Raw genomic sequence first — 43488 nt, 5'->3', positions numbered from 1 at the left:
CTTTTAAAAGAGCGGTGGAATTTACTTTTGCACTGGAATTTACTTTTTCAAGTCAGCACTTCTATTCCTTGCCCAGCTGCTTCTTCAGATACCGCAGCTGTCCACCGCAGGAAATCACCTCCAGCTCACTATCAGAAAGTTCCAGACGCGCCTTAAAGGTAATCCCCTTAGTATTATCTCGCACTTCCACTTTTTTCGTCTGCATCTGCTCTAACAGTCCGTTGATTTCCAGTTCGTCTCCCTGCTCGATCTTGTCGTAATCTGCCGGATCCTCAAAGATCATCGGGATAATGCCATGATTGATCAAGTTGCCCTTGTGGATACGCGCAATGCTCTTTGCGATCACGGCACGTACGCCTAAGTACATCGGGTTGATGGCTGCGTGTTCGCGGGAAGATCCCTGACCATAGTTCTCGCCGCCGATGATGATGCTCTGTCCCATCTCTTTTGCCCTTGCCGCAAACTCCGGATCGTAGCGGTGATAACAGTACTGGCTCATAAGCGGAATATTAGAGCGCATGCTGGAGAATTCTGCGCTGGCCGGAGTAATATCGTCGGTCGTGATGTTGTCCACCGTCTTTAAGCTGACCGGAACGCACAGATGCTCGGCCGGCTGCTCCGGAACCGGAAGGAATTTGATGTTCGGTCCTTTTACCACTTCAACTTTCTTTGCCTCTTCCTCCGGAAGCGGTTTGATGATCATGGAATCATCGACCGGATAGACTTCCGGCTCATGAATCTCTGCCAGTTTTGCGACATCTTCGCCCAGAATATCTTCTGCGGTTGCAAAGGTTCCAAGAATGGCAGTTGCTGCCGCACTCTCCGGACTTACCAGATAAATCTCCGCAGTCGGGTTACCGGCGCGTCCCTTGAAGTTCCGGTTGGAGGTTCGCACAGCCACGCCCTTGGTAGCCGGTGACTGGCCGATTGCACAGCACGGGCCGCAGGCGGTCTCCAGGATCCGCACACCTGCATCGATCAGCATCTCCAGATATCCGTCACGCAGCAGCTGCTTATATACCTGTTTGGAAGAAACCGCGCAGGTGCAGCTCACATCCTCATTGACATGTCTGCCCCGTAATACCAGCGCAACTTTCGCGATATCGGAATAACTTGCATTCGTACAGCTTCCGATGAATACCTGCTGTACTTTTTTCTTCTCCGCATCCTTTAACGGCATCACATTATCTGGCTGATGCGGGCAAGCGATCAGCGGTTCCAGCTCATCCAGGTTGAGCTCCATCTCGCCATCGTATTCGGCATCTGCATCCGGAATCATCTCCACATACTGATCTTCCCGGCCCTGTGCCCTCATAAATTTGCGCACCTGCTCATCTGCTGGGAAAATGGAAGTGGTCGCACCCATCTCTGCGCCCATGTTCGTGATAGTCGCACGCTCTGCAACCTCCAAACCTGCAGCACCCTCTCCTACATACTCAAATACTTTTCCAAGGCCGCCCTTGATGCCAACCCGGCGAAGCATCTCCAGGATGATTTCCTTGGCATTGCAGCCCGGTTTTAGATGACCTTTCAAGTTTACTTTGATGATCTGCGGCATTTTCAGACGCATCGGAACACCGGTCATTGCCGTTGCCACGTCCATACCACCCACGCCGATGCACAGCATACCGATGGAACCGCCGTGCGGTGTGTGGCTGTCACCACCCATGCTCAGCTTGCCCGGAACACCAAATCTCGCTACATGTACCGCATGGCAGATTCCGTTGCCCGGTCTGGAAACATGCACACCATAACGCTTTGCCACAGACTGCAGATAAATGTGGTCATCCGGCGTCTTGTTATCCAGATATAACAGGTTGTGGTCCAGATAGCTCACGCTGGTCTCCACCTGCGTCCGGTCCAGACCAATGGCCTCAAACGCCAGATACGTCATCACCGCATTGATGTCGTGTGTCAAAGTCTGATCCACCTTTACATAGATCTCATCGCCCGGATTCATGGCAGACGGCTTTGCCAGATGACTCTCCAGGATTTTTCTTGTCAGATTCTTTCCCATGAAAAAAGTACCCTCCTTAAATGACTCTGGTTACTGTTCATACAACCGCAAACAGTAACTGATTCTCAACTTCTGAGTTCATTATAAGTGGGTACTGATTATAAGTAAAATTTCATTTTGCAAATGAAGCCCATAGCTTTTTCTTATGAGCCTGCATGGTCTCCCGTGCGATGTCCAGAAGTGCCTGTTCCACTTCCCCGATATAGCATCCTTCCCGGTACAATACCATGACCGGCCAGTGAACCGGTGTAACGGAAAGATGATAAACCTCCGCCTCCATGCCACCTTCCATCAGTTCCAGCGTAATCTCCGGAATGATTGCCACGCCAAGCCCCTGGGCTGCCAGGCGGTAGGACAACATATTGCTGTGCGATTCAAAGAAAATGTTTGGCTTCACTTCCGCATTGGCATACAAAACATCTACGCTCGAACGCAGTGCATGTCCTTTTTTCAAGGTAATAAGCGGCAGTTTTGCTGCTTCTTTCCAGTTAATGATCTTTTTTCCCCGGTCCAGAAAACAGGATTCGTTCATATATTCTTTTGCGGCAACCAGCACCAGCTCTTCCTGCGAAACTTCTACCTGAACGATATCTTTTAACGGGGTCCAATACGGCAAAAACACAAAATCCACATTGCCCGCTTTCAAGTCCGCGATCAGCTGGTTTCCAGGACCCGTAGAAACTTCTACATCAATGCCTGGATAGCGGTCCTTTAACGGTTTTAAAAGAAGCGGCAGCATGTACACGATCCGCTCACTCGGAAACCCGATCCGCAGACGCCCTGTCATATGATGGGTGATGTCCCTAAGTTCCCGGTTCATCTCTTCCATCTGCCCCAGGATTGCTTTGGCACGTTTTACATACTGTTCTCCCGCGTAAGTCAGTTTCAGCGGATTTGCAGACCGGTCAAACAGCTTCACGCCAAGGTCTTCCTCTACTTTACTGACATAATTGCTGAGCGCCGGCTGACTGATGAAAAGCTTCGCAGCGGCTTTTGTAAAACTTCCAGACTCCGCCACCTGGCGGACATAGGTAAATTGTCTTAATTCCATCGTTTCCTCCAACTACAAAACGGAGCTGCCTGTCCAGACAGCCCCATTTTGTTCTTACACTTACATAAGGAGTTTTATAGTAGCAGATAAGCCGTAAAACGGTGGGAATCTTATCTGTTTCTATCGTTTCATTCTTTCGTCTATTGTTTCTTCCGCCATCTGTATCAGATGAGGAATCCTTGCTGATTATTTGTTTCTGTTAAAGTTGATGAGACAGCCTGCCTTTACGATCTTGCGCTCGTTCTCTGTCATCGGCTGGATGTAGAGGTGAATTTCCTCTGCCTTGCCATCTTTGATGACATAAGCCGGAATGTCAGCCAGATCACCTTCTAATGCAGTGCGCACATTCGGAACATAGATGTAATCGTCTACCTCGAACATGGTCGGCTCACCCTTTAAGTGGAACGGAAGCATACCCCAGTTCATGCAGTTGGAACGATAACGCTTGGTTGCGTATTCCTGGGTAATGTTTGCAAGGGCACCCAGAACTCTCTGGCAGGAAGCAGCCTGCTCACGTGCAGAACCATCGCCGGGCTTGTTTGCATAAATGCTGGAACCAATCTCAACATCTTCTGCCTTTACCTGCTCCTGACCCGGAATGGTATTGACAACCTTCATCACCTCAGCGATCTCTGCATTTACCTTACCTGCAAGACGTTCCTTTTCCATAGCCTGGACTGCCTTCGCACGGCCTACGTACTCCGGATCACGTCTGGACAGGGTGAACTCAGCCAGTCCAAGCGGATTGGAACGGTAGGAAGAAGTCTCACCAGACGGGATCAGCTCATCGGTGGTGGTTACTTCATCCAGGATCTTGGAAGAAACTTTCAGAAGGATATTGTCGGAAAGTGCCTCCATCTCCGGCCAGTCTTTGATGTTCGGACCAAAGCGCAGCTCGGAATCCTCTTCTGCCTTGTTGTAACCATTGTATACTCTCGCCTTGTACGCGCGATCCTCGTAGTTGTACTCCGGAATATCGCCCCAGCAATCCATGGTCTCAGCGGAAGTCAGCTTACCGCCATTTGCTGCAGTTGCTGCGATGGAACGTGCATCCATAAGGGCAACTGCGGACATCTGTCCGTTACCCGGCTTGGAGCCTTCGCGGTTCGGGAAGTTTCTGGTCGTATGACGGATGGAAAGTGCATTGTTTGCCGGAGTATCGCCAGCACCAAAGCACGGTCCACAGAATGCAGATCGGATGATCGCACCAGCATCCATCAAGTCAGCTAACAGACCCTTGCGGTCCAGATCGGTGTAAACCGGCTGGGAGGAAGGATATACGGATAAGTAAAACTCGCCGTCGCCAATGTTCTTGCCCTTCAATGCATGTGCAGCCTCTACCACGTTGGTGTAGTTACCGCCAGCACAGCCAGCGATGATACCCTGCTGTACCTGAAGTTTACCATCTTTGGTAATTTTGTCAAGTAAGGTAAAATGTGCTCTGCCCTCTGCAACCTGCTCTGCAGCCTTCTCGGTCTCGCGCAGGATGTCTTCGAGGTTCTCATACAGGTAATCGATCTCGTAAGCATTGGACGGATGGAACGGAAGCGCGATCATCGGCTTGATGGTGCTTAAATCGATTTCAACACAGCCATCGTAATAAGCAACTGCTTCCGGATTCAGCTCCTTAAACTCATCCACGCGGTGATGTTTCTCCAGGAATGCCTTGGTATCATCATCGGTTCTCCAAATAGAGGACAGGCAGGTGGTCTCGGTGGTCATAACATCCACACCGTTACGGTAGTCAGTTGTCATAGAAGAAACGCCAGGTCCTACGAACTCCATTACTTTGTTCTTTACATAGCCATTTTTGTAAACAGCGCCGCAGATGGCGAGTGCGATATCGTGCGGTCCTACGAACGGCTGTGGTTTCCCGGTTAAGTAGATTGCGATCACGCCCGGATAAGCAACATCGTAAGTCTGCTTCAACAGCTGCTTGGACAGCTCACCGCCGCCCTCACCGATGGCCATGGTACCCAGTGCACCATAACGGGTGTGGGAGTCAGAACCAAGGATCATCTTGCCGCCGCCTGCAAAGCACTCACGCATGTACTGGTGACATACTGCAATGTGCTGCGGAACAAAGAGACCACCATATTTCTTTGCTGCGGAAAGACCAAAGTAATGGTCATCATCGTTGATGGTACCGCCAACTGCGCACAGAGAGTTGTGGCAGCAGGTTAAAACGTAAGGAAGCGGGAACTTCTCCATTCCTGACGCACGTGCAGTCTGGATGATCCCAACAAATGTGATATCGTGGGAAACCATAGCATCAAATTTGATCTGAAGCTTGTCCATGTTCTCAGACTGGTTATGTGCCTTCATGATGCCATACGCAATGGTACCTTTCTTTGCCTCTTCTTTTGCAACTGGCTTGCCGCTCATCTGCTCAACCTTTGCAGCCTCTGCCTCTGGAACCAGGGTCTCGCCGTTTACGAGATAAACGCCGCCATCGTGTAACTTAACCATACGAACTCTCCTCCTGTAATGTGTGGTTTCTTAGTTTCAAGCCGGCTTTTCATGCTTTCTGTTTCAGCTCTCTTGCTGTTCGCTATCCTGCTTTTCACTATCTTGCTTCCAGCTTTCCTGCATCCGGCTTTTTCTTTCGATGGCTTTATTATGCACCTTTTCTCAGTATTTGTAAAATACTATATATAATATAAAAGCTATAGGTTTTTGCTATAGGTTTTGCTATAGTCTTATTTCTACTATGATGCTGTAAATTTTCTTCTTTGGTGCTGCAGGGCTTGATGACCAGTTATTGCAATGGCTGCTTTGTTCCTGCTTCATCCTGCTGCAGCCAATACTTCAAATCCCGCAATTTCATCAGCGCATCCCGCCTTCCAATCTCATATACCTGCTGCAGTTTTTCCGGGCTTCGTTCCAGACGGCCAATCTCCAACGGCTTATCCGGCCGCAGCACAAAAATCTCACCAGCCTTCTCCAACTGTTCGATCTGCTCCACCGTTTCATTGTAACGCTCATGTCGGTGAGACAGCGCTTCCACAAAAGCCGGATATTTCCGGTAACGGATTTTTGCCATAGCCAGCTGCTCTGGTTCCTTCCGGTAGCCCTTCGGTCTGGTCAGGATCACCGCATTTTTGGAAAATCCCATCTTCCGAAACTCCATGAGCGGAATGCTGTCCGTGCAGCCACCGTCCAGAAGCTTCATTCCATCATACTCCACCAATCTGGAAACGTATGGAAGCGATGCCGAAGCCCGGATCACATCGATCTGTCCCTTCATATCCGTAATACGGATATACTCCGGCTGCCCCGTCTCCACATTGCTGCATACTGCGTAAAACTCCGTTTTTGACCGGTTGAACGCATCATAATCGTAAAGATCCAGCTTTTCCGGCAGATCATGATAGCAGAACTGAACCTCCGCAATATCTCCGGTCTTTATAAGATTTTTCATGCTGATAAACCGGTTATCACGGATATATTTTTTGTAATAGCGGATGTTTCGCCCTTTCTGTCCGGACACAAAGCTGGAGCCATGGATTGCCCCGGCTGAAACACCGATGACTCCGTCAAAAGAAATCCCGTGGTCCATAAAGACATCCAGGATTCCATCCGTATACATGCCGCGCATGCCACCGCCTTCCAGGACCAGTCCTGTTTTTATCATATCGTCGTTACGGTTGCTGCTCATAACTTCTCACTCCATTCTTTTGCCGCTGCCATGCGGGTCTCATACTGCCTGTAAAAGTCCCGGCTGGTGTCATAAGGAAGCAGATAAAACTGCTGTAAAATGTACATGCTGATGGACCTGGCCAGGGCTTCCCGGTCGGTCTCTAAAGCTGTTTCTGATGTTTTGGGTGCTGCTTCCGTGGTCTCTCTCTGCTTCGGTCCGGCACCTGTATCCGGCAGCAGGCGTTCCCGCAGTTTTTTTAGAAACGCGTGCCAGTCCACAATAAACGCATCATATCGTTCCATATCCGGGGTATCCATCCATTTTCGGATTTTTACCTTTGTACGGTTCTGCTTTTCGCACTCGTGCGTCTGCAAAATATAGTGGAATCCATCTTCCTCATAATACCGACCAAGCGGAAACAGCCGGCAGATTCCCGGGCGGTGCGGATGAATGCTGCAGCGGCCTTCCCCATTTAAAAATGTACACTGCTCCGAATCCCCAGCCAGTTTTAAGTTCGGCAGGATAATTCCATCCACTACATTCAGCTCCAGATGCCCCGCTAAAAGCTGCTGCAAAGACACACCAAGACCTCCCGTCAGCCGCCAGACATCATACGGATCCAGCACGATCGTATTGCCCATGCCGCGGCAGCAGGAAGAACAACCAGCACAGTCATTACATCCCAGCTTTGCCATATCATTTAATGTATATAATCTTCCATCTGAAATTTCTTCCAGACTCACTTCTCTCAGCACTCCTAATTTCCTCCCGCTTCTATGCTTCTTTGCTTCCTATTCTGCCTGGGTATGGCTAATTACTAATTTGACGATTCCAGTAATTCCCAGTATTTCTCCACCATGATTCCCTTGTACTCATCCAGGTGTTCCTGATTTTCCCGGATCAATGCAGTCAGTACACGCACTGCCTCCCGCACTGCAGTCTCCAAACTTTCCCCATTTAACAGTTTTCCAGTCATAACCGTAGAAAAAATATCCCCGCTTCCAGCAACACGCACCGGAAGATACATAAACGACACACGGAAATACTGGTTCAGCCTGTGATCATAACCGCAGACCAGATGCTCTCCCGTCTCCGAGTCCTGCGCACTGGTAATCACCACGGACTTTCCAGAAAGTCGGTGAAGTCCATTCATCAGTTCCTGCAATTCTCCCGCCGTGGCAGTCTCCCGTCCCGGACAAATTCCTGTCAAGAAACCAGCTTCCGTCATGTTCGGAACCATCACATCCGAATAGCTGACCAGCTTTCGCATGGCAGCCACACGCTCCATGCCAATCCCATTATACAACTTTCCGCCATCTGCCATAATCGGATCCACCATCACCAGACGTTCCTTCGGCTTCCTACTTTTGATATAATCCCCGATCAGTTCTACCTGCTCCTCAGAAAGTACAAAACCAGTACAGATACAATCCGGATCAAACCCAAGCTCGTCCCACACCTTGATCGTATCCCGCATATAATCCGTCATATCCTGAATACGGAACTTTCCAAAATCCAATGTGTTGGAGACCACTGCAGTTGGTACCTGATATGGGAAATGACCCATACGGGAAAAAAGCGGCACCATAGCCGCAAGTGCCACCTTTCCATAACCGGGAAGATCATTGAAAAGGACAATGCGTTTGGGGTGATGATTCAACTCACTCCGAAACTGCCTTGTCATTTCTGCCTGTTCTCTGACTCCTGCTGTCTTATTGTCCATCTATATGTGTTCCTCTCTGCGGATTTTCTCCAGTAACCCGGTGCATCCCGCCATAACATCCTCAAATGTCGCATCAAAATCACCCGTATACCACGGATCCGCCACATCGCGCCCGCTTCCCGCAAACGTCAAAAGCTTATAAATCTTCTGGTCTTTATCTGTGCCACCTGCAATCCGTGTCATATTTCGGATATTCGCCGTGTCCATACCGATCAGATAATTGTAATACCGGTAATCCTCCGCCGTCATCTGACGCGCATGGTGCTGGATTAACGGGATGTGTTTCTGACGCAATTTCTCCACCGTGCCGTAATGCGGCGAATTGCCGATTTCTTCGCGGCTGGTAGCCGCGGAATCGATCTCGAACTGATCGGCGAGACCGGACTGGGTGACGAGGTGGGTGAAAAGGCTCTGGGCCATTGTGGAGCGGCAGATGTTGCCGTGGCAAACAAATAATACTTTAATCATCTTTTTATATCTCCATTTAAATCTTGTATTTCTTCTCAAACGCTTGATATTTCAGGGTTTTCCGACTTTTGAGTTTTCCTTTCTTTTCAAGGTATCTTCTCAAATCTTCTCGTATTTTCTTGTGTTTTTCCCTGCAATCTTGGTAAATCCGTTGGTAAAGCAAGCGTCCTTACCAACGGGCTTTTTTAACTATTCGCTATCCGATATACTTCTTCCTTTGCATCATCAAAATTCACATGGGTGTAAGTGTTCAAGGTTACACTGATGTCTGCGTGACCCATGATATACTGCAAGGTTTTCGGATTCATCCCGGATTTTGCCATATTAGAGCAAAAGGTGTGCCTGCATACATGAGGGGTAACTTTCGGCATCTGGATACGGTAAATCCTGTTGTATTTCTGAATGATATGCTCCATGTACTTCTCCCAGTGAAGGGCAACCATCGGCATATCGTTTTTATCCAAAAATAAAAATCCAGCGTATCCTTCCACCATCGGTTCAACTTTTGGTGTCTTTCGGTTGGCAATAATTCTGCGAAAACACGCTGCGACAGCTTCCGTCATCGGCACATAGCGAATACCTTTGTCAGTTTTTGGTTCTTCAATTACATACTGCATCTGTGCAGTACGCTGTAACTGATGGTCTACCTTAATACGCATTTCTCCAAACTCAATCTCCGAAATCGTCAGCCCACAGAACTCTGAAATACGAAGCCCTGTGTGAAAAAGAATATAGATTGCATCATAGTATCTGCTGAAATGCTTATCCTCCTGAATAAACTTCAGCAAATCTCTCTGCTGCTTTCGGGTAATCGCTTCTCTGGTAACAGAATCATTAACAATGACGGATGCCAGCTCAAATTCAAATGGATTTTTGCGAAGCAGGTCATCATCTACTGCCATCTGAAATGCTGGTCTGAGAACTCCCCGGATCGAATGGATGGAACTGTATCCTCGTCCATCAATTTGTTGGAGCTTAATCAACCATGCCTTTGCGTCTGACAAACGCACCTTATCAATTCGCAGATTCCCAAAACTCTCTTTTTTCAGCATATTGATGACCGTTTTATATCCGGCAACCGTATTGTGACGAACTCCTGTTTTCAATGAAACATACTTTTCTACCAGTTCCAAAACAGTATAGTTGCCACCGTTGGTTACGATACGGTCAAACAAATCCGCTTCAATCTGTTTTTCTTTCTCACGCAGGGAAGGCTCCCGCTTCTTTCCTTTTGGCATTGGGTCATTCTTGTCCAAACGCCAACTGTATACATTTTTCTCTTTTCCGTCCTCATCAATATAGCGGAACCGATACCTCCCATCTTTACGCTGGTACTCGCCCTCTCGCAAAATCCGATTACGGTTATCTCGTCTTTTCTCACTCATCGTGAACTCTCCTTTCAAAAAAGAGAGCCAGACTTGCGCTCTTATCATAGCACAAATCCAGCTCTCCGCATAGTTATATCATGTGAAATCGGTAAATCTGTCAGCTCTGTTTACACAGCAGTAGCCTGATCCAGATACCTCTCAAATTTCTCACGCTTAATGAGGGCACGATTGCCGTTCATCACATAAAAATCCTCATTGGGATGTGTGTCAATAAGCGTTCTCAATTTTCCTTCGCCGATATGATAATATCTGGCTGCTTCCTCAATGGTAAGCGTATATCTACGCCACACCGGAACATCCGAGTAATTTTTTCCTTCAATATTCATCTTATTATTCGCCATAGGCAGTTATCCTCCATACATGAAAATAGCCAGACAGAGGGTGTCGGCAACGAAGTCCGGCAACGGGCTTCAAAAGACCTTGCAAACAATCTCAATCTGGCACTACTTACTATTTATACTTTTCTTTTATTTTTCTGTTGTTTTGGTTGTTATAAGGGAGAAAAGCTGATAGTTTCGGGGTTTTCCCCGGCAACCGGCTTGACAACGGGATAGCAACAGGGGATGCAACGGGCTGTCATTTTCAGAATGGAAGCTCCATCTGTTCTGTGACCTCCACAAAACCGTCCATCGTTTTTTCAGACGGGTTGCTGGAGTCCGTTGCCGGGTTTTCACGCTCCCAGCCCTTTTGTCTGCCATATTCGGAAAACATTCTTGGGTTCGGGAAGTACCGCCAGCCGGTAATGCACTGGTTCATAATCTCGTTGATTTCCCGGATTTCCCATTGCTTCGGCTCGTCAAAGGTGTGGTTCAAGGCTTCCTTGTAAAGCTGCTTGGAACAGACCATGCTCCCGGTGTACTTATCAAGATACGCCTGTATCATTCCGGCTTTGGTGTCCTCCGGCATAAAATCCCGCTGGTGTTCTTTGAGATACCGCTGCATGGTGGGGCTGAAAGCCAGCTTGAACCTGCCGCTTCGGTAAATCTCCATAGCTTCTGCCCACATCTGCTCGATATAGGCTCTGGAAGCGGCTTCGTCCTCCAAAATGTGAACCTCCGCCTGCTCCGGGTACACCATGACCGGGATAAAACGGCGGTTGCCTGAACGGTCAAGGGGCAGGAAGTCAAGGGCATTGGAAGTGCCGCCAAACACGCACTGACGGGGGCGGTCTGCCGGGTGGGTTTCATAGGGTATCTTGTAAACCTCTTTCTGCCGGCTTAAAAACGACTTGATTTCCTCAATGCTCTTGGCGTTGGCGGTTGCCATCATTTCCGACATTTCGATAATCCAGTGACCTTGCAGCTTACGGTACACATTGTCATCGTCCAGCTTCCGCAAATCATCGGAGAACCACTCGTCCCGGACTGCCAGCAGACGGAAGAAGGTGGACTTGCCAGCCCCCTGACCTCCGACCAGACAGAGCATGATTTCAAACTTGCACCCCGGCTGAAAGGCTCGTGAGATAGCGCCCATCAGGAACAGCTTCAACGCTTCATAGGTGTAATCATCTGCGTCAGCTCCCAGAAAGTGCCGTAGGCAGAAGCGGATTCGCTCTGTCCCGTCCCACACAAGGGAACTTAAATAATCCCGGATGGGGTGGTACTTGTTTTCATTCGCCACAATCCCGATGGCGTTATCAATCTTTTTCTCATTGGTAAGCCCGTAGGTTTCTTCCAGATAGAGAAGCAGATATTTCATGTCCGTATCGTTTAAGGCGGTGCTGTCCCTGTGGAAGCCGATGGGCTTTATGATGTCCTTGCGGTCGGTCAGGATGTTGTATGCGATAGCCCCGGAAAGCAGCGGGTCACGCTGGAATACGGTCAGGCAGTTCCGTATGCTCTGACGGACACCGCCTTTCTCGGTGGTTTCCAGCCCCGCCTTGATTTCCTCAATGCTCTGGGGCGGCTGCATGGCGTTCATGGTGTTTTTTAGTTCTTGCTGCGTCTGCGGCTGCAAGCTCTGCCATTCGCTGTTCAAGCTGTATCACATCCTTTCCGTATTCCGTAATCAAAGCCGCTTTTTCCTCTGTTTCCCCGAACAGCAGCACATCCAGCAGATATTCCACATGGTCTTGCTTCTGTAAGGCTTCCACAAACCGGGGATGAAAGACTTCCTCCGGGGAGTGCGGGGCATATTCCTTTCTCCACACTCGGAGTAGGTGGAGATAATCGGCAAGAATACGGAAGCAGCGGTTTTTTGCTTCCTGAAACTGTTCCTCCGGGGATTTCTGCCGGGGCTTGGGCTTTTTTGCTTTTCCCGGCGGTTTCCAGTCCTCATAGGAAAGCCCGAAGTCCTGTGCCAGCTGTACGGCGGCTTCTTTCTTTCCCAGCCCATACAGGGCGGCGGCAAAATCAATCACATCCCCATCCGCACCGCAGCCGAAGCAGTGGTAACGCCGATCCAGCTTCATGCTTGGGGTTTTATCATGATGGAACGGGCAGCAAGCCATCCCGTTCCGCCCTACATGGATTCCATAATGCTCCGCAGCCTGTCTGGTTGTGACGGACTGCTTCACAGCTTCAAATACATTCAAATCTATCCCTCCTTGAAAAAAGAAAAAAACACCTGACATTCTCTGATTGAAAATGGCAAGTGCCTGTTAAAGTTCCATATCCTGTTGTCTGTGTTTCGCCTGTGCCGGGGCGGTTCTTTGTGCTTTTTTCTCGTCTGCCTTATCCTGCAAGACTTCCTTGATGGGCTGCTTCCTGGGCGGCTCTTTGCTTTCCTCTGTGCCGGGTGTGGCTTTCCGTACCCAGTAGCGGATGTCCCGCAGCTTCTTCAAATCAGCCTGTACCTCGATCAGAGGTGTTTTCAGGGCTGCAATTTCTTCCAGAAGCGTTTCCTGCTCCTCTTGCAGCTTCTTTTGGGTGCTGTCCTTATCGTCCGGGTGCTTGGCAAGGTAGGCGGCGGCTTTCGCATACCGGGCAACCTCCGGGTGTTCCTGGTTGAATTTCTCCTTTGTTTTCTTAAAAAATATCTTCTGGTACTTCTCATAGACAGGCTTACATTCCTTGCAGTCTGTCCGGGCAGAAAGCAGTCCGTCAATCACTTTGCTTCGGGCTTCCTTTGGCTTCATCTGACTGCGGTAATCTGCGGCTGATTTCCCGGAAGATTCCAGAAAGGCTTCCAAGTCCTCCACAGTGGAAAGCCCCTTTTGCCGGAGATAGGACAGGGCTTCGCTGACTGCCTTTAAGTCCTGTGAAGTCCCCCGATTTTGTCCAGCCCTCGTCCAGTCCTTCCGTTCTTCCTTTCGTATCTCCATATATTTCATCAGTAGATTGGGAAGAAGTGTCGCTTCCTCCGCCGCCTTTTGTGCAAGCAGTTCTTTCCGTTTTTCTCCCAGCTCGGTAATCCAGCCTTTGAGGTTTTGGATAAGCTGCCGGATGGACTTCATCAGGCGGTTGGCGGCTCTGATTTCCCGGTTCAGGTTGCCGATATTCGTCTGGATACCTCGCTTTTCCATCTGCCGGACAGCAGCACCCTCATGGACAGTAGGGATAATATCAAGCCCCTGTCTGGCATAGGAACGCAAGTCCACACGCTCCGGGCGATCATTGGCTTCCAGATAGCGGTTCTGGATGACCTCCCATTCATGCCGCCAGATTTCACAATACTTCTGGTCGTTCCAGTCCACCGTATCCTCCTTGTGGCTTTTCCACCTGCCGGATGGCAGCTTTATCCGTTCCCCGTTCTCGTCAAGGTCATAAACCTTGCGGCTCTTGGAAAGCCATTTCCCATGTTCGTCCATTGCCCTCATAGTGAGCAGGACATGGGCGTGAGGATTGTGTCCCGGCGGGTGGGTGTCATGGATGGCAAAGTCAGCAATCATGCCTTTGGAAACAAACTGTTGCTGGCAGAACTCCCGGACAAGGACAGCGTACTGGTCAGGCGGTATCTCTCTGGGAATGGTAAGCACCCACCGCCTTGCAAGCTGGGAGTTCCATTGTTTCTCCACAGCTTCGGCGGCGTTCCATAAAGTATTGCGGTCTGCATACTCCGGCGGGGCATTTGCCGGGAGCAGGATTTCATTGTGGACGATACCTCGCTTTTCTGGGTAGTGCTTCACTTCTTGGTCGTATTCACAGAACAGCTTTTCGCCGCTCTGGTAGGCAGCGGCGGCAACCGCAGACTGCTGTTGGCTACGCTGAACAATCGAGATTTCGTTGTGTGGACAGGGCATTTCGTATCCCTCCTTTCTATGCTTGGTGGATGGGGTGGCGTTTTACCACCTCATTTTGGGCAGAAAAAAAGCAGGAGACCTTTTTCAGATTTCCTGCTCGGTGTGCCGCTGTGTAAGCGGCGGGTATTTAGTTGTGAAAGTTCGGGACAAGTTGACCCGATGTGTGTAGAATAACAAACTGGATTTATTTTTCTTTACATTTTATGCCGTAATTTCCCCTACTACCATTTTCGTAGCCCCTATATATTTCATATCTTTTTCCATTTATCTCCACTTCGTCATCGTTAATAAATGTATAAGACTTACCATTTTCTTCACAATACTTTGAAATTGCTTCCATAGTTTTTGCAAGAGTTGGGTAATTGGCACTATCCTCATAAGGAACCCAAAAAGCTTTTTTAAACATATAAAATACCTCCTTCTAATTTGTTAAGTAATCCACGAATTTTCAAAGCGTTATAAAATAATAATATCATACAGCTTCGCAAAAATCCACTTATAACTTCAAACTTGTCGGCTGGGAACAGCTTGCAACGCAAGGTGTCCCCAGATGGCAAGTCCACAAAAGGGTAGCTGGTGGTAGCCAGCGCAGGGGAAGCGTAGCGTCCCCTGTATGATTTGGAGCAGACCATGACTGCGGAAAATCACAGCCCTCCGGCGAGGAGCCTTCGGAGAACGCAATGCACCAACCTCTGGGTGGTGTATAATTGCGCCCTTAGTAAACTAAGGGGTTTCTGGCTTCTTCCGTTCCAGCAGTTTTTTCAATAATTCCTGCGTGTCCTGCCTGTGAAAAATGATTTTGAGCAACACCTTGACATCATCATCTGTCAGGCGTTCCGGCTCTTGCAGAAAACTTTCCAGCATACCGCCACGGATACAGAGCCGGTGCGTCCGTTCCTTTCGGGTAAGCTGCTTCAACTGGTGCTGCAACGCCTTTTCATCATTGATGGCTTTCCGCAGTTTCTTTTCGCTTTTTTCCAACTCCCGGTTGAGCTTTTCCAGCTTTGAGGTATCAGGCAAGGGCAGCGTTCTCCTTTCCCGGTATCAGCACATAAATCCTGTTTGGTTCTCCAATGCCCTGACGCACCCGCATGATAAGCCCGGCGGTTTCCAGTTCATTCAAAGAACGCTTGACCGTCATGGGGCTGCGGGACAGGACTGTAGCAATGGCTGTGACAGGGAAGCAGACAAACAGGATTCCATTTTCGTCCTCCTGCCCTTTGGACAGCATAGCGTCCAGCATCCGGCAGTACATGACCTTTGCGGTGCTGCTGACTGGAAATCCTGTCAACGCTCTGGGAAAGGGCATACAGGGCGGCAATGGTGTGTCTATCGTCATAAATTCAAAATTCATTCGGTGTGTTCCTCCTTTTTCTTTGCTCGTTTGGATAAATAACGGGGGCAGTCAATCACAACCGCCCGGAAGCTCTGCCTGCACCCGTGCTGGCATTTCCGGCATAATTCGTTGTAAGTGACACGCCCCCGGTCATTGAGGTAAAAGGAAAGCTCAAGCTTCCTCTTTTTGCTCATTCTCGGCATATTGCGCTTCCTCCCGTTTTAGTGTATGGTTTCGGGGCGATTTTCGGCAAAATTACGCTCATAGAGCCGCTTAAAATCTCCCGAATTATCAGCGATAGGGTAGACTATCCCCCTATCCGATTGTCGTGTTTCGGTATCATTTCGGTGTCAGTTCGCCAGTTCTCCCCGGTGTCGTTCCTCCCCTGAATCTCACAGCGGCGTATCGCTCCCTTTGGTATGCTCGTTTCGGTCAGGGTTCCTCCACATCCCTGCCAAAAGTCATGGCACTACATCGCCGGGGAAGCATATCCCACACAGGCTGGTCATTCGATTGGAATAATCCATCGATGAACTACCTGTATCATAGAACATTTTTGTGCCCTATGCCGTATGTCCACAAAGTAGGAATTAGGGGTAAAAATCAGAAATTTCCACGATTGCGGAATTGATATGGTATAATCAATTCAACGGTTATAAATGTTGTCAGAAGGGGGAACTGCTTCAATGAACGGAGCTACTACAATACAGGAACGGCTAAAAGATTTACGATTAAACAAAGGATTAAAACTGGAAGAACTGGCTGAGCAAACGGGTATTTCAAAATCGGCTCTTGGCAGTTATGAAAAAGATGACTATAAGGAAATCAATCATGGCAACCTTATCCTGCTGGCAGATTTTTATGGGGTGTCCCTCGATTATCTCTTTTGCCGGACAGAGAACCGGGCGGAGATCAACACGCCATTAAGGGAGCTGCATTTGAGTGATGAGATGGTAGCACTTCTGAAAAGCGGTCGGATTAACAACCGTCTGCTGTGCGAACTTGCCACCCATAAGGACTTTATCAAGTTTCTTGCGGATATTGAGATTTATGTGGATGGGATTGCCACCATGCAGATTCAGAACCTCAACGCCCTTGTCGATACCGTCCGGCATGAAATCATTGAACGGTATCGCCCTGGCGAAGACGACCCCCATTTGAAAGTGTTGCAAGCCGCCCATATCAGTGATGATGAATATTTCAGCCACATGGTTCTGGATGACCTCAATCTCATTATCCGGGATATTCGGGAAGCCCATAAAAAGGACAGCGAGAGTGCACCCCAGACCACCGTTGCTAATGAACTGAAAGAAAATCTGGAAGCGGTCGAAAATTTCAAGGGCAGCCGGGATGAAAAGCTGGTTGTTCTTTACTGCAAGCAGCTTGGTATCAACTATAAAAATCTGTCAGACGAAGAATTTCGCTGGCTGATTCGGATTCTCAAAAAATCAAAGAAAATGGGAACGCCTATTAGCCAGAGGAAAAAACGGTAAAGAAAAACCGCTGTTGCATGGTTTGTTGGCTTCCATGTAGCAGCGGTTTTTGCTGGGATTATTCAGTTGAATTTTTAGAACGACACTGGAAGTTGTTTATCCAAAATGAAATGGAATAACCATATCAAGTAAAACTGCAAGAACTATACTAATTGTTCCCATTAGCACAGAACTTTTCAATGTGTCCCTCCTCAAAACAGTAAGTCCGATGATAAAGACTATCAATTCTAAAACAGAGCGTGCTTCGAAATATCCCCATCCATATACGAAAGTCATGTTAAACAATACTGCTAAAATCAATACTGATAGCATAAATGCAGGTCTGCTTTTTCCTTTCGCATACCAACAGACAAATGCCAAGAACGGAGAAATCATGGTAAAGCCAAACCAAATCATAGCGTAGCTTCTTGGGAAAAATCCTGCGACATAGTTTGAATACAAATAGTAACTTGCAACCATGCCAGCAAAAAACGCAAAAACATTAACACTTGCTCTTGTTGCAGAATTACTATAAATAGAAATACACAGTGCAATCAATACCCAAATTTCAAAACGCCCAAGGAAATTATGAACATCTAATGCCCCATCTATTGCCATAAGCACACTTGGCAGTTCAGTTTGACGAAAATCCAAAAATTTTGAAAAAGTCCCCAAAGCTATTCCAAGGAACAATACAGCTATGGTATTTATAATTTTTCTATTACCAGATATAGGATTTTCGGCACTCCTTATATCATTCAAAAACTTGTTCATAGGCATCTCCCAATTCTAATTTAACAGTAATCATTCTATCATACCGTTATGAATAAATCATCTCATGCAAAACAATTTCTTCTGCCCGGTTGTGAATGTTATTGCAACGCTGCACCCATTCCATTTGAGAAGTGCGCTTTAATTCCTCTGTCACGCCCTCGACAGCTTTCATCTGCTCCATGATGGTGGCTAACCGTTCCTGTGCTTGTTCGTTCAGGTCTGCAAGGTATGTCCATAACTCCCCGGTCAGTGTCAATGTGTTCAATCTGGCTGGGTGGGCTTCTCTTAAATATTCCCGGTGTAGCCGTCCATACTTTCCAATGGGGCGGTGTTCCTCCGGCAGTTTCAAGTCTGGGATGTAGTAATCCCCAACAAGGATATAATCAATTCCGTTTTCCGTTATTCTTGATTTCAATTCGCCCATGTTTTAATCTCCTCATTCTGGCTCATTTTTTTGCAAGTCTGGCTCTCCAGAAATATTGGTAAATCTTTGGTAAATTTGAGACTGAAACACAAAAAACGCTTAAAAACGGGGCTTATGAGACGATTTGAGATTTTTCATCATGCCCGGTAAATCCTGCCGTGACAGATGAAAAGCACTTTTATCATAATCTCTATATTCCTCCATAAGCCTCAAAAACACTGATATTACAGGGTTTTTCTGGCTTTCGGCTTTTCTTTATTTTTTCATAAGTCTCTATAAATCTATGTAACTACACCACCAAGTGGTGTAATAAATGGTGTAGTAAATGTAAGATACTACCACCATATTTGCTATTTATCCAACAGCAAAACCCCTGTCTTTTTTTGCTTCAGGGGAATGGCGGAACTGTGAGATTTCCGCCATCTGCTCCGCAGCGTGTGCGTAGCTTGCGTGGGTGTAAACATTTAGTGTCACGCCCGCATCCGAGTGACCCATCAGGTACTGGAGGTCTTTAATATCCATGCCGTCGTTTGCATAGTTCGTGCAGAAGGTGTGCCGGAACACATGAGGGGTGATATGCGGCAGAGGGCTGTCCGAATGAAGCTTCTTGTATTTCTTCATCGCCCAGCGCATCTCGTTTTCAATGTGTAATGCTACTTTGGGATTCCCGTTCTTGTTCAGCATGATGAAGCCGCTGTAGCCGTCTACCATAGGTTCTGTCTTGATCTCAGGGCGGCGCTCCAGCATCTTTTTCAAAGAGTCATACACCGTTTCATTCATCGGCAGAAAGCGGCGTCCGCTGCTCGTCTTGGTCTCCTCAACATAGTATTTTCCGCCACGCTCACGAATCAGCTGGTGATCCACACGGATTCTGCGATTTTTGAAATCCAGATCTTTTTGGGTCAGACCGCAGAACTCGCTGACTCTCATGCCGGTTTCCAAAAGTACCACGAACTCATCGTAGTATTTGCAGTAGGTATTGTCTTTCTCGATGAAATTCATCCAGATTCCCAAGTGTTCCTCAGTGAGTGCAACTCTCGGTACCGTATCATTAACTACTACATCCGTCAGTTTGAAAACAAACGGATTCTTTCTGACAGCATCCTCATCGTAGGCCATCTGAAACGCTGGTTTGATAACACCTCGCACACTGCTGATGGTACTAAAGCCTCTGCCATCCTTTTGCAGCTTTGCAAACCACTGTTTCGCATCCGATACTTTGACGGTGCTGATTTTGCGGTAGCCGAAATCTTCTTTCCTGACCAGATTCAAAACAAACCGATAGCCGACTTGTGTATTGTAGCGCACACCTTTCTTCAAGCTGATGTACTTCTCCAACAGCTCAATGACCGTAATTTGTCCTGCTTCATAGTCAATTCCTTCGTCAATCTGCTTCTGAATTCCCTTTTCTTTCTGACGAAGCTCCTGCTTTCAGGATACGCCCTTTATGATCTTTCCGCTTTTCGCTCAATTTCGATCTCCTTTCTTTCAAAAGGAGTCTCGATGTGACACCTACATTGTATCACACCAAGACCTCTTTTTCTATTATTGTTCTACAGATATTAGATGGAAAACACCTGCTCAATAAATTTGTCAAATAGGCGTTTTTTGATCAGTCGCTTGTTGCCTACCCAAAGAACAAAATTGCAGTTCCTGTCGTTGGTAATCTCACGCAGTTTACCGGTTCCAATGCCGGAATACGCTGCCGCTTCTTCCAATGTCAAATTTGCTTTTTCCCAAATAGGAATTTCTTTCATACAATGCCTCCATCTCTATATCCAAGTGGCAAAGTGGCAGGCTTTGGGTTCTATAAAACCTTTGCCGCTTCACGTATTTGCCGGTTCTCTGTTTATTCCCTGAACCAGATCCACCAGTCTTTTCCCTGACGCTCACTTGCGATTTTATCTCCCATAGAATTTCTTGCCATACGCATCGTGCGCTCAGAAATTCCTCGTTCTGCTGCTTCCTTATTGATCTCTGCAATGGAAACTTTTCTGCCCTCAGACAAAAACTCATCTATCAGCTTCACCGCCTGTTCCTGCTTCAGCTCCGTCTTGCTGCCCTCACCACCGGCAAGCAGATCTTCTGCGCTGATGTCATAGGCTCCAATCCAACGGAAGCCCTTTTCATCTCCCAGAGAAAATGCCAAGGACTGCCCAGGCGGGGCCAGAGAACTTTTCTCATGGACAATCACCCGGGTGGTCGGATCTGTCTTTACCTTGCCGATAAACAACAAGCTTCTCACCACAGCAGTAATGTCAATAGAACCAAGTCCACGGTAGGTGCTTTGGCTGCCTGCTGCCTTATTCAGATGACCGATCATCACAATGGCGCAGTTGGTAGCTTGTGCCACATCGACCAGCCTACGGAAGATCGGGCGTACCTCATTTGCCCGGTTCATATCCACATTGGCTCCAAGAAAAGCCTGTAATGGATCAATGATAACCAGACGGGCATGATTCTCTCTGATTGCATTTTCAATACGCTCATCTGCCAAGGTCAGCGGATTGTCCGCATCGTCAATAACCAGCACTCGCTCCAGATCCGCCTCAGCTGAAAGCAACCTCGGCTTTACCGTATCCCCCAGACCATCCTCGGCTGTCTGAAAAATCATATTGAATGATTCAAAAGGCTCCATCTGAGACAGAAACTTTCGGTTGGTGCAGGCTGCCGCAAGCTGCATGGCAAAGAATGTTTTCCCCTCGCCGGGGTTGCCCTGAATAATCGTCTGCTTTCCAAATGGGATGTAGGGATACCAAAGCCATTCCACCTCTGTTTGCTGAACCTCGCTCATACGAATCATGGGAACCGCTTTCTTTTCCGATTCCCCACGCAGCATGATCCTTCGGGAAATATATTTTCTGTCAGGCAGCTTGTCCTTTTGTTTCAGAACTTCGTTCCAGTCTTTCTCGCATGGGGTCAGACGAATAACCATCATATATTCGGGAATACTTTCTAACAGACGGTTTACGGCATCATTACCGGCTTTATCCGAGTCGGTGCAGATATAAACGTTTTCTATATTCTTGCGTTCAGAAAGAAACCCTTCCAGCGCCTTCGCTCCCACACCACCCAAGGACAGATAATTTCGCATTTTCCAATCATTCGGGTACAGCGCAATAAAGGACATCAGATCAATCGGCGCTTCAAACACAAACAGGCTTTTTCCATCGCTGCGATAGGCAAAATTGTGGGACTTGTCCGAACCTTGCACATCCATACGAAAAGAACCTTCCGTCCCTTTGCAGTGGGCATAACGGGGAATCCCCGTTTCATCCTTTCCTACAAACACGATGTTGTGGTGCCGGGCATCCTCATAAATCAGTCCTTCCTTATAGAACTCCTGAACCAGTTCTTCCGGGATGTTTCGCTGACGGAGATAGGCCATCGCTCTTGCAACATATCGGTTTCTTGGCGGAAGTCTGAAATCTTCCGAAGGAGCTGCGACGCCGTTGTTTGCCGGTGCTTCTCCAATCAGTAAAAGCATTGCTTCCGGGAAGGTTTTTCCAAAGAACTCCATTACAAATTCAACAGGGTAGCCTCCTTTGCTCTGGCTATGGCGGAACCATTTATTTCCCTGAATGGTCAAACTGTCATGCCGTTTCCATCGGTACTCATTTCCGCTTTTTGTGACCTGCTCACCATGTGAGCATAAAAATTCTTTCAAATCAACCTGGTTCGCACGGTCAATTTGTTCTTGCGTATAATTCATATTCCACCTCCCGCCTACAATACAGTTTCTGTTTTTTTGGCTTTATTGTGGTGCGGCATTTCAGGATGATTTTCACGCATTGCCTGATCCACATCACCCTTAATCTGATACTGCATCGTCAGATCCTTTTGCAGCAGCTTATATTCCTGATATTCAGCTTCTCGCTGTGCCGACAGGTCGGAAAATTCTTTCTGCCAGGCATCCAGAGGAAAAGGATCTTTTTCAAAGCCACTCTCTTTCAGTTTTCGCTTTACCATATAAAACCGGTGAAGCTCACCTTCGTGTTCCGCCTTATACTTCTCCTTAGCTCTGGTAAAACGATATTTTTCTTTCTTCATTTCATCCAAGACCGCTTTAACGCAGCATAGGTCTTTGCATCCTCCATCAGCTGCTGAAGCTCTTTCAAACGAGTCTGTTTCCAGTGCATGGAAGATTTTCTGCTCTCCACCGTTTCGCTAACAGAAGAAAGATGTTTTTCAAAATCGCTGAGCGTCAGAACCCCTCGCTGTTTCAGATAATCGCACTCATTCATAAAACGCTTCAGATTATTTTTCTTCGCTTTGGCTTTTCCTCGGGCATACCTCATTGCGGTTTGATTGCGCAAAGCATGAACATCACTGAGCAACTGAGCAAGGTAAACTTCCTGCGGCTCTTTCAGAATTTCCTTTGCTTCCGCCAGCCACTCTTTCAGTGCCGCAAGGGTGGCTTGTATATTGCGGATCATCCGGTTGGTAGCTTTGATCCAGCGATTCAATTCGCCTTTTTCCGTGCGGATGCCTTTCTTTTCCATCTTGCGAACGTGCGGCCCTTCGTGGACAGTTGGAATCAAATCCAGTCCCTGGTCCACATAGGAACGATGATCAATGCGGCAGTCCAGCCCTTTTTCTTCCAATCGGGCATTGACCATATCTGCCCAGGCTTTACGCCATAAGTCCAGCGTTTCCGGCTTGCCCCAATTTGTGGTTGGAACAGCATCGAAAGCCCAACTGCCATCTTCTTTTTTGATTCGGTTGCCATCCTTGTCCAAATGATAAACCCGGTGTTGTTTTGCTCCCCAGATTCCGTCAGCGTTCAGCGGACGAATGGGAACCAGAACATGAAAATGTGGGTTGGGAATGCCGCCGTCTCCCCGGTCAGGCTGATGTACCGCAAGATCGCAAATCATGCCGTCAGAAACAAAGTATTTCTGTACAAATTCTCTTGCCAGTGCGATGTTCTCATCTAAAGAAAATTCATTTTGCAGAGCCATGTCAAAGCTGTAGGCAAGCTGTGCCTTGTAATGTTTTTCAATTTGCTCCACTTCATTCCAGAGGGTGTGCCTGTCAGAAAATCTTTCAGGCGCATACTCCGGAAGCATAATTTCCGAAAGAATCACGCCGCCTTTCTTGGTATAATCGTGGGTTTCTCCATCCCAGAGATTGTGCAGTTTCTCACCGGCACGATAGGCAGCGCTGGCAACGGCGGTTCGCCCCTCGCTGCGTTTAATCTGCTCTACATGGAAGTGATACAATGCCATTAGCGATCACCTCCCGCATTATGGTTCTGCACAGCGGTGCCCACCAATTCCTGCACCGCAGGCAGCGCAAAAACCTGTTCCATCAGAGAGTAAAACTCTACTCTTGTCAGGGAGTCTGCCTCTCTGGAAATGCTTTGTATGGCACCACCCATATTGCAAAGATGGTGCGTGCGCTGGCGGTCGGCTTTCTTTTCCAGATACCGCTTGCGATTTTCCAGAAGCTGAATTTTGTTTTCATACTGTTTTACCTTCAATCGTGCAGCATCTAATTCCGCCAAAGTTTTTTCTTTGTTTTCCATTTTTCTTTCGCTCCTTGTCTTTTATTCATCCTTGCCCAAAGCAAGGTATGTAAAAAGAAATAGGCGGTAGCCGCAAGAGTTATCTCTTGCCCGGAATGTAATTCCGTAATATGTGAATGTGTTCAGACACAGGAGCATTTACCTTCGGAGAACGCACATACCGGAATGGAATAACCGGTATAGAAGTGCGCCCTTAGTTCCTAAGGGAAGGTGGCTTGCTTTAGCTTTGAGAAAAGTATAATGGATTTTGAAGCATCATTTTATTGCCTCGTAGGTATAGAGTAAGTTCATTTGTACAGTGCCTTTTCCAGATTTTTATGACCTTGTACAGAGGAACTTCCACTGTGGTGCGCTCTCGACAAAATGCTCAATCTACGATGAATAATAATTTTTAGGGCAAAAGAAAAGCACCCAACCGCTGAAGTTGGATGCTTCCTATCAATTACATTGAATTATTTCGTTTTTTGAAAACATACAGTTTTATAAACGCCAAACAGTAGACGAACAGATAATGTCTGCTTAGGAGTAGACCCGATACGACATCGGGAAGTGGCATCTAATGCTTAAAAATGCTTGGAAATACAAGGTTTTTCAGCATTTCAAATCCCATCTGATACTACGCTGTGATAGCTAATTCAGAGGGATTTTACACCGTCCGATTGGCTCGAAATTAGCAAGTCTTTCGATTTTTGGTGGACGTTGCAAGTGCAAGTAAATGTCACTATGTAACTTCTCGTGATGCGAAATGATAGGAAATCCTATTCATTCTCGTGTGAGGGTGCGGGTGTCCTTAGACACAGATTTCAGTCTGTTTTATATATCATTTCAAAATGAATTTTTCAACCAGAATTATTAAGAATTTCAAAGGTTTTTCAGACTCAATGATTCTATGTAATTTAGACCCGCCGAAGCAGGTCTTTTTTTATTTCAGCATAATCTCTCTATCCTCAGCGCCGAGCATATAAGCACCCTTGGCAAAAGCATCCCTTGCAAGAAGCTCTGCTACATCAACCCTATCGAACAGCATCCATATTTCTTTCTCTTTCGGAGTCAGTTCATGGCTATGGTCAAACAAATGCTCAAGTCCCAATCCTTCAAGCAATGCCGACTTTGCTGCTTTGTATTCCTCAGCTCTGCCAACATATTCGTCGTTCCTTTCCTTGGAAAATGCCTCGATATTGTCAGCTCTCAGATGCTCGTAATACTCGTCCATAAAGATTCTATCCATACTCGTTGACCTCCATAACAAAAAAATAAGGGCAGACCCTTTTACAGCTATTGTAGCTATGTAAAAGGATCTGCCCTTGCAGTTACTATAATGTTTTTGCCAGCGACTTCAGGAGTGCTGCCATTTCCGGATTTTGCAGAAGCTTCAGAAGAAGTTCTTTATCATCAGCGGAGCTTTCCGTTGCGGCTGGTTGAACCGGCTCAGGCGTTGCCTGTCTGCCTGAGTAGAACGCAGCTTCCATTCTTTCAGCGTTCAGTCTGCGGTCATCGTCGATGATATGGGAGTAAACATCCGCTACCATCTTGACCTGTGCATGACCGGAATCGCCTTGAACGGATTTCATATCGCCGCCGTTCAGCTTCAGCTTGTAAGTGATACTGGAATGTCGGAGACTATGGAAAACCACTTTCGGCAGTCCCTTCTCCTCAATCAGCTTATTGAAAGCACGGTTGATAACCTGCCCCTCAATCGGCTTGCCATTGGAAGAACAGAAAACCAGATTGAAGTCTACGAACTCGTCACCGAAAAGGTCTTTCAGTTCTTCGATGTCAGCCTTTCGCTGTACCAACATTTCCGCTACGGTTTTCGGTAAGAACACCTTGCGGACACTTGTTTTGGTCTTAGGAGTTTTGAGAACCAATGCGGTATGCGTACTGGCGAAGGTCGGTGGGAACTTGAACATGATGTCCTTACCGTCCAGATCTGCCATCGCTTCACGATTTACTCTCTGCAACTCCTTTTCAACGAAGATGCTTGCCTGACCAAGTTCAATACTGGTGGGGGAAATGTCAATACAGTCCCAGGTAAGCCCCAGAAGCTCGCCCATTCGCAGGGAACAGGAGAAGGCAAGGTTAATAGCCAGACGAAGAATATCATCGTCACAGGCTTCCAGAGCCTTCTGGAGCACTTCTGCTGTCCAGATATCCCTGGTCTTGTGTTCTTCTTTCGGCAGCGTAGCGTGCTCCACAGGGTTTCTGGTCATCAATTCCCACTTGACCGCTTGATTGAAAGCATTTCGCAATGTCTTGTGAACCTCTCGGACAGTATGCGGAGTCAGATATTCTGTACGGGCTTTTACATACTTAGAAGAAACCGCTTTGACAGAAAGCAAATCTCGGTAATACTTGTCCATGATTCTCGGCGTGACATCCTCCAGCTTCATATCACCGATGAGGGGACGAATATAGTTTGCAATCAGGCTCTTTCTGCTTTCATAGGTAGACATCGCCCAGGTGTTCACACCATAGATTGACATATACTCATCCAAAAGATCATTGACGGTTTTAGCAGAAGGGGGAATAAAGGTTCCGGACTCCTGCTCATATTCAACCTGCAACTTCCTTTTCTTTGCTTCGGCATTCGTTTCAAAGGTTTCCCACTTCTGACGCTTGTTGCCGTTCTCATCGGTGTATGTATAAACCACAGAATACTTCTTTTTTCTCTTAACGATAGATGCCATGTAATCAGCTCCTTTCCTGTCTATCTTCCGCTAACTGGTAGCGGGTCTGATTGTGATACCATTTTTCAAAGCTCTCTTTGGTAGCTCGCTTATACCTGCCAACCTTGATAAGCTCAAAATCTTCATTGGCAACGATATAGTAAATGGTCTGACGATGTACCCCAAGCATTCTTGCCATTTCCGGCAGACCGTAGGTGGATGCCATAATATCTGCATCCAGTTCCTGATCCTCTACCGTGCGGTAATCGGTTTGAGAAGCATACCATCTTTCAAAGCTCTCCTTTGTCACTCTGCGCTTGCCCAGGACATCGACCACATCAAAATGCCCTTTGGCAACCAGTTCGTAAGCAGTCGCTTCTTTCAGCCCAAGGCGCTGTCCAAGCTCCTCCATTGAATATGTAGTTTTCTTCAATTCCTCGCCGGGAGGGGTTCCATCGACCTTCTGGTATTTGAACTGATTGGCATACCATTCTTCAAAGCTGTCGATCATCACCCTCATGGTGTTGCCGACAAGAATGGTTTTGAAGTAATTCTTCTTAATGAGCCAGTATGACTCCGTTTTACCAAGACCGAGCATCCTGCCCATTTCCAGAACAGACATACTCGTGCGTTTTCTCATTTCCGCCATCGTACAACCTCCTATGTAAAAAATGTAGCCATGTGTTTCTTGTCATGGCTACATTTTATCGAACTCTCAATATGTTTTGAAGTTTGTCGCCGGGTTGTACGACGCCCTTGACAAATCTTACATTTGATGATCCAACCACTCATCAAAACTCTTTTTGGAGATTCTGATACTGCCACCGATGCGGACGCTATGGAAAACTTTCTTTTTCACAAGGTTGTATGCGCTGGTTCTGCTGATGCCCAGAATATCCTGAATCTCATCAACCGTATAGGTTCTCTTATCAAACTGAACTGCGTTAGCAGCCATCGCTTCTTCGGTGCGCTGATTCATGGCAGCGATTCTTTCTTCAAACATTTATGTTCACTCCTTCGCTCTCTTTGCTTTATGTTTTGGGGAACGCTTTTTCAGCTGTTCCATTGCCAGGCTGACAGATAAGGCTTTCTCAATCGCTACCATTTCACGGGGCGTTACCTTACCTAAGTAATTATCAATCCTGCTTTTATCAATGGTACGAATCTGTTCCAGCTGAACAACGGACGCTTCTTTGAATGCAGGATTGTCGTAAATAACAAAGTGCGTCGGCATATTCGCTTTCTTATGGATTCTGGTGGTGACCGTTGCCACAATCAATGTGGGAGCGTGTTTATTACCGGTATCGTTCTGAATGACGATAACCGGACGGATGCCGCCTTGTTCCGACCCAACTACCGGGTCCAGCTTGGCGCAATAAATATCACCACGGCAATATACCCAATTTTCTTTCATCATGTGCCATGACCTCCTTTCGTTGGCTATGTAATAACTGACTGCCAGAAAGGAATCAGGCAGTCAGTCCAAAAGTCTATGTGTCCCATATTTGCCACGCACCCCTGGGAAAGAGGGCTTACGCCCTCAGGGAATCACCGAACGACTGATTGCGAATCAGTTCCATAGGAATCTAACCTCTGCCGGGTTCTCCGCCAGCTCCGTAGAGAAGTATCTTTAATCCTGTTGCTTTCATGGCCGTATTGGGAGCAACCCAATATTTACAAGCCAGTATTGATCGCTGGCATCGGGAGAGAGACAAGCGCTTAATTTATAGAAGAAAGTCGTTCTGTTTCTCTATCCGATACGTCTCGGCGTACCGCTGATGTGGCTGATGCTCTCGCACCGGCAACAGGAACGTATTCGATGACTGTGTATTCAGTTTTCAAGGATCAAGCAGCCGATTTTCTTTGGCTGTATCTAAATTGTACCTGTTCCTCATGCAAGTTTTTATTGCCTCGTAGGTATAGTTTTGAGGTTATTCACGACCTAAAAATATGTAATCAAGGGTTGTCTCAAAGCGCACAACCAGTTCGATTGCCAAATCAATAGAGATACCTCTGTTGCCGGTTTCAATTCGTGCAATGGTGTTTGCGGCAACACCTAACTGCTCCGCAAGCTGTTCCTGTGTAAGCCCATGTTCCTTTCTCAAGGCTTTAATTCTTTTTCCGCTTTCAACCAAGTCGTAATACATTTTCGTTCCTCCGTGTTTTTGAATTTGTGAAGTTGCAAAATCAAAAACAGCGGGAGGAGATCGTGCCCGATTCTCAATACCCTTTGCCATCTGCCTGTCCTCCTTGCAGGCATAAAAAAAGAGCCGGAGTAAATTACTCCAAGCTCTCGTTCATGCCTTTGTGTTAATTATGGGGGAAAATAGGCAGGTATAAAAAAAGCCCCGTACCCATTACAGGCACGAGGCGTAACTCTCTCTATTCAATTTTATGCCGCTATCTCCCAGCATAGCCATTTTAACACTGGACAAGTCGGACTTTCAGTAGGGGAACCGTCGTATTTTCATCGGATTTTAGTCGGACTAAAATCCTGTCTTAGCATTCACAATAACACAATGCTTCTTCCTCCCGGGCACTTTCCAGGAAATCTTTCAATTTAGGAATGGCTGTTCCCCAAAGTGACAGACCAAATAACAGTATCGCTTCTTTCTTTCGGTCATAGTAGGTGCTGCGTTCCATATTCAAAACCTCCAGCATTTCTGATTCCCTGTACTTGAAGCGGTTGAGATATGCCTTTGAGATAATCTCACAGTACAGAGCGCCTTTATCTGGATATTCTCTGATTTTCAACATAGCCATATCTACCAGTTCAATGATCCACTTTGTCTCAAATAAGCTGCGAATGCGTTCTTCAAATCGTTCTCTCGCTTCATCCGGAGCAAAGTTCTCCAGATAAATCAATGCACCATCTAAGCTGTCACCGTAAGTACAAATAAGGGTATCACATACATCATTCGCACGATCAATGGTAGACCAGCACACCTCTCGATATATGGATAAAATCAGCTTTGCTCTTTCATACAGAACCTTCTCGTCAATGTTCTGCATCCGGCAAAGCATTCGAATACTGCTTAATACCTGTGTATTATATCTGCTCATTCAGAATCTCCTTTCAGCCTAATCCATAAAATAAGAATTCCTTTCTAACTCCTGTCACTTGGCTAAAGGGAAACAAATACCATGGGACAAGAATGACTATAACTTCCGATATTTGATTAAAATAACAGAAGTGAAATCGGAAGTTCTTGACTTTATAAAAGTTCCGATATATAATTAAGTGGAATTAAAACTTCTGTTATGATTCTTATTATAGCATTTTCCAGAAGTTTGTCAACAAATAATCGGAAGTTACGAATAAATATTTTTTGAAAGGAAGGATACTACCATGACATTTGGAGAAAAAATTAAAGAAGCTCGTTTGGCTATGAACCTATCTCAAACGGAGCTTGCCCAGATGACCGGCATTTCCGAAAGATCCCTTTACACCTATGAGCAGCTCGGAACACTCCCCAGAAAAAGCAACATCAGAAAACTTGCTGAAGCACTGCATATCTCTGTGTCCTATCTTTTGGACGAATCTGAAACGGATAGCCAGAGCCATATAGATCAGGATATGTTTATTTTAGAGGCAAAGGAAAACTTCGGTTCAAAAGGAGCAAAAGAAGCTCAGGAAGTGTTGGGTCGTGTAAATTCTCTGTTTGCCGGTGGAGAATTGGACGAGGACGCAAAAGATGTATTCTTCCAGGCGATTATGTCAGTTTATATGGACTCTAAGAAAACAGCACGGGAAAAGTACACTCCGAAGAAATACAGAAAGCATAAAGATAAAGAGTAAAATCCTCAAGCACAGAATATGTTTTCTGTGTGCGATTCGGAGGTGAAGCAAATGAAAACGGCAGAGCATATCATTGAAACTGTCGATAAGCTTGTGCGAAAATATCACACCAGAGACCCTTACGAGCTATGTCAGCTGTTAGGTATCAAAATCCACTATTACGATTTACAGAAGAAATTGAAGGGCTTCTTCTATTACCAGTCCAGACAAAAGAATATCGTGATAGATCACAATGTGAACGGTATCCTGGAGCGTATATTAGTCGCACATGAATTAGGACACGCTGTCCTGCATACAAAAATCGCTATGATGCACGGCTTTCAAGAAATGGAAGTTTTTGATGATAGATCAATCGAAGAAAATGAAGCAAACTTCTTTGCGGCGGAGCTTCTGTTAGAAGATGGGAAAGTCCTGGAATGCCTTTCGGAACACACATTTTTTGAAACGGCTAAAATGCTCTATGTACCGGCAGCATTATTAGACTACAAATTCAGCCTGCTCCACGAAAAAGGAGAGCTGGTAAATTCGATGTATATTCGTAAAGCAGATTTCCTGAAAGAAGATCTTCATGCCTACGATAACGACATTGGTTATGGCGATATATGAATATCTATTTTTATATCTTTACAGAAAAAGTCCACCAGTACGATGCGTAGTGCATCATGACTGGTGGACTTTTTGCTTCTTAAAGAATCAGTATATTGTGCTGCAAAAAAGAACCCCATAGCAGTTCACTCTGTACCGTCAATGGGCTTCTTTTTCATTATATCAATCAAGCTCCGCTTTTTTTATCATCTCTTGCTGGTCAATCAAGACATCAATCAACTTTCCTACGGTTATCAATGTTGTTACATTACACTTTTTCAGTTTTGCAGCAATCTCATTATCAATGATGCTGTCGCATTTTGCATATGGGGTATCCAGTAAAAAATAGTCAAAGTTCTTTTCCAAGACGAATGCCAGTTTTAGAAGCATTGCCAAAGAAACTTTCGTCTGTCCAACTTCAACATGGCTCATATGATTGTTCGAGCAACCAACCAACGCACCCAAATCAGCCTGACTATAACCCTTTTCCAGTCGGGCAGCTCTAATGCGCTGACCAATCTTAACGTAATCAATTTCCGGTTGCGTTTCAATCACCTCCATGCTGTGTATGATTCTGCTATACATTATAAAATGTACCAAAAATCTCAACAACCAACATCGGGTGCAAGTTGCATTTATAAATGCAATATGATAAAATTTTATAGGCAGATTGCATTAAATGATAGAATGAAAAGAACCCCAAGACGACAATATGAGCTATCTTGAGGTTCTTTAAAATAAAAAATTCGTAGAGTACATTACTCCACGAATCGCATTCTTCTCTGTTTTTTTTAGTTTATATCTTTATTTTACAAATTGTCGCACTGTTTGTCAATATGTTAGGGACATAAAACACGAGGTTTTGCACAAAAATCCATCTTAGAAAGTTCCAAAGTCACAATTTGCCGTCAGAATTATAGTCATATTGAAGGAGGTGTACCTTATGGCACGAAAAGGAGAAAATATTTACAAAAGGAAAGACGGCAGATGGGAAGGAAGATACATTAAGTCCCGATCTTCTACAGGCAAAGCCAATTACGGTTATGTTTATGCAAAGTCATATCGAGAAGTCAAGGCAAAACTTATCAGTCAAAGTTCGTGCACGAGTAATTCTGTCACTGTCGATCCAGAAATTAGCTCAGATCAATTTGAACAGGTTGCTATGGAATGGTTTCAAGCTATATGTCCTAAAGTGAAGGAATCTACAAGCAACAAATATAGGAATCTTCTCAGCTCGTATATACTTCCTGTGTTCGGAAGCAAACAATTGCGTGATATAACACACGAGTTTATTGAAACGCAGTGTAATTTTTTCCTTGTTTCTGGTGGATTAAAGGAGAATGGACTTTCCTCTAAAACTGTTTCAGATATTTTATCTCTAATTCGAAATGTCTTACAATTTGCCACCCGAAACGGGAAAGCCATTTCTTGTGACGCACGATCTATACAGATAAAACGTCAAACGAAGGAAATGAGAGTTTTGAGTCGTGCTGAACAGGAAAAATTATGCCAATACTTGTATTCTAATCTTGATTCCTGCAATATTGGTATATTAGTAGATGCTAAAAATTTGTAATTAAGAAGGAGTGATTACATGAACAAAAATATAAAATATTCTCAAAACTTTTTAACGAGTGAAAAAGTACTCAACCAAATAATAAAACAATTGAATTTAAAAGAAACCGATACCGTTTACGAAATTGGAACAGGTAAAGGGCATTTAACGACGAAACTGGCTAAAATAAGTAAACAGGTAACGTCTATTGAATTAGACAGTCATCTATTCAACTTATCGTCAGAAAAATTAAAACTGAATACTCGTGTCACTTTAATTCACCAAGATATTCTACAGTTTCAATTCCCTAACAAACAGAGGTATAAAATTGTTGGGAGTATTCCTTACCATTTAAGCACACAAATTATTAAAAAAGTGGTTTTTGAAAGCCATGCGTCTGACATCTATCTGATTGTTGAAGAAGGATTCTACAAGCGTACCTTGGATATTCACCGAACACTAGGGTTGCTCTTGCACACTCAAGTCTCGATTCAGCAATTGCTTAAGCTGCCAGCGGAATGCTTTCATCCTAAACCAAAAGTAAACAGTGTCTTAATAAAACTTACCCGCCATACCACAGATGTTCCAGATAAATATTGGAAGCTATATACGTACTTTGTTTCAAAATGGGTCAATCGAGAATATCGTCAACTGTTTACTAAAAATCAGTTTCATCAAGCAATGAAACACGCCAAAGTAAACAATTTAAGTACCGTTACTTATGAGCAAGTATTGTCTATTTTTAATAGTTATCTATCATTTAACGGGAGGAAATAATTCTATGAGTCGCTTTTGTAAATTTGGAAAGTTACACGTTACTAAAGGGAATGTAGATAAATTATTAGGTATACTACTGACAGCTTCCAAGGAGCTAAAGAGGTCCCTAGCGCCTACGGGGAATTTGTATCGATAAGGGGTACAAATTCCCACTAAGCGCTCGGGACCCCTTGTAGGAAAATGTCCTAAGTGTGGCAACAATATTGTATTAAAAAAATCGTTTTATGGTTGTTCAAATTATCCTGAATGTACCTTCACTTTAGCTGAACATTTTAGAAAGAAAAAACTCACCAAAACAAATGTAAAAGAATTACTAGAGGGAAAAGAAACCCTGGTAAAAGGAATCAAAACGAAAGATACTCAACTCATCCATGCAACGATGATAGGGTTGCAGCATTGCAAAATTTAGGTGTACCCTATTCTCGATACTAAATTCATAATCTCACAAATTGGCAAGCAGTGTAAACCTGTACAGGTTCACTCATTTTCTCGATTTTCCCTTCGGTGCAATCTTCGCAAATTTGCTTGTTGGGGAAGCATCCCCAATCCCCTTTGAACATCATCTGCCGATGATGGCTACACGATTTTCAATCGTTTCTCAAAGAACAGTAGAATAAAAATTTGCCCATGGTTGAAAGCACCGAAATCGAAAAGCAAAAAAGCAGCCACGATCCGCACCCTTTGGGGAGTGCAGACCGTGGCTTTTTGCTTTAACGGAAGTTCTTCTTTTCCTCTTTCTCTTTCTCTTTTTCCTGCTCTTTCTGCCTGTCGATATTCAAAATCGTTTCAACCGTCCGTTTGGCAATCAGCAGTTCTTCTTTCTCTTTTCTGATCTGACGGTACTCAGCGTAGTCCTGCTTTTTCTGGACTGCCAGCTGATGAAACTCCTCATACAATGATTGCATGGACGGGAGCTTTGTAATCTGCAATTCATCAAAGGCTTGCTTCGCCGCTTTATGAATTGTGATTTCCTGACGGTGTTCTTCAAAGAATTTTTTGCTATATCCAGACTTGCGGTACTCGATATAAATTTGCCTTGTGTTGCGATAATTTTTGATGTGCTGCTGCAACGCCTGAACCTCAACCATACGTTTCTCTGCGACCTTGATAGAATCAGAAAGCGCATCGAACCGGGCAGACAGATTTTCAATATGAGCAGTCAGATCGTCGTAGTTGCCCAAGCCTTTTTCTTTCAGTAGGATTACCGTTCGGGCAGCTTCTTTTCGGTTGAACTTCTTCGCCCACTTTTCATAACCGACCGTCTTGCCCTCGGCCATCTTTGCCTGAATATCAATCAGCATCTGGAACTGCTTCGGGGCAGGAGCCTTGGCAGAGCCGCCTTTTGATTTGTGCAGGTTCTTGCCGGAGATAACCGCTTGAATTTCCTCTTTGCTATATCCTTCGCCCAGGGAACGCAGCCGAATGAAACGCTTCTGATTCTCGCCCTTGAACGCAGGCTGCTTTCCATCCTTGAACTCAAATCCCATGTCAGCCAGAGCCTGAACAAAGCCATCAAAGCTCTTTGGTTTCTGCTTCAGCACCGCATCAATCGCATCACATAATTCGTCACGCTGGGTACGCTTCTTGGGATAAACAGTTCTTTTCTGGCGCTCCCGATACGGCTTCGGTGTAATAATGGACAGCCCGTGTTCCAGGCAAACCATATCACTGAGTCTTTGCACCGCCAGACCGGAAAGAAAGAAGTTTTTGAATTTCCGTGTGGCATCCAGCGAGGTCGAATTATAAATGATATGATTGTGAATGTGGGATTTGTCGATGTGGGTCGCAACGATGAAAGCGTGTTTTCCCTTTGTCCATCGCATCGCTGTTTCATAGCCGACTTGGTTCGCTTCTTCCGGGGTGATTTCTCCCGGCTTAAAGGACTGGCGTATCTGGTATGCGATGATATTGTTCTTCTGCTGTCTGCCGGTAATATGCTGATACTGCCGTTTGGAAAGCAGAAATTCCTCATCTGCTGTCTTTGGATCACACTCATAGGAACTGATAAATTCGCCATCATTGGTTTTTGCGGCATTTTGTGAGTAGTCGGTTCTGTCTGCCAAACATTGAGCGACCGTCTTTCCCTTATTCACATGGAGTGCAATCAATCTTGTCGCTGCCATTCCCATCACTTCCTTCCCAAAAAGAAAAAGCCACCGGTCGGTGACTTTTCTCTGATATTATCTTATGACCTGATAAATGCTCCCAGACTTTCTCCAATATTCTCGACTTTCATAACAGCCCAGACGAGCAAGAACACCGCTGCTATTGTCGCAATTCCAAGAACCACAAGAATAAGCAGGGACTGCCACAAAGCCTTTACAATGCAGTAAATCGCAGATCCGCCAATGACCAAGAGCAATAAACCAATTACATAGGACACAACATTTGTAAGCAGATTTCCAAGAATGCAAATCACTTTTACAACGAACAGCACCGGCAGTGCCAATATCTTCAATACCAGCTTCATAGGCTCAACCCCTTTCTTTTAATTATATTGTACAAGGGTATCTGCCATAACGCAATGATGTCAACCCTTATGTAAAAGCCGCAGCCGAAACTGCGACTTCCCAACAAGTTGTCGGATTACTGGATTGAGGACAGGCGAACAAGAACTTCTCTCATGTCCGTCCAGATCTCCTCCAGCCGTTTTTGCAAATCCTCAATGTCAGCACGATAGATGCTGCCTGTTTCGTTCGCTCGCTTTGCGTACTGGTTCAGGTTGTTGGAGCAGATTCGCAGGAGCGAAACCAGGGCTTTCACATCCTGCAAATCCAGTCTGATACAGTAACCATCCAGAGCCATTTTCCGCAGATAGGCTCCCATGCTGCGGATGCCAAGCTCGTCCATCTTCTCATGGATTCGCTCGACCTCCTCCTTGGATGCAAGGAAATGAACATCCTGATCTCGCTTTGCCATTACAACACCTCCTCACGGGTTTCAGAGTATTTTGCAGGCGGGATATGCTCCGCTTTGGATTTCAGATCAGCCAACACAGAAGGACGCTCTGACTCGCTTCTTTCGTCACGATTTTCCACAGAGTCCTCCATATTCAGGGCTGCATCCAGTTCTGCCAGTCGCTGACTTTTGGCTGTCAGCTCTGCTTCCTGCGGGAACGGTTTTCCAACCTCCGCCTTGGCTGCTTCCTGCTGATTGTAGAGATTATTCAACTGCTCATTGGCTCGTTCTAAGCGCTCAAGGATGCCTGCAAGGGCATTGTCCAGTCGGGTGATATTTCCTCGTGCGTCCGTTCCAAGGGCTACTCTGTGGCTCACAGCGCCCTTCAGGGTCACATCGAACTCGTTCCGGAAACTGTCAAACGAAAGCTCCATCTGAAAGCCACGGTAACTGCCAAGAGGAACCGGATCGGCACTTTTCGTGTCCTTACAAGCCGCAAGGAGGATTTCACCGGCATCTGCCTTTTCGGTGTAGGCTTTGCCCATGATTTCCATGCCGCAAAAGCCATCGGCAATCTGCGGGTGTGCTTCCACGGTTTTAATATCAGCTTCAAAGCCATGAATATAGCCTGTCTGCTTTTCAATCTCAGCCGGGAAGTATTTCAGAAGCTTATCTTCCATACGGTACTGCTGGCTCTGGTGGTCAGCTTTCAGCACCTTCAGCCTTGCCACATCAATGTCCAAGTCCATCTTTTCCTTGATAAGCGGATTGCCGGCACACAGCGCCTTGATCTCCGCATAGGACAGCGCCTGCTCATCCACATCGTCACAGGAGCGAACCGGTGATTTGGAGGTCATAATCTGAGAAATAAACTTCTGCTTGTTTTCCAAGGTCTGATACAGGTAGGCATCGAAGGTTCCCTCGGTCACATACTGATACACCTGAACCTCTTTGTTCCGGTTGCCCTGACGGATGATACGACCGTTTCTCTGGGTCATATCAGACGGACGCCAACCCACATCCAAGTGGTGAACTGCCACCAATTTGTCCTGGACGTTGGTTCCTGCACCCATCTTTTGCGTACTGCCAAGAAGCACTCGCACCTGCCCGGTACGAACCTTGGCAAAGAGGTCTTTTTTCTTTGCCTCGGTATCTGCATCATGGATAAAGGCAACTTCTTCCGCAGGCACACCGTTTGCAATCAGCTTGGTTTTGACATCATCATAGACATTGAAGGTTCCATCATTTTTCGGTGTGCTAAGGTCGCAGAACACCAACTGGGTCAATTTGTCAGCCTGACCGTCCTGCCAGATACGCAGGATATTTCCCACGCAGGCATTGAGCTTGCTGTCAGGGTCATCGGGTAACAGGGTGTTCATTAGCCGCTGATCCAGTCCCAATTTTCGTCCGTCGCTGGTAATCTTGAGCATATTATCGACGGACGGGTCTACAATACCGGCATGAACATCTGCTGCTCTCTCTGAAAGGGAAGCCACCATATCCTTCTGGTACTCAGAGGGCTGAACCACAACCGTTTCAAACTTTGCTTCGGGAACAGGGAGATGCAACTGGTCAGAGGTCTTGATGTCGGCAACCTCCTTGAACATATTCATCAGTTCAGGCAGGTTGAAGAACTTCGCAAATCGGGTTCTGGCACGATAGCCGGTTCCCTCCGGTGCAAGCTCAATCGCAGTTGTTGTTTCTCCGAAGGTCGATGCCCAGGAATCAAAATGGGTCAGGTTCTTTTGCTGGAGCGTACTGTACTGGAGATAGCGCATGACCGTATAAAGCTCGGTCATCGAGTTACTTACTGGAGTACCGGTTGCAAAGATCACACCACGCCCGCCGGTCAGCTCATCCATATAGCGGCACTTCATAAACATATCCGAAGATTTCTGGGCTTCGGAGGTGGACAGACCTGCCACATTTCGCATTTTTGTGTAGAGGAACAAATTCTTGAACGCATGGCTTTCGTCCACAAACAGCCGGTCTACACCCAACTGCTCAAAGGTAATGACATCATCTTTCTTGTCAGCGGCAAGGAGCTTGTCCAGTCTGGCTTCCAATGATTTTCGTGTTTTCTCCATCTGCTTGATCGTGAAGTTTTCGCCACGCTGCCATTTCAGCTCCGCAATCGCACCCTCGATCTCATCAATCTGCTCCCGCAGCTGCCGTTCCTGTCGTTCGGCAGAAAGCGGGATTTTTTCAAACTGGCTGTGACCGATGATGACTGCATCATAGTCACCCGTTGCGATACGAGCGCAGAACTTCTTACGGTTTGCTGTTTCAAAATCCTTCTTGGTGGCAACAAGGAGCTTGGCACTCGGATAGAGGTGCAGGAACTCGTTTGCCCACTGTAAGGTCAAGTGATTCGGCACAACGAACAGGGATTTCTGGCTCAATCCAAGCCGTTTACTCTCCATAGCCGATGCAGCCATCTCGAAGGTCTTGCCCGCACCAACTTCGTGTGCAAGCAGCGTATTTCCACCATATAGCACATGAGCGATAGCATTTCTCTGGTGTTCACGGAGGGTAATATCCGGGTTCATGCCGCCGAAACGGATATGAGAGCCATCATACTCACGAGGTCTGGTGGAGTTAAAAAGTTCGTTGTACTTGGTGGAAAGGGTTTCTCGTCTGTGCGGATCTCTCCAAATCCAATCTCGGAACGCATCCTTGATTGCCTGCTGTTTCTGCTGTGCCAGGGTAGTTTCTTTTTTATTGAGGACACGCTTCTGCTTACCATCTGCATCTTCAATCGTATCATAGATACGAATATCCTTCAGATTCAGCGTTTCCTCCAGAATCCGATATGCGTTGGCTCGCTCTGTACCGTAGGTGACATACGCCGCCACATCGTTGTAGTTGGGAGAACTCTTACCGTTGATGCGCCACTCTGCGGTCAGCTCGGAGAACTTGACCTCAATGGAACGGCGCAAGTAATACGGCGTTTCAAAGGTTTCCTCCATGAACTGCTGAATATAATCGGCATCAATCCATGTTGCACCCAAACGCACATCAATCTCGGACGCATCCAAGTCCTTCGGCTGTGCTTTCTGCAAGGCTTCCACATTGATGTGGAAGGAAGAATCCCTGTCTGCCGCCATCTGTGCGACACGCAGCTTGCTTCTTACATCACCGGAAAGGTAATCATCGGCAGTCTGCCATCCAACTTCCACAGCATCGGGAGCCATCGGGTCTTTGAAGATCACCCCTCGAAGCTCTGCCTGAATCGCATCGTATTCTCCAGGTGTTCCAAGCAGCTGTGCCATAAACGGCAAATCCACCTTGCCACGCTCACCGATAGAGATTGCCAGAGCTTCGGACGGCGTATCCACGCTCGTCACTCTGCGTTCCGGCTTGATGGTTCGCTTGGTGAACATATCCGCCTTGCTTTTCAGATTGCCGTCCTCATCCACATTTTCCAGAGAACACAGGAGATAGTAGGAGGAATCGTCAGCAAATGCCTGACCATTGGCTCGATTATTGATAAGCCCGTTCTTTGCGGCAAACGCATCGTAGGCATCATTCAGTTCTGCCTGTTTCTGAGTAATCATTTCATCCGGGTAATCCTCAAGCTGATATTCGATCAGCTCGTTGACGATACCACGAAGTTCCACCATGCCCATCACACGGTCTTTTGCTTTCTCATTCAGGTCTACACGGCGCATCAGGGAGTTTTCACGGAAGTACACATTGCCATCCACCACGGTATAAGAGAAATTCTTTACATCCGGGGTTGCAGGAATGGTTTCGATTTCCTTACCCTTGTCAGCTTCGGGAAGCTCCACAGCCTGATAGGTTCCTTGGATGTGGGAAACTGCTTCTTTCAGAAGTTCGGACAGTTCCATGCCCTCAATGGGACGCACTGTAATGTCCATGCCGTAGGCGGTACTTTCTTCCACCGTATCGCCCAGAACCATTTCAGGATGAGCGACAAAGTAGCTGTTCATGGTGTGTCCTTCTTCGGTGCGGTCAAGGTTTACCCATTCCGGTACAATGTCAATCGGATGGTCACGCTTTTGCAGGAACAGGATGTCGGACACGACTTCCGTGCCTGCGTTTTTCTTAAAGGCATCGTTTGGCAGACGGATTGCACCAAGCAGTTCCGCCCTCTGCGCCATATATCGCCTTGCGTCAGAGTTCTTGGAATCCATGGTGTAACGGCTTGTCACAAAAGCGACCACACCACCGGGACGAACCTGATCCAAAGCCTTGGCAAAGAAATAGTTGTGAATGGAGAATCCCAGCTTGTCATACGGCTTGTCGGACACTTTGTAGTTGCCGAAAGGGACATTACCCACAGCCAGATCGTAAAAGTCTCGGCGGTCTGTCGTTTCAAAACCGGCTACTTTGATTTCTGCGTTGGGATAGAGCTTCTGAGCAATTCTGCCGGTGATGGAATCCAGTTCCACACCATACAAACGGCTGCTCTGCATTTCAGGAGGGAGCATACCAAAGAAGTTGCCGATACCCATAGCAGGCTCCAGAATATTTCCTGTTTCAAAGCCCATCTGTCCGACCGCATCGTAGATGGAGCGAATGACCGTAGGGCTGGTGTAATGTGCGTTCAGGGTGGAAGCTCTTGCCGCAGCATATTCATCTTCGGAAAGCAGGTTTTTCAGTGTCTGATACTCCTTCGCCCAATTTCCCTTGTCCGGGTCAAAGGCATCTGCCAGACCGCCCCAACCGACATAATTCGACAAAATCTCCTGTTCTTCGGTAGTGGCGTTCCTGTTCTCGCTTTCCAGTTTGAACAGAGTTTCAATGGCTGCGATGTTTCTTGCGAATTTCTGCTTCGGTCCACCTTCACCGATGTTGTCATCCGTGATGTGGAAGTTCACCGCAGGAACAGGTGGGATTTCTCTGGTGGTGATGGACTGCTCAAGCTGAGCGATAATGTCCATGACTTCGGCATTCTGCCATCCGTCCACCTGGGCATAATCCTGAATGATGGTGTCCTTTCCATCTACGCACTGTACGAAGTCCAGACTACCCGGCAGATCTCTGGTATTCATTGCACCCAGGGCTTTTCTCTGCGTGTCAGGAAGTGCATAGTAGGCTCGCAGGGCATCATCAAAGGAACTGTATTCCTTGATGTCCAGCGCACCCCGCTTCTGAATGTCCTCGGCAACATAAAAATGATCGATGAAGTGTTCCGGTTCCTGCTGTTCGGGTTCCGCACTGGCTCTGACCTGTGCGTGTGCCTTTTCGTCAGGGTAGTCCCCATAGATACGGATGCACTTATGCTCCTGCTGATCGTAAACGGCAGCACCATCGTACTTGAATCCGTCATCCTCCATGGTTCCGTCCACATAGCCCTGGGCAGCTTTTTCCGCTTCTTCCAGAGTGTAGTAGTCCAGTTTATCATCGAAGCCGTTTTCAAAGTGATGGTAGGCGGCAACCAGATAGCGGGGAGCCATGCGCTCCTCGTAGCTGTTAATCATCTCAGGTGTCAGCCATTCTGGTTTGTCGGGAATCATTTCATACAGCTCACGCATCTTGGCAATCTGTGCATGGCGGTTGCCTGCCCACAGATGCTTTTCGCTGTGCTGTCCTGCACCAAGGAAGTATTCGCAGTCCATACGCAGACGGTCTAACAGCTGATACTCAGGGGTGTAGTCCCTCGGTTCGGTTTTGCCCAGAAAATCCTCTGTAACGGGCTTTTCTTCGGTTTGGGCATCAACCCTTACCGCATGGTTTCTTTCGTCCTGAGAGAGCATACGCTCGAAATTCTCACGATTCTCGGCACGGAAGATGGGATAAGCAAGCGTAGGGTCACGCAGCTGAACTTCTCTGTCCGTGATCTGCTCCACACGGAAAGCTGTATCGTCCAGATATACCGTGTCACCGACCTGATAATTCCATTTCGGTTCCTCGGAAGCAGATGCTTCCACAACTTCGGCAGGCTCTGCCACAGGCGCTTCTGGCTGAACCGACTCCATCGCAGCTACGGACTGACGAACTTCCTCCAAATAGTCATTGGCAAGCCATTCGTCCGTGAAGTATTCCGTAACGCCTTCCGGGTCTACATAGTAGTCATCGGTCTGATTATCCCAGATCGCATACTCGCCATCCTCGGTATCAATCACTGCGAAACGGTCATAAACATCTTCCAACGGATCAGTTTTAGCTTCTTCGATAGCCTGTCGTTCCGCTTCTTCCTCCGGGCTGAGGTAGCGTCCCTTTCGTATCAGACCGTCGATTCTCTGCACCACCTGCGCCCAGGACATCTGCAATTTATCGCAACCGCTCTTGGTGTAAGCAACACCCTTGGCATCGTGATCCTGACCGCTGTGCGTTGCACCAGAGCAGGCATGGGAATGACCACCGGTTCCGTATTCATGCTTCAGGAAGTCCATCTTTTCCTTGGCAGAATGATTCTCCTGCCAGTAGTTATAAATACGGGCTTTACCACCGGAAAAGCCGCTTCCACGGGTCAAGTCTGCATTGACTTCATCATCCGTAATGAACTGGCGGACAAGGGGCATCTGCATCATATCGGTCTGATACTCACGCAAAGGCATATTCAACTCATACAGCTGTTTCTGAATGAGATTCAGCTTGTGATAGTGAAAACGAAGCAGATCGGGATTTTCCGCAAGGGTTTTTCTAAATTCCGAATACTGCTGTACCAAGGTTGCGTGGAAACGAGGGTCATCCAACTTTTCAGCCAAGTCTGCGGTTTCGTCAGGGAAACCACGAAACGGTTCCTGATGAAGAATTGCCAGATAGTTGCTGGAACGGGCTTCTTCACTCAAATCGTGATAAAGATGCCACAGGGATTCTGCCAACTTCTGACGCTCATATCCGGATGCTTCTACCAGTTCCACATTAGTTGCGAACCGACCATTTTCAAGCAGTTCTCCAATGCGCTCGGCAACCGTTTCCCAAGAAACGATCTGCGCTCTGGGGCTGTCAATGGCAGAGGAACCTTTGGCAAGGTGGATACCGTCCTCGGCATACCACGCACAGATATTCCCGCTATCTTCTTTCAGACCATAGCCGCCGTGATAGACCTGCTTTAAGGTCTGAACGATTTCTTCCAACGGCTTCTGCTTCATATATTCCAGCGCTACGACTTTTCGGGCTTCATCGGTATTGCTACCAAGCAGAAGGAAGTGGTCGATTTCTTCCTGGGCAAAAGAAAAAGGGGCTGTGAAAAAACATAGCCTATAAAAAAGAAGGACCAAGGGTTCATAATGAAT

41 protein-coding genes and 1 pseudogene are annotated in these 43488 nt (G+C 46.7%); 6 read left to right on the top strand and 36 right to left on the bottom strand.

The features are described 5' to 3' along the window. Window positions 1-61: 61 nt before the first annotated feature. From DXB18_RS15165 to DXB18_RS15085, 16 genes are all read right to left on the bottom strand, one after another. Window positions 62-2017 (bottom strand): aconitate hydratase, encoded by a 1956-nt coding sequence (locus DXB18_RS15165; protein WP_118708731.1) that lies wholly within the window; start codon window positions 2015-2017, stop codon window positions 62-64. A 112-nt stretch (window positions 2018-2129) separates the two neighbouring features. Next, the gene (locus DXB18_RS15160) at window positions 2130-3068 is read right to left on the bottom strand and encodes a LysR family transcriptional regulator (protein WP_118708729.1); all 939 of its coding nucleotides are present in this window, start codon (window positions 3066-3068) and stop codon (window positions 2130-2132) included. Between the two features lie 186 nt (window positions 3069-3254). Further along, on the bottom strand, window positions 3255-5537 hold the full coding sequence (locus tag DXB18_RS15155) for a hydratase (protein WP_118708727.1): 2283 nt from the start codon (window positions 5535-5537) through the stop codon (window positions 3255-3257). 289 nt (window positions 5538-5826) lie between these two features. After that, entirely contained in the window at window positions 5827-6726 is a 900-nt protein-coding gene (locus DXB18_RS15150) for a patatin family protein (RefSeq protein WP_347560905.1), read from the bottom strand. Beyond that, the gene (locus DXB18_RS15145; protein ID WP_118708725.1) at window positions 6723-7463 is read right to left on the bottom strand and encodes a YkgJ family cysteine cluster protein; all 741 of its coding nucleotides are present in this window, start codon (window positions 7461-7463) and stop codon (window positions 6723-6725) included. The genes DXB18_RS15150 and DXB18_RS15145 overlap by 4 nt, the downstream gene beginning before the upstream one ends. A gap of 62 nt (window positions 7464-7525) precedes the next feature. After that, entirely contained in the window at window positions 7526-8431 is a 906-nt protein-coding gene (locus DXB18_RS15140) for a PfkB family carbohydrate kinase (protein WP_243103548.1), read from the bottom strand. Then, a complete protein-coding gene (locus DXB18_RS15135) occupies window positions 8432-8899 on the bottom strand; it encodes a low molecular weight protein-tyrosine-phosphatase (protein WP_118708723.1) in 468 nt (155 codons plus the stop codon). A 185-nt stretch (window positions 8900-9084) separates the two neighbouring features. After that, window positions 9085-10284, bottom strand: coding sequence for a site-specific integrase (locus tag DXB18_RS15130; RefSeq protein WP_066562017.1), 1200 nt, complete (start codon window positions 10282-10284; stop codon window positions 9085-9087). 110 nt (window positions 10285-10394) lie between these two features. Then, entirely contained in the window at window positions 10395-10628 is a 234-nt protein-coding gene (locus DXB18_RS15125; RefSeq protein ID WP_004612442.1) for an excisionase, read from the bottom strand. A 241-nt stretch (window positions 10629-10869) separates the two neighbouring features. Then, window positions 10870-12207, bottom strand: a complete 1338-nt coding sequence (locus DXB18_RS15115) for a virulence-associated E family protein (protein WP_117963072.1) — start codon at window positions 12205-12207, stop codon at window positions 10870-10872. Beyond that, the gene (locus DXB18_RS15110) at window positions 12176-12820 is read right to left on the bottom strand and encodes a CHC2 zinc finger domain-containing protein (protein ID WP_020994021.1); all 645 of its coding nucleotides are present in this window, start codon (window positions 12818-12820) and stop codon (window positions 12176-12178) included. The genes DXB18_RS15115 and DXB18_RS15110 overlap by 32 nt, the downstream gene beginning before the upstream one ends. A 66-nt stretch (window positions 12821-12886) precedes the next feature. Further along, window positions 12887-14467: a MobQ family relaxase gene (mobQ, locus tag DXB18_RS15105; protein ID WP_117496762.1), complete on the bottom strand. Its 1581-nt coding sequence runs from the start codon at window positions 14465-14467 to the stop codon at window positions 12887-12889. A gap of 184 nt (window positions 14468-14651) precedes the next feature. After that, entirely contained in the window at window positions 14652-14873 is a 222-nt protein-coding gene (locus tag DXB18_RS15100; protein ID WP_002596507.1) for a DUF4318 domain-containing protein, read from the bottom strand. A 317-nt stretch (window positions 14874-15190) separates the two neighbouring features. Then, a complete protein-coding gene (locus DXB18_RS15095; protein WP_008703759.1) occupies window positions 15191-15487 on the bottom strand; it encodes a DUF3847 domain-containing protein in 297 nt (98 codons plus the stop codon). Beyond that, window positions 15480-15821 (bottom strand): DeoR family transcriptional regulator, encoded by a 342-nt coding sequence (locus tag DXB18_RS15090; protein ID WP_008703761.1) that lies wholly within the window; start codon window positions 15819-15821, stop codon window positions 15480-15482. The genes DXB18_RS15095 and DXB18_RS15090 overlap by 8 nt, the downstream gene beginning before the upstream one ends. Continuing rightward, window positions 15818-16006 (bottom strand): hypothetical protein, encoded by a 189-nt coding sequence (locus DXB18_RS15085; protein WP_118025125.1) that lies wholly within the window; start codon window positions 16004-16006, stop codon window positions 15818-15820. The genes DXB18_RS15090 and DXB18_RS15085 overlap by 4 nt, the downstream gene beginning before the upstream one ends. Window positions 16007-16489: 483 nt before the next feature. Between DXB18_RS15085 and DXB18_RS15075 the strand changes: the two genes are divergently transcribed. Further along, window positions 16490-17296, top strand: coding sequence for a helix-turn-helix transcriptional regulator (locus tag DXB18_RS15075; protein WP_002594811.1), 807 nt, complete (start codon window positions 16490-16492; stop codon window positions 17294-17296). A 96-nt stretch (window positions 17297-17392) separates the two neighbouring features. Here DXB18_RS15075 and DXB18_RS15070 read toward each other — a convergent pair whose 3' ends face one another. The 15 genes from DXB18_RS15070 to DXB18_RS15005 all read right to left on the bottom strand — a co-directional run bounded on the left by DXB18_RS15070 (window position 17393) and on the right by DXB18_RS15005 (window position 29729). After that, complete coding sequence (locus tag DXB18_RS15070; protein WP_090140868.1) at window positions 17393-18049, bottom strand: hypothetical protein; 657 nt, start codon at window positions 18047-18049, stop codon at window positions 17393-17395. A gap of 46 nt (window positions 18050-18095) precedes the next feature. Next, complete coding sequence (locus tag DXB18_RS15065) at window positions 18096-18473, bottom strand: TnpV protein (protein ID WP_090140870.1); 378 nt, start codon at window positions 18471-18473, stop codon at window positions 18096-18098. A gap of 354 nt (window positions 18474-18827) precedes the next feature. After that, entirely contained in the window at window positions 18828-19793 is a 966-nt protein-coding gene (locus tag DXB18_RS15060) for a tyrosine-type recombinase/integrase (protein ID WP_243103538.1), read from the bottom strand. A gap of 242 nt (window positions 19794-20035) precedes the next feature. Then, entirely contained in the window at window positions 20036-20230 is a 195-nt protein-coding gene (locus DXB18_RS15055; protein ID WP_118708721.1) for an excisionase, read from the bottom strand. A 92-nt stretch (window positions 20231-20322) separates the two neighbouring features. Beyond that, the gene (locus DXB18_RS15050) at window positions 20323-22185 is read right to left on the bottom strand and encodes an AAA family ATPase (protein ID WP_118708719.1); all 1863 of its coding nucleotides are present in this window, start codon (window positions 22183-22185) and stop codon (window positions 20323-20325) included. A gap of 14 nt (window positions 22186-22199) precedes the next feature. After that, the gene (locus tag DXB18_RS16630) at window positions 22200-22523 is read right to left on the bottom strand and encodes a hypothetical protein (protein WP_243103533.1); all 324 of its coding nucleotides are present in this window, start codon (window positions 22521-22523) and stop codon (window positions 22200-22202) included. Continuing rightward, window positions 22520-23701, bottom strand: a complete 1182-nt coding sequence (gene mobQ / locus DXB18_RS15045; protein ID WP_243103530.1) for a MobQ family relaxase — start codon at window positions 23699-23701, stop codon at window positions 22520-22522. The genes DXB18_RS16630 and mobQ (DXB18_RS15045) overlap by 4 nt, the downstream gene beginning before the upstream one ends. Further along, entirely contained in the window at window positions 23701-24000 is a 300-nt protein-coding gene (locus tag DXB18_RS15040) for a DUF3847 domain-containing protein (RefSeq protein WP_118708717.1), read from the bottom strand. The genes mobQ (DXB18_RS15045) and DXB18_RS15040 overlap by 1 nt, the downstream gene beginning before the upstream one ends. Before the next feature lie 922 nt (window positions 24001-24922). Beyond that, window positions 24923-25228 carry a hypothetical protein gene (locus DXB18_RS15035; RefSeq protein ID WP_002304425.1) on the bottom strand — a complete coding sequence of 102 codons (306 nt, stop codon included), beginning with the start codon at window positions 25226-25228 and terminating at the stop codon, window positions 24923-24925. 85 nt (window positions 25229-25313) lie between these two features. After that, the gene (locus tag DXB18_RS15030) at window positions 25314-26687 is read right to left on the bottom strand and encodes a site-specific integrase (protein ID WP_002304423.1); all 1374 of its coding nucleotides are present in this window, start codon (window positions 26685-26687) and stop codon (window positions 25314-25316) included. 4 nt (window positions 26688-26691) lie between these two features. Then, entirely contained in the window at window positions 26692-27315 is a 624-nt protein-coding gene (locus tag DXB18_RS15025) for a helix-turn-helix domain-containing protein (protein WP_002304420.1), read from the bottom strand. A gap of 117 nt (window positions 27316-27432) precedes the next feature. Beyond that, a complete protein-coding gene (locus DXB18_RS15020; RefSeq protein ID WP_002304418.1) occupies window positions 27433-27669 on the bottom strand; it encodes a helix-turn-helix domain-containing protein in 237 nt (78 codons plus the stop codon). Window positions 27670-27675: 6 nt separating this feature from the next. Next, entirely contained in the window at window positions 27676-28083 is a 408-nt protein-coding gene (locus tag DXB18_RS15015; RefSeq protein WP_002578938.1) for a type II toxin-antitoxin system PemK/MazF family toxin, read from the bottom strand. Between the two features lie 514 nt (window positions 28084-28597). Further along, window positions 28598-28903 (bottom strand): helix-turn-helix transcriptional regulator, encoded by a 306-nt coding sequence (locus tag DXB18_RS15010; RefSeq protein ID WP_002304413.1) that lies wholly within the window; start codon window positions 28901-28903, stop codon window positions 28598-28600. Between the two features lie 262 nt (window positions 28904-29165). Continuing rightward, on the bottom strand, window positions 29166-29729 hold the full coding sequence (locus tag DXB18_RS15005) for a hypothetical protein (RefSeq protein ID WP_002304412.1): 564 nt from the start codon (window positions 29727-29729) through the stop codon (window positions 29166-29168). Between the two features lie 286 nt (window positions 29730-30015). Between DXB18_RS15005 and DXB18_RS15000 the strand changes: the two genes are divergently transcribed. Next, complete coding sequence (locus tag DXB18_RS15000; protein WP_002304411.1) at window positions 30016-30465, top strand: helix-turn-helix transcriptional regulator; 450 nt, start codon at window positions 30016-30018, stop codon at window positions 30463-30465. A 51-nt stretch (window positions 30466-30516) separates the two neighbouring features. Further along, entirely contained in the window at window positions 30517-31071 is a 555-nt protein-coding gene (locus tag DXB18_RS14995) for an ImmA/IrrE family metallo-endopeptidase (RefSeq protein ID WP_002304410.1), read from the top strand. Between the two features lie 162 nt (window positions 31072-31233). Here DXB18_RS14995 and DXB18_RS14990 read toward each other — a convergent pair whose 3' ends face one another. Next, window positions 31234-31611 carry a helix-turn-helix transcriptional regulator gene (locus DXB18_RS14990; protein ID WP_002578940.1) on the bottom strand — a complete coding sequence of 126 codons (378 nt, stop codon included), beginning with the start codon at window positions 31609-31611 and terminating at the stop codon, window positions 31234-31236. A gap of 382 nt (window positions 31612-31993) precedes the next feature. On the opposite strand from DXB18_RS14990, the gene DXB18_RS14985 reads away from it, so the two are divergent. From DXB18_RS14985 to DXB18_RS14970, 3 genes and pseudogenes are all read left to right on the top strand, one after another. Then, window positions 31994-32626: an N-terminal phage integrase SAM-like domain-containing protein gene (locus tag DXB18_RS14985; RefSeq protein ID WP_235844072.1), complete on the top strand. Its 633-nt coding sequence runs from the start codon at window positions 31994-31996 to the stop codon at window positions 32624-32626. An 18-nt stretch (window positions 32627-32644) separates the two neighbouring features. Continuing rightward, the gene (gene erm(B) / locus DXB18_RS14980; protein WP_118219131.1) at window positions 32645-33382 is read left to right on the top strand and encodes a 23S rRNA (adenine(2058)-N(6))-methyltransferase Erm(B); all 738 of its coding nucleotides are present in this window, start codon (window positions 32645-32647) and stop codon (window positions 33380-33382) included. A 169-nt stretch (window positions 33383-33551) separates the two neighbouring features. Beyond that, window positions 33552-33740, top strand: a pseudogene (locus DXB18_RS14970) (topoisomerase DNA-binding C4 zinc finger domain-containing protein); the annotation flags it as partial. Between the two features lie 352 nt (window positions 33741-34092). Here DXB18_RS14970 and DXB18_RS14965 read toward each other — a convergent pair. From DXB18_RS14965 to DXB18_RS14950, 4 genes are all read right to left on the bottom strand, one after another. Further along, window positions 34093-35505 (bottom strand): relaxase/mobilization nuclease domain-containing protein, encoded by a 1413-nt coding sequence (locus DXB18_RS14965; RefSeq protein ID WP_002578945.1) that lies wholly within the window; start codon window positions 35503-35505, stop codon window positions 34093-34095. 62 nt (window positions 35506-35567) lie between these two features. Further along, window positions 35568-35852, bottom strand: a complete 285-nt coding sequence (locus tag DXB18_RS14960) for a hypothetical protein (protein WP_002578946.1) — start codon at window positions 35850-35852, stop codon at window positions 35568-35570. A gap of 116 nt (window positions 35853-35968) precedes the next feature. Further along, complete coding sequence (gene mobC / locus DXB18_RS14955; protein WP_002578947.1) at window positions 35969-36301, bottom strand: plasmid mobilization relaxosome protein MobC; 333 nt, start codon at window positions 36299-36301, stop codon at window positions 35969-35971. After that, the coding region (locus tag DXB18_RS14950) for an LPD11 domain-containing protein (protein WP_118708715.1) at window positions 36301-43488 on the bottom strand (7188 nt) is incomplete at its 5' end. The genes DXB18_RS14950 and mobC, both read right to left, overlap by 1 nt.

The organism is Clostridium sp. OM02-18AC (genome assembly GCF_003481825.1).
Classification (GTDB): domain Bacteria; phylum Bacillota; class Clostridia; order Lachnospirales; family Lachnospiraceae; genus Brotaphodocola.
The sequence above is the reverse complement of the archived record's forward strand: the minus strand, read 5'-3'. Positions and strand labels throughout refer to the sequence as shown.

Coding starts and splice junctions, on each gene's coding strand:
- DXB18_RS15165 (WP_118708731.1), bottom strand. CDS start 2,017: ATGGGAAAGAATCTGACAAGAAAAATCCTGGAGAGTCATCTGGCAAAG.
- DXB18_RS15160 (WP_118708729.1), bottom strand. CDS start 3,068: ATGGAATTAAGACAATTTACCTATGTCCGCCAGGTGGCGGAGTCTGGA.
- DXB18_RS15155 (WP_118708727.1), bottom strand. CDS start 5,537: ATGGTTAAGTTACACGATGGCGGCGTTTATCTCGTAAACGGCGAGACC.
- DXB18_RS15150 (WP_347560905.1), bottom strand. CDS start 6,726: ATGAGCAGCAACCGTAACGACGATATGATAAAAACAGGACTGGTCCTG.
- DXB18_RS15140 (WP_243103548.1), bottom strand. CDS start 8,431: ATGGACAATAAGACAGCAGGAGTCAGAGAACAGGCAGAAATGACAAGG.
- DXB18_RS15135 (WP_118708723.1), bottom strand. CDS start 8,899: ATGATTAAAGTATTATTTGTTTGCCACGGCAACATCTGCCGCTCCACA.
- DXB18_RS15130 (WP_066562017.1), bottom strand. CDS start 10,284: ATGAGTGAGAAAAGACGAGATAACCGTAATCGGATTTTGCGAGAGGGC.
- DXB18_RS15125 (WP_004612442.1), bottom strand. CDS start 10,628: ATGGCGAATAATAAGATGAATATTGAAGGAAAAAATTACTCGGATGTT.
- DXB18_RS15115 (WP_117963072.1), bottom strand. CDS start 12,207: ATGAACGCCATGCAGCCGCCCCAGAGCATTGAGGAAATCAAGGCGGGG.
- mobQ (WP_117496762.1), bottom strand. CDS start 14,467: ATGCCCTGTCCACACAACGAAATCTCGATTGTTCAGCGTAGCCAACAG.
- DXB18_RS15100 (WP_002596507.1), bottom strand. CDS start 14,873: ATGTTTAAAAAAGCTTTTTGGGTTCCTTATGAGGATAGTGCCAATTAC.
- DXB18_RS15090 (WP_008703761.1), bottom strand. CDS start 15,821: ATGAATTTTGAATTTATGACGATAGACACACCATTGCCGCCCTGTATG.
- DXB18_RS15085 (WP_118025125.1), bottom strand. CDS start 16,006: ATGCCGAGAATGAGCAAAAAGAGGAAGCTTGAGCTTTCCTTTTACCTC.
- DXB18_RS15075 (WP_002594811.1), top strand. CDS start 16,490: ATGAACGGAGCTACTACAATACAGGAACGGCTAAAAGATTTACGATTA.
- DXB18_RS15070 (WP_090140868.1), bottom strand. CDS start 18,049: ATGAACAAGTTTTTGAATGATATAAGGAGTGCCGAAAATCCTATATCT.
- DXB18_RS15065 (WP_090140870.1), bottom strand. CDS start 18,473: ATGGGCGAATTGAAATCAAGAATAACGGAAAACGGAATTGATTATATC.
- DXB18_RS15055 (WP_118708721.1), bottom strand. CDS start 20,230: ATGAAAGAAATTCCTATTTGGGAAAAAGCAAATTTGACATTGGAAGAA.
- DXB18_RS15050 (WP_118708719.1), bottom strand. CDS start 22,185: ATGAATTATACGCAAGAACAAATTGACCGTGCGAACCAGGTTGATTTG.
- DXB18_RS16630 (WP_243103533.1), bottom strand. CDS start 22,523: ATGAAGAAAGAAAAATATCGTTTTACCAGAGCTAAGGAGAAGTATAAG.
- mobQ (WP_243103530.1), bottom strand. CDS start 23,701: ATGGCATTGTATCACTTCCATGTAGAGCAGATTAAACGCAGCGAGGGG.
- DXB18_RS15040 (WP_118708717.1), bottom strand. CDS start 24,000: ATGGAAAACAAAGAAAAAACTTTGGCGGAATTAGATGCTGCACGATTG.
- DXB18_RS15035 (WP_002304425.1), bottom strand. CDS start 25,228: ATGGATAGAATCTTTATGGACGAGTATTACGAGCATCTGAGAGCTGAC.
- DXB18_RS15030 (WP_002304423.1), bottom strand. CDS start 26,687: ATGGCATCTATCGTTAAGAGAAAAAAGAAGTATTCTGTGGTTTATACA.
- DXB18_RS15025 (WP_002304420.1), bottom strand. CDS start 27,315: ATGGCGGAAATGAGAAAACGCACGAGTATGTCTGTTCTGGAAATGGGC.
- DXB18_RS15020 (WP_002304418.1), bottom strand. CDS start 27,669: ATGTTTGAAGAAAGAATCGCTGCCATGAATCAGCGCACCGAAGAAGCG.
- DXB18_RS15015 (WP_002578938.1), bottom strand. CDS start 28,083: ATGATGAAAGAAAATTGGGTATATTGCCGTGGTGATATTTATTGCGCC.
- DXB18_RS15010 (WP_002304413.1), bottom strand. CDS start 28,903: ATGGCAAAGGGTATTGAGAATCGGGCACGATCTCCTCCCGCTGTTTTT.
- DXB18_RS15005 (WP_002304412.1), bottom strand. CDS start 29,729: ATGAGCAGATATAATACACAGGTATTAAGCAGTATTCGAATGCTTTGC.
- DXB18_RS15000 (WP_002304411.1), top strand. CDS start 30,016: ATGACATTTGGAGAAAAAATTAAAGAAGCTCGTTTGGCTATGAACCTA.
- DXB18_RS14995 (WP_002304410.1), top strand. CDS start 30,517: ATGAAAACGGCAGAGCATATCATTGAAACTGTCGATAAGCTTGTGCGA.
- DXB18_RS14990 (WP_002578940.1), bottom strand. CDS start 31,611: ATGGAGGTGATTGAAACGCAACCGGAAATTGATTACGTTAAGATTGGT.
- DXB18_RS14985 (WP_235844072.1), top strand. CDS start 31,994: ATGGCACGAAAAGGAGAAAATATTTACAAAAGGAAAGACGGCAGATGG.
- DXB18_RS14965 (WP_002578945.1), bottom strand. CDS start 35,505: ATGGCAGCGACAAGATTGATTGCACTCCATGTGAATAAGGGAAAGACG.
- DXB18_RS14960 (WP_002578946.1), bottom strand. CDS start 35,852: ATGAAGCTGGTATTGAAGATATTGGCACTGCCGGTGCTGTTCGTTGTA.
- mobC (WP_002578947.1), bottom strand. CDS start 36,301: ATGGCAAAGCGAGATCAGGATGTTCATTTCCTTGCATCCAAGGAGGAG.